General features: G+C 62.6%; 58 protein-coding genes, 1 other RNA gene and 3 pseudogenes (1 of these 62 running past the window's edge). 32 read left to right on the top strand and 30 right to left on the bottom strand.

Going from position 1 to position 54,632, the window contains the following annotated elements; all coding sequences use genetic code 11:
• Both alr and NKH35_RS09005 read left to right on the top strand, forming a co-directional pair.
• Positions 1-617, top strand: the 3' portion of a protein-coding gene (gene alr / locus NKH35_RS09010) for an alanine racemase (RefSeq protein WP_352914216.1). 493 nt of this gene lie to the left of the window's left edge; the window shows 617 of its 1,110 coding nt (coding positions 494-1,110); the start codon falls outside the window, past its left edge; it ends in the stop codon at positions 615-617.
• A 93-nt stretch (positions 618-710) separates the two neighbouring features.
• Positions 711-1,967 (top strand): D-amino acid dehydrogenase, encoded by a 1,257-nt coding sequence (locus NKH35_RS09005; protein ID WP_352914214.1) that lies wholly within the window; start codon positions 711-713, stop codon positions 1,965-1,967.
• 104 nt (positions 1,968-2,071) lie between these two features.
• On the opposite strand, the gene NKH35_RS09000 is transcribed toward NKH35_RS09005, so the two are convergent.
• From NKH35_RS09000 to NKH35_RS08990, 3 genes are all read right to left on the bottom strand, one after another.
• Entirely contained in the window at positions 2,072-4,222 is a 2,151-nt protein-coding gene (locus NKH35_RS09000; protein ID WP_352914212.1) for a phospholipase D-like domain-containing protein, read from the bottom strand.
• A complete protein-coding gene (locus NKH35_RS08995; RefSeq protein ID WP_023693154.1) occupies positions 4,219-4,659 on the bottom strand; it encodes a phospholipase A2 family protein in 441 nt (146 codons plus the stop codon). The genes NKH35_RS09000 and NKH35_RS08995 overlap by 4 nt, the downstream gene beginning before the upstream one ends.
• 123 nt (positions 4,660-4,782) lie before the next feature.
• A complete protein-coding gene (locus NKH35_RS08990) occupies positions 4,783-5,664 on the bottom strand; it encodes a LysR family transcriptional regulator (protein ID WP_023693153.1) in 882 nt (293 codons plus the stop codon).
• Positions 5,665-6,029: 365 nt separating this feature from the next.
• On the opposite strand from NKH35_RS08990, the gene NKH35_RS08985 reads away from it, so the two are divergent.
• A complete protein-coding gene (locus NKH35_RS08985) occupies positions 6,030-7,526 on the top strand; it encodes a CoA-acylating methylmalonate-semialdehyde dehydrogenase (protein WP_023684131.1) in 1,497 nt (498 codons plus the stop codon).
• A 203-nt stretch (positions 7,527-7,729) separates the two neighbouring features.
• Entirely contained in the window at positions 7,730-8,029 is a 300-nt protein-coding gene (locus NKH35_RS08980; RefSeq protein ID WP_023728657.1) for a hypothetical protein, read from the top strand.
• A 36-nt stretch (positions 8,030-8,065) separates the two neighbouring features.
• On the opposite strand, the gene NKH35_RS08975 is transcribed toward NKH35_RS08980, so the two are convergent.
• Positions 8,066-8,755 (bottom strand): GntR family transcriptional regulator, encoded by a 690-nt coding sequence (locus NKH35_RS08975; RefSeq protein ID WP_196813863.1) that lies wholly within the window; start codon positions 8,753-8,755, stop codon positions 8,066-8,068.
• A 69-nt stretch (positions 8,756-8,824) separates the two neighbouring features.
• Here NKH35_RS08975 and NKH35_RS08970 point away from each other — a divergent pair, with 69 nt between their 5' ends.
• The 13 genes and pseudogenes from NKH35_RS08970 (at position 8,825) to NKH35_RS08910 (ending at position 23,659) form a co-directional block, all read left to right on the top strand.
• Complete coding sequence (locus tag NKH35_RS08970) at positions 8,825-9,718, top strand: dihydrodipicolinate synthase family protein (RefSeq protein WP_023698414.1); 894 nt, start codon at positions 8,825-8,827, stop codon at positions 9,716-9,718.
• Between the two features lie 51 nt (positions 9,719-9,769).
• Complete coding sequence (locus tag NKH35_RS08965; RefSeq protein ID WP_352914210.1) at positions 9,770-11,107, top strand: NAD(P)/FAD-dependent oxidoreductase; 1,338 nt, start codon at positions 9,770-9,772, stop codon at positions 11,105-11,107.
• 13 nt (positions 11,108-11,120) lie between these two features.
• Complete coding sequence (locus NKH35_RS08960) at positions 11,121-12,122, top strand: 4-hydroxyproline epimerase (protein WP_352914207.1); 1,002 nt, start codon at positions 11,121-11,123, stop codon at positions 12,120-12,122.
• 459 nt (positions 12,123-12,581) lie between these two features.
• Positions 12,582-13,484 (top strand): branched-chain amino acid ABC transporter permease, encoded by a 903-nt coding sequence (locus tag NKH35_RS08955; RefSeq protein ID WP_023668715.1) that lies wholly within the window; start codon positions 12,582-12,584, stop codon positions 13,482-13,484.
• A gap of 4 nt (positions 13,485-13,488) precedes the next feature.
• Positions 13,489-15,084: a high-affinity branched-chain amino acid ABC transporter permease LivM gene (gene livM / locus NKH35_RS08950; RefSeq protein ID WP_023668716.1), complete on the top strand. Its 1,596-nt coding sequence runs from the start codon at positions 13,489-13,491 to the stop codon at positions 15,082-15,084.
• Positions 15,084-16,190: pseudogene (locus tag NKH35_RS08945) on the top strand (ABC transporter ATP-binding protein); the annotation flags it as partial. The gene livM and the pseudogene NKH35_RS08945, both read left to right, overlap by 1 nt.
• A 20-nt stretch (positions 16,191-16,210) precedes the next feature.
• The gene (locus NKH35_RS08940; protein WP_023668718.1) at positions 16,211-16,939 is read left to right on the top strand and encodes an ABC transporter ATP-binding protein; all 729 of its coding nucleotides are present in this window, start codon (positions 16,211-16,213) and stop codon (positions 16,937-16,939) included.
• A gap of 112 nt (positions 16,940-17,051) precedes the next feature.
• Positions 17,052-17,399, top strand: a complete 348-nt coding sequence (locus NKH35_RS08935; protein WP_023668719.1) for a DUF6867 family protein — start codon at positions 17,052-17,054, stop codon at positions 17,397-17,399.
• A 137-nt stretch (positions 17,400-17,536) separates the two neighbouring features.
• Positions 17,537-18,658, top strand: a complete 1,122-nt coding sequence (locus NKH35_RS08930; protein WP_023668720.1) for a branched-chain amino acid ABC transporter substrate-binding protein — start codon at positions 17,537-17,539, stop codon at positions 18,656-18,658.
• A 279-nt stretch (positions 18,659-18,937) separates the two neighbouring features.
• Positions 18,938-22,396, top strand: a complete 3,459-nt coding sequence (gene pyc, locus NKH35_RS08925) for a pyruvate carboxylase (protein WP_352914204.1) — start codon at positions 18,938-18,940, stop codon at positions 22,394-22,396.
• A gap of 149 nt (positions 22,397-22,545) precedes the next feature.
• Complete coding sequence (locus NKH35_RS08920) at positions 22,546-22,806, top strand: DUF2312 domain-containing protein (RefSeq protein ID WP_023668722.1); 261 nt, start codon at positions 22,546-22,548, stop codon at positions 22,804-22,806.
• Positions 22,807-22,899: 93 nt separating this feature from the next.
• Positions 22,900-23,340 carry a hypothetical protein gene (locus tag NKH35_RS08915; protein ID WP_352462247.1) on the top strand — a complete coding sequence of 147 codons (441 nt, stop codon included), beginning with the start codon at positions 22,900-22,902 and terminating at the stop codon, positions 23,338-23,340.
• Between the two features lie 7 nt (positions 23,341-23,347).
• Positions 23,348-23,659, top strand: coding sequence for a hypothetical protein (locus NKH35_RS08910; protein WP_031196451.1), 312 nt, complete (start codon positions 23,348-23,350; stop codon positions 23,657-23,659).
• 62 nt (positions 23,660-23,721) lie between these two features.
• On the opposite strand, the gene msrB is transcribed toward NKH35_RS08910, so the two are convergent.
• The 6 genes from msrB to NKH35_RS08880 form a co-directional block, all read right to left on the bottom strand.
• The gene (gene msrB / locus NKH35_RS08905; RefSeq protein ID WP_013529102.1) at positions 23,722-24,126 is read right to left on the bottom strand and encodes a peptide-methionine (R)-S-oxide reductase MsrB; all 405 of its coding nucleotides are present in this window, start codon (positions 24,124-24,126) and stop codon (positions 23,722-23,724) included.
• Positions 24,127-24,226: 100 nt separating this feature from the next.
• Complete coding sequence (locus tag NKH35_RS08900; RefSeq protein ID WP_023704917.1) at positions 24,227-25,024, bottom strand: MBL fold metallo-hydrolase; 798 nt, start codon at positions 25,022-25,024, stop codon at positions 24,227-24,229.
• Between the two features lie 16 nt (positions 25,025-25,040).
• On the bottom strand, positions 25,041-26,231 hold the full coding sequence (locus NKH35_RS08895) for a vWA domain-containing protein (protein ID WP_352914200.1): 1,191 nt from the start codon (positions 26,229-26,231) through the stop codon (positions 25,041-25,043).
• A gap of 9 nt (positions 26,232-26,240) precedes the next feature.
• On the bottom strand, positions 26,241-26,501 hold the full coding sequence (locus NKH35_RS08890) for a type II toxin-antitoxin system HicB family antitoxin (RefSeq protein WP_050485875.1): 261 nt from the start codon (positions 26,499-26,501) through the stop codon (positions 26,241-26,243).
• Positions 26,502-26,536: 35 nt separating this feature from the next.
• The gene (locus tag NKH35_RS08885) at positions 26,537-26,983 is read right to left on the bottom strand and encodes a GNAT family N-acetyltransferase (protein ID WP_023684144.1); all 447 of its coding nucleotides are present in this window, start codon (positions 26,981-26,983) and stop codon (positions 26,537-26,539) included.
• Between the two features lie 58 nt (positions 26,984-27,041).
• The gene (locus tag NKH35_RS08880; RefSeq protein ID WP_023737887.1) at positions 27,042-27,905 is read right to left on the bottom strand and encodes a LysR family transcriptional regulator; all 864 of its coding nucleotides are present in this window, start codon (positions 27,903-27,905) and stop codon (positions 27,042-27,044) included.
• A gap of 141 nt (positions 27,906-28,046) precedes the next feature.
• On the opposite strand from NKH35_RS08880, the gene NKH35_RS08875 reads away from it, so the two are divergent.
• On the top strand, positions 28,047-29,585 hold the full coding sequence (locus NKH35_RS08875) for an MFS transporter (RefSeq protein WP_352911284.1): 1,539 nt from the start codon (positions 28,047-28,049) through the stop codon (positions 29,583-29,585).
• 43 nt (positions 29,586-29,628) lie between these two features.
• On the opposite strand, the gene NKH35_RS08870 is transcribed toward NKH35_RS08875, so the two are convergent.
• From NKH35_RS08870 to NKH35_RS08855, 4 genes are all read right to left on the bottom strand, one after another.
• Entirely contained in the window at positions 29,629-30,468 is an 840-nt protein-coding gene (locus NKH35_RS08870; protein ID WP_023716052.1) for an AAA family ATPase, read from the bottom strand.
• Positions 30,469-30,602: 134 nt separating this feature from the next.
• Entirely contained in the window at positions 30,603-30,965 is a 363-nt protein-coding gene (locus tag NKH35_RS08865; protein WP_023700256.1) for an Imm8 family immunity protein, read from the bottom strand.
• 5 nt (positions 30,966-30,970) lie between these two features.
• Positions 30,971-31,858 carry an IS1 family transposase gene (locus NKH35_RS08860; protein ID WP_352911276.1) on the bottom strand — a complete coding sequence of 296 codons (888 nt, stop codon included), beginning with the start codon at positions 31,856-31,858 and terminating at the stop codon, positions 30,971-30,973.
• Positions 31,859-31,909: 51 nt separating this feature from the next.
• Positions 31,910-32,401: a hypothetical protein gene (locus NKH35_RS08855; RefSeq protein ID WP_023700258.1), complete on the bottom strand. Its 492-nt coding sequence runs from the start codon at positions 32,399-32,401 to the stop codon at positions 31,910-31,912.
• 64 nt (positions 32,402-32,465) lie between these two features.
• On the opposite strand from NKH35_RS08855, the pseudogene NKH35_RS08850 reads away from it, so the two are divergent.
• A pseudogene (locus tag NKH35_RS08850) lies at positions 32,466-33,307 on the top strand (BRO family protein).
• Here the strand turns inward: NKH35_RS08850 and NKH35_RS08840 are convergent.
• Entirely contained in the window at positions 33,297-33,530 is a 234-nt protein-coding gene (locus tag NKH35_RS08840; RefSeq protein WP_352914191.1) for an RNA-binding protein, read from the bottom strand. The pseudogene NKH35_RS08850 and the gene NKH35_RS08840 overlap by 11 nt on opposite strands.
• Positions 33,531-33,538: 8 nt before the next feature.
• Complete coding sequence (locus NKH35_RS08835; RefSeq protein WP_156033771.1) at positions 33,539-33,739, bottom strand: hypothetical protein; 201 nt, start codon at positions 33,737-33,739, stop codon at positions 33,539-33,541.
• 149 nt (positions 33,740-33,888) lie between these two features.
• Between NKH35_RS08835 and ssrS the strand changes: the two genes are divergently transcribed.
• From ssrS to NKH35_RS08810, 5 genes are all read left to right on the top strand, one after another.
• Positions 33,889-34,044, top strand: a non-coding RNA gene (gene ssrS, locus NKH35_RS08830) — 6S RNA.
• A 92-nt stretch (positions 34,045-34,136) separates the two neighbouring features.
• Positions 34,137-34,721: a 5-formyltetrahydrofolate cyclo-ligase gene (locus NKH35_RS08825; RefSeq protein ID WP_352759214.1), complete on the top strand. Its 585-nt coding sequence runs from the start codon at positions 34,137-34,139 to the stop codon at positions 34,719-34,721.
• An 83-nt stretch (positions 34,722-34,804) separates the two neighbouring features.
• On the top strand, positions 34,805-35,332 hold the full coding sequence (locus tag NKH35_RS08820) for a DUF3592 domain-containing protein (protein WP_352911271.1): 528 nt from the start codon (positions 34,805-34,807) through the stop codon (positions 35,330-35,332).
• 56 nt (positions 35,333-35,388) lie between these two features.
• Positions 35,389-36,213: a TIGR00282 family metallophosphoesterase gene (locus NKH35_RS08815; protein WP_352911269.1), complete on the top strand. Its 825-nt coding sequence runs from the start codon at positions 35,389-35,391 to the stop codon at positions 36,211-36,213.
• 70 nt (positions 36,214-36,283) lie between these two features.
• Positions 36,284-37,045 carry a TerC family protein gene (locus tag NKH35_RS08810; RefSeq protein ID WP_352911266.1) on the top strand — a complete coding sequence of 254 codons (762 nt, stop codon included), beginning with the start codon at positions 36,284-36,286 and terminating at the stop codon, positions 37,043-37,045.
• 21 nt (positions 37,046-37,066) lie between these two features.
• Here the strand turns inward: NKH35_RS08810 and NKH35_RS08805 are convergent, their stop codons facing one another.
• Genes NKH35_RS08805 through NKH35_RS08795 form a run of 3 tightly spaced genes read right to left on the bottom strand, consistent with a single transcriptional unit; the run spans position 37,067 to position 38,442 of the window.
• Positions 37,067-37,549: an SRPBCC family protein gene (locus tag NKH35_RS08805; protein ID WP_023832603.1), complete on the bottom strand. Its 483-nt coding sequence runs from the start codon at positions 37,547-37,549 to the stop codon at positions 37,067-37,069.
• Between the two features lie 27 nt (positions 37,550-37,576).
• Positions 37,577-37,939 carry a VOC family protein gene (locus tag NKH35_RS08800; protein ID WP_023728642.1) on the bottom strand — a complete coding sequence of 121 codons (363 nt, stop codon included), beginning with the start codon at positions 37,937-37,939 and terminating at the stop codon, positions 37,577-37,579.
• 20 nt (positions 37,940-37,959) lie between these two features.
• Entirely contained in the window at positions 37,960-38,442 is a 483-nt protein-coding gene (locus NKH35_RS08795; RefSeq protein ID WP_352914189.1) for an SRPBCC domain-containing protein, read from the bottom strand.
• A gap of 51 nt (positions 38,443-38,493) precedes the next feature.
• Between NKH35_RS08795 and NKH35_RS08790 the strand changes: the two genes are divergently transcribed.
• The 4 genes from NKH35_RS08790 to NKH35_RS08775 all read left to right on the top strand — a co-directional run bounded on the left by NKH35_RS08790 (position 38,494) and on the right by NKH35_RS08775 (position 40,902).
• On the top strand, positions 38,494-38,817 hold the full coding sequence (locus NKH35_RS08790; protein ID WP_023744976.1) for an ArsR/SmtB family transcription factor: 324 nt from the start codon (positions 38,494-38,496) through the stop codon (positions 38,815-38,817).
• A 179-nt stretch (positions 38,818-38,996) separates the two neighbouring features.
• Positions 38,997-39,746 (top strand): YebC/PmpR family DNA-binding transcriptional regulator, encoded by a 750-nt coding sequence (locus NKH35_RS08785; RefSeq protein WP_352914188.1) that lies wholly within the window; start codon positions 38,997-38,999, stop codon positions 39,744-39,746.
• A gap of 80 nt (positions 39,747-39,826) precedes the next feature.
• Positions 39,827-40,615, top strand: a complete 789-nt coding sequence (locus tag NKH35_RS08780; protein WP_352914187.1) for an RDD family protein — start codon at positions 39,827-39,829, stop codon at positions 40,613-40,615.
• Complete coding sequence (locus NKH35_RS08775; RefSeq protein ID WP_352914185.1) at positions 40,612-40,902, top strand: Rdx family protein; 291 nt, start codon at positions 40,612-40,614, stop codon at positions 40,900-40,902. The genes NKH35_RS08780 and NKH35_RS08775 overlap by 4 nt, the downstream gene beginning before the upstream one ends.
• A gap of 158 nt (positions 40,903-41,060) precedes the next feature.
• Here NKH35_RS08775 and NKH35_RS08770 read toward each other — a convergent pair whose 3' ends face one another.
• Positions 41,061-41,537: an anthrone oxygenase family protein gene (locus NKH35_RS08770; RefSeq protein WP_023733001.1), complete on the bottom strand. Its 477-nt coding sequence runs from the start codon at positions 41,535-41,537 to the stop codon at positions 41,061-41,063.
• Position 41,538: 1 nt separating this feature from the next.
• The gene (locus NKH35_RS08765; protein WP_352914182.1) at positions 41,539-42,363 is read right to left on the bottom strand and encodes an NAD(P)H-binding protein; all 825 of its coding nucleotides are present in this window, start codon (positions 42,361-42,363) and stop codon (positions 41,539-41,541) included.
• 118 nt (positions 42,364-42,481) lie between these two features.
• On the opposite strand from NKH35_RS08765, the gene NKH35_RS08760 reads away from it, so the two are divergent.
• Positions 42,482-43,123, top strand: coding sequence for a TetR/AcrR family transcriptional regulator (locus tag NKH35_RS08760; RefSeq protein WP_023684159.1), 642 nt, complete (start codon positions 42,482-42,484; stop codon positions 43,121-43,123).
• Between the two features lie 186 nt (positions 43,124-43,309).
• On the opposite strand, the gene rpmE is transcribed toward NKH35_RS08760, so the two are convergent.
• On the bottom strand, positions 43,310-43,531 hold the full coding sequence (gene rpmE, locus NKH35_RS08755; protein WP_023668748.1) for a 50S ribosomal protein L31: 222 nt from the start codon (positions 43,529-43,531) through the stop codon (positions 43,310-43,312).
• A gap of 204 nt (positions 43,532-43,735) precedes the next feature.
• Here rpmE and NKH35_RS08750 point away from each other — a divergent pair, with 204 nt between their 5' ends.
• Positions 43,736-45,538 (top strand): ABC transporter transmembrane domain-containing protein, encoded by a 1,803-nt coding sequence (locus NKH35_RS08750; protein ID WP_023733003.1) that lies wholly within the window; start codon positions 43,736-43,738, stop codon positions 45,536-45,538.
• A gap of 10 nt (positions 45,539-45,548) precedes the next feature.
• Here NKH35_RS08750 and NKH35_RS08745 read toward each other — a convergent pair whose 3' ends face one another.
• The gene (locus NKH35_RS08745; RefSeq protein WP_352914179.1) at positions 45,549-47,036 is read right to left on the bottom strand and encodes a carboxypeptidase M32; all 1,488 of its coding nucleotides are present in this window, start codon (positions 47,034-47,036) and stop codon (positions 45,549-45,551) included.
• A 153-nt stretch (positions 47,037-47,189) separates the two neighbouring features.
• Here NKH35_RS08745 and NKH35_RS08740 point away from each other — a divergent pair.
• Positions 47,190-47,318: pseudogene (locus NKH35_RS08740) on the top strand (DUF1304 family protein); the annotation flags it as partial.
• Between the two features lie 139 nt (positions 47,319-47,457).
• Here NKH35_RS08740 and NKH35_RS08735 read toward each other — a convergent pair.
• From NKH35_RS08735 to NKH35_RS08710, 6 genes are all read right to left on the bottom strand, one after another.
• Positions 47,458-48,489 carry a peptidoglycan -binding protein gene (locus NKH35_RS08735; RefSeq protein WP_023698439.1) on the bottom strand — a complete coding sequence of 344 codons (1,032 nt, stop codon included), beginning with the start codon at positions 48,487-48,489 and terminating at the stop codon, positions 47,458-47,460.
• A gap of 1 nt (position 48,490) precedes the next feature.
• The gene (locus NKH35_RS08730; protein ID WP_023668754.1) at positions 48,491-49,516 is read right to left on the bottom strand and encodes a MotA/TolQ/ExbB proton channel family protein; all 1,026 of its coding nucleotides are present in this window, start codon (positions 49,514-49,516) and stop codon (positions 48,491-48,493) included.
• 179 nt (positions 49,517-49,695) lie between these two features.
• Positions 49,696-50,316 (bottom strand): PAQR family membrane homeostasis protein TrhA, encoded by a 621-nt coding sequence (gene trhA / locus NKH35_RS08725; protein WP_023694587.1) that lies wholly within the window; start codon positions 50,314-50,316, stop codon positions 49,696-49,698.
• A 206-nt stretch (positions 50,317-50,522) separates the two neighbouring features.
• Positions 50,523-51,323 carry an inositol monophosphatase family protein gene (locus tag NKH35_RS08720; RefSeq protein WP_023684166.1) on the bottom strand — a complete coding sequence of 267 codons (801 nt, stop codon included), beginning with the start codon at positions 51,321-51,323 and terminating at the stop codon, positions 50,523-50,525.
• A gap of 22 nt (positions 51,324-51,345) precedes the next feature.
• A complete protein-coding gene (gene efp / locus NKH35_RS08715; protein WP_023668757.1) occupies positions 51,346-51,912 on the bottom strand; it encodes an elongation factor P in 567 nt (188 codons plus the stop codon).
• A gap of 141 nt (positions 51,913-52,053) precedes the next feature.
• Positions 52,054-52,917, bottom strand: a complete 864-nt coding sequence (locus tag NKH35_RS08710) for a LysR family transcriptional regulator (protein ID WP_198029287.1) — start codon at positions 52,915-52,917, stop codon at positions 52,054-52,056.
• 101 nt (positions 52,918-53,018) lie between these two features.
• Here NKH35_RS08710 and NKH35_RS08705 point away from each other — a divergent pair, with 101 nt between their 5' ends.
• Positions 53,019-54,035, top strand: a complete 1,017-nt coding sequence (locus tag NKH35_RS08705; protein WP_352911251.1) for a zinc-dependent alcohol dehydrogenase family protein — start codon at positions 53,019-53,021, stop codon at positions 54,033-54,035.
• 9 nt (positions 54,036-54,044) lie between these two features.
• Here the strand turns inward: NKH35_RS08705 and NKH35_RS08700 are convergent.
• Positions 54,045-54,632, bottom strand: a 588-nt coding sequence (locus tag NKH35_RS08700; RefSeq protein ID WP_352914174.1) for a tetratricopeptide repeat protein, incomplete at its 5' end; no start/stop codon positions are given.

Genomic DNA, 54,632 nt, shown 5'->3' with positions numbered 1-54,632 from the left:
TCGTCCTCGTCATGAGCCATCTGGCCCGTGCGGACGAACCGACCAATGCGGCCAATGACGCGCAACTCAGGGAGTTCGAACGGCTGCGCAAAATGCTGCCCAAGGCGCCGGCGTCGCTCGACAATTCCTCCGGCATCTTTCTTGGGCCGCGCTATCAGTACGACCTCGCGCGTCCGGGCGCTGCGCTCTACGGCATCAATCCGACGCCTGATGAGGCGAACCCGATGCTGCCGGTGGTGCGGCTCGAGGCAAAGATCATCCAGACACGCGGCATCGATAAGGGCGCGGGCGTCGGCTACGGACATGCGTTTCTGGCCAGCGGTCCCTTGCGCGCGGCCACGATCTCGCTCGGCTATGCCGATGGCTGGCACCGGCGCGCGGCTTCGGCTGCCTGGCTCGACGGCGTGCGACTGCCCTTTGTCGGGCGGGTGTCGATGGATTCGATCATACTCGACATCTCGGCCCTGCCGGCCGGCCGGCTGCGCGAGGGCGACCTTGTCGAACTCCTGGGCCCCTCGCAGAGCGTCGATGACGCCGCCGGTCATGCCGGCACGATCGGTTATGAAATCCTGACCAGTCTCGGCCCCCGCTTCCACCGCCGCTATATCAACGAATAGAGCAGCGACACGCCGCCCCTTGGCGGACGCCGCAGAATCCGGCAGACAGGAGGCGGCGGCCCTCTGACGGAAGTCGTCGTGGAGAGTGATGCGATGAAGATCTTCGTGTTGGGCGGCGGCGTTATCGGGGTCACCACTGCCTATTATCTCGCCGAGGCCGGCCACGAGGTGACGGTGTTCGACCGCCAGAAAGGGCCGGCGCTGGAAACCAGCTTCGCCAATGCCGGCGAGATCTCGCCGGGCTATGCCTCGCCCTGGGCCGGCCCCGGCATTCCGCTGAAGGCAATCAAGTGGCTGTTGATGAAGCACGGCCCGCTGGTGGTGCGGCCGGCCTTCGATCCGCATATGTGGACATGGCTCATCAAGATGCTGCGCAATTGCACCGCGGATCGCTATGCCATCAACAAGGCGCGCATGGTGCCGCTCGCCGAATACAGCCGCGACACGCTGAAGGCGCTGCGCGAGGCGACCGGCATCGCTTATGATGAGCGGACCAAGGGCACGCTGCAGCTGTTTCGCACGCAAAAGCAGCTCGACGGCACCGGCGGCGATGTAGAGGTGCTGAAGAAATATGGCGTTCCCTACGAGTTGCTCGATCCCGAAGGCTGCATTGGCGCCGAACCTGCGCTGGCCGGCGTGCGGGAAAAGTTTGTCGGCGGGCTGAGATTGCCCGGCGACGAAACTGGCGACTGCAAGATGTTCACCGATCGGCTGGCCGAGCTCTGCGTGGCGCGCGGCGTCACGTTCGAGTACGGTACGCAGATCCGGCGCTTCTCCAAGAACCGCAATCGCATCGTCAGCGTCGGCACCGACCAGCGCTCGCGCGCGGCCGACGCTTATGTGCTGGCGCTGGGCAGCTATTCGGCGCGCTTCATGCGCCTGCTCAGGCGCCCGATCCCGGTCTATCCGGTCAAGGGCTATTCGATCACCGTTCCGATCAAGGACGCGGTCGCCGCCCCGGTGTCGACGGTAATGGACGAAACCTACAAGGTGGCGATCACCAGGCTCGGCGACCGCATCCGTGTCGGCGGCACGGCGGAGATTTCCGGCTTCGATCTCAGGCTGCATGAATCGCGCCGGCGCACCCTCGAACATTCGGTCGGCGATCTGTTCCCGGATGGCGGCGACCTCAAGGCGGCGTCCTTCTGGTGCGGGCTGCGGCCGATGACGCCGGACGGGCCGCCGCTGGTCGGCCGCACCGAGTTCTCCAACCTCTATCTCAACACCGGGCACGGCACGCTTGGCTGGACCATGGCCTGCGGCTCGGCCAAGGTGCTGTCCGACATCATCTCCAGCAAGGTGCCTGATATCGATGTGCGGGAGCTGGGGCCGGAGCGGTATTTGAGGTAGGGGTGCTTTTTAAAGCTGGCGGGCCAGCACCCCCTCTGTCCTACCGGACAGAGGGGGTGTAAAGGATCGCTACAGAACGGCATTCCTTCAGCCTCGCCAGCCCCTCAAAACGCCTCCTTCACCCAACCCTTCGAGAACAGCCATCGGTAGGCCCACGGTATCGTCACCTTGGTCGATACCGGGTTCGAATGGGCGACATAGTCGTCGTAGACCGGCTGCATCCTGGCGTAGAAGGCAGGGTCGAGCACCGTCATGCCGTTCTCCAGATCGTGGAAGAAACTGCGGTTGTTGAGATTGACCGACGAGATCGTCACCAGCCTTTCGTCGATCATCATGATCTTGGAGTGCAGCACGACATCGGGCGCCTTGAATTCGCGGATGTTGATGCGGTCGCCATATTTCTCGACGAACAGCTTGTTGAGCGCGGTCAGCAGCTTGCCGCCAATATCGCCCTTGAGGTCGATGCGGCCGACAATGTCGATCCTGACGCCGCGCGCCAGCGCCCGCTCGATGGCCAGGCTGAGCTTCGGCGTCAGATTAAGGTAGGGATTGACGATCTCGATATGGTGCCGGGCAGTGTCGATCAGCTCGACGAAATAGGTCTCGAGCGCATGGTTGTCCTCGTAGGGCACGGAAATGAAATGGCGCACCGTGCCCGGCAGGCGCCGGCTGTCGGAGCGCACCGGAATGGAGAAGGGTCTTGCGATGTTGGTGTCGGCGTCGCGCAGCCACAATGTCGAGAGATGCGCGGCCAGCGTCTCGACCGTGGCCGGGTCGGCAAACTCGATGTCGAAATCGCTCCAGTTCGAATAGTAGTTGAGCGAGAGGCCGTCGGTCTTGCCGTATTGCTCGAGGTTCGGATAGCGCGACAGGTCGATCGGCTTGTGGAACAGGAAGCCGTCATGAATGTTGCGGCCGCCGATGATGACGCGCGAGCGGGCTGGATCCTCGGCAAGTGTCGCCAGCATCTTGACGTGATGGGTCTTGTGCAGCTGTGACAGTTGCTCGTCGACCGGCGCGCCGTGGTCGGCCCGCCAACGATATTCCTGCAACTCGACATTGGGATAATCGGCCGCCAGCCGGTGCAGCAGGGCATCGTCCTTGTCGCGCTCCAGCACGTCTGTGACCATGATGCGCACTTTGGTGCCGAGGGCTGCGTGATGGCGGATCAGCCGCTCGATGACGCGGCCGGAAAAATCGGCCTTGAACTCCAGCGACGACAGATAGACCAGCTTGAGTTTCGGCGCGCGCGAGAAATCGAGCGGCAGTTCGGGGTCGGCCTTGTCGAAGGCGCTGTCGGGTAAAGGCGCGCCGAGCAGCGCTTCGACCTTGGCGTTAAAGCCGTCGCGCGACTTGCGTAACAGGCGCGGTGACCCGAGCGGCAGCGAACAGCTCTGCGACAGCCAGCGGCCGGCGTAAAAGACGCTGGCAAGCTTATCCAGGCGGGATGGATCGGGCACTGGACAACGCTCGTAGCGGCTGTCGAGCGCGGCTATCGCCGGATAGGCAACCTCTTCGCGCAGGATGGTGAGCGGGGCGCCTGCCGGCGCCAGACTGGAGCTGAGCTTGAGGCTGCAACGGTTCAAACCATCGCTGGGGAACAGGCTGGCGGTTTGCCCGGCCGACAGGCGGAGGCGGAAGGCGGCACCGCTCGCCACGCTGCGCGAGCCACCGCCGGCGCGAATCGCCAGCGCCCCGTCGCAGGCGCCAGATATCTCAACCGGCTGCTTTCCCGCCTGGCGCATCACGATCTCGATCGAGCGCGCCTGCAGGCCGGAAAAGCTGAACGTCTTTGGCGCGGAGGGCCGCGCGGCGGCGTTGACATAGAGCGTCTGCCGCGACACGCGCCAACGGCCGTTGAAATGGCCTTCGCCGGTGCCCCTACCTGCCGGCATCTGTTCGGCGCTAACCGGCTTCGCCAGCTGTTCCAGCGTCCGGTAGGTGGCCTGGAAATCGCGGTTGGCGATGGCGTGGCGGTCATGGCCGAACGGACCGGTGCCGTTCGCCCTGTCGATGGCGCCGATCTGGTTGTGGGCGAGCAGCGCCAGGAACTGCCTTTCATAGTCGCTGGCACCGGCATCGCCGAAAAACGCTGCTGCTGCAGTCTGCGGTCCGGGCGTGCCGGCCGATACCGACGGCCGGCCGCAATCCTTCGCATCGGGGAAGAAATCGCAGCTGTGCCGGATCGGGGCGGCGCAACCGACAAGGGCCGCCAGCCCCAGCCCGGCCAGAGCCAGGCAGATGGCGCGGTTCATCCCGTGGCCCCGTTCATCGTCTTCAGCTCAGCCGGGTCGCGCGGCGGCATAAAGCCTTGCGGAAAGACCTTGCAGACGGGAAGTGCGAAAGTGGCGATCAAAAGCTCGGCCTCGCCGCGCACCTTTTTCGGCGCTGTCTTGTCATCACGGATCGCCTTTGCCGAGGCGACGAGCGCGCCGTCGCAGTCGCAATGATTATGGCGCGCGATGTAGCAGGCGTCATGGATTTGGCAGGCGCTGTCGAGGCGATTGACAGGGCGAGCCGAGAGGTCGCCGGTGCGGGTGCCGGGACCGCAGTAATTGCCGAAGACGAAAGGCGACGGGCGGGCCATTGCGATGCGGACCGGCTTGGGCAGTTCGGCTTCCGGAACTGCGGTCCATGGATTGGCGCAGGCGGAAAGCGCGACAAGCGGCAAGATGGCGAGCACCGCTCGCATTTTGATCCGCACCAGCTTTGCAAAAAAGTGTCCCACCCGGCGCAGCCAATCCCTAATGATAGGCGACATCGCGCTTGTTGCCACACTGGCCGATTTTGTGGCGAAGGCAAGGCGGCGCGGCCATCAGACAAACAGCCCGCGCTCTCTCTCGACCGCCTTGGTGATGAAGTTGGCGACGATCTGCACGCGGCGCAGCGGCCGGACCGATTCATGATAGACCAGCCAGTAGGCGCGGCGGATCGGCGTCACGATGTCGACGGGGATCAGCTCCGGCATCGAGCGGGCGACAAAGGTGTGCAAGATGCCGATGCCAGCGCCCGACCGCACCGCTTCGGCCTGGCCCAGCGCTGAGGAGATGGCGAAGCTGGTGCGCCAGTCCGGGCTGAACTCTGCCGCATAGTCGAGCGACGGGCTGACGATCAGGTCTGGGACATAGCCGATCAGCGTATGCTGGCCGAGTTCGGCAGCGGTTTCGGGTAAGCCGTGCGCCTGCGCATAGGCGCGCGAGGCAAACAGGCCGAGTGTGTAGTCGACCAGCTTTCCCGCCACCAGCCTGCCTTCGCTCGGCCGCTCGACGGTGATGGCGATGTCGGCCTCGCGCCGCGACAGCGAGAAGGAGCGCGGCACCGGCACCAGTTGGATGGTGAGTTCGCGGTGCAGCGCGGTCAGCGCGCCAAGACGCGTGGCGAGGAATGCGACGCCAAACCCGTCGGGCGCGCCGATGCGCACGGTGCCTGAGATATCGTCGCCTTCGCCCGACACGGCGGAGCGCGCGGCGATCATGTCGGCTTCCATGCGCTCGGCAATGTCGAGAAAGCGCTGGCCGGCCGGCGTCAGCTCGCTGCCGGTGGTAAGCCGGCGAAACAGTTTTGTCCGTAACGCATCCTCAAGCGCTGCGATGCGGCGCGAGACGGTGGCGTGATTGAGTTCCAGCCGCTTGGCGGCGCCAAGGATCTGCCCGGCGCGGGCCACGGCGAGGAAGATGCGGACGTCATCCCAGTTCATGGGGGTGGTCCGGGCTAGCGGCGAACGCGGCGTTCCCGCCCACCCCCCTCTGGCCTGCCGGCCATCTCCCCCGCAAGGAGGGAGATTGGCAGCTCCGCCACCTGCGTCTCTTTTGCTGCGTTGAAGATTTGCGAAGGCGGCGGCCACATCTGATCTCCCCCCTTGCGGGGGAGATGTCCGGCAGGACAGAGGGGGGTGTGACGGAGCGCAACCTTCGGGCCTTTCAGCAATCTGTAATTTGCGGCAATTAATGCACACTCGTCCTTCGTTGTCTATTTCTTGCACAACGGTTGCGTTTCCCCTCGCGTTGCCTTCGCGCCTGCAAAGGCGTTGAATGCTTCATCACAAACTCAGGGAGAGAAACCATGATCGAATACGGTCATTTCATCGGCGGCAAGCATGTCGCCGGGACCAGCGGGCGCAAGCAGGACGTCATGCAGCCCATGGACGGCTCGGTGCGCGGCACGGTGGCGCTGGCGTCGCCGGCGGAACTGCGTGCGGCTGTGCTGAACGCCAAGGAAGCACAGATCAAATGGGCTGCGACCAACCCGCAGCGGCGTGTGCGCGTGCTGATGAAGTTTCTTGAACTGGTTGCTCGCGACTATGACGAACTGGCCGATCTCCTGGCGCGCGAGCACGGCAAGACCATCGCCGACGCCAAGGGCGACATCCAGCGCGGCCTCGAAGTGGTCGAAGTCTGCATCGGTGCGCCTCACATGATGAAGGGCGAGTTCACCGACGGCGCCGGCCCCGGCATCGATGTCTATTCGATGCGCCAGCCGCTTGGCGTCGTTGCCGGCATCACCCCGTTCAATTTCCCGGCGATGATCCCGTTGTGGAAGATTGCCCCGGCGCTGGCCTGCGGCAACGCCTTTATCCTGAAGCCTTCCGAGCGTGACCCTGGCGTGCCGATGCGCATCGCCGAACTGTTCCTCGAGGCTGGCCTGCCGGCTGGCGTTCTCAACGTCGTCAATGGCGACAAGGATGTCGTCGACGCCATCCTCGACGATCCTGATATCAAGGCTATCGGCTTTGTCGGCTCGACGCCGATCGCGCATTACATCTACTCGCGCGGCACGGCCGCGGGAAAACGCGTGCAGTGCTTCGGCGGCGCCAAGAACCACATGATCATCATGCCCGATGCCGACATGGACCAGACCGTCGACGCGCTGATCGGCGCGGGCTACGGCTCGGCCGGCGAGCGCTGCATGGCGATCTCGGTTGCCGTTCCCGTCGGCAACGACACCGCCAACCGGCTGATGGAAAAGCTGATCCCGCGTGTCGAAAGCCTCAAGGTCGGCCCGTCGACGGATTCGTCCGCCGATTTCGGCCCGCTGGTGACGGCGCAGGCATTGGAACGCGTCAAGGGTTATGTCGACACCGGCGTCAAGGAAGGCGCCAAGCTGGTCGTCGATGGCCGCGGCTTCTCCATGCAGGGCTACGAGGATGGCTACTATATGGGCGGCTGCCTGTTCGACAATGTGACCGCTGACATGCGCATCTACAAGGAAGAGATCTTTGGTCCGGTGCTGTCGGTGGTGCGTGCGCCGACCTATGAGAGCGCCATCAAGCTCGCCAACGATCATGAGATGGGCAATGGCGTGGCCATCTTCACCCGTGACGGGGATGCTGCTCGTGATTTTGCTTCGCGCGTCCAGGTCGGCATGGTCGGCATCAACGTGCCGATCCCGGTTCCGATCGCTTACTACACGTTCGGCGGCTGGAAGGCGTCGTCCTTCGGCGACCTCAACCAGCACGGCCCGGACGCGTTCCGCTTCTACACCAAGACCAAGACGGTGACCTCGCGCTGGCCCTCCGGCGTCAAGGACGGTGCCGAGTTCGTCATCCCGACGATGAACTGACCGGACGATTTCGAAGATCGGCAAGAAGGCCTGGGTTCAACGTCCTGGGCCTTTCTTTGTACGAAACCGACATTGGCCATCACGTTAAAGCGATGGAACCAAGAGCCTGTCATCTGCCTTAAATTGCATTCCTGCCGTGGTGCAGGCCATCAAAATAGCGCCGGTTGCAGCCGGGGTTCTCGTCTGGCGCAAGGAGGTGTCAGATGACACGACGTCTTGTGGCGGCGATGTTCTTTGCGGTGTTCGCGATGTCCGGCATCGCCCAGGCCAAAGCCGATCAATGCGCGGCGCGGACCGACCTGGTCAAGGCGCTCGGCGAGAAGTTCCACGAAAGCCAAGCCGCACGTGGCCTGGTGAACCCGAATGTGGTGCTTGAGATCTTCGTCTCCGACCAGGGCACCTGGACCATCCTGGCCACCGACACACGCGGCCAAAGCTGCATCATCACGGCTGGCGAAGGCTGGGACGGGGCGGCTATGGCAGCAGTCTTGCCGGGCACCTGATAAAGACCGGTCGGAAGTCTGGAGCAGAGACGGAGTTCAGCGTGTGGCGGCCACTTCGGCATGGCCGCGCAGCAGTGCCATAAGGCGTTTGGCGTCCTTGGCGGCAGCCTCTTCGTCACCGGCCAGGATCGAGCGGATTAGCGCGACGTGGTGTTCGGCCGATTCGGCCAGTCCTGTGTCGGCCTTGTAGCGGAACCAGAAGCGGCGGCTGTGGGTCTGCAGGGGCGCGGCCAGACGGGCCGCAAACGGGTTGTCGGCGGCCATCGCCAAGGCCTCGTCGAGCGCCTTGTCGGCCTGGATGAAGGCCAGCACATTGCCCGAGATGACGGCCTTCTGCATGGCAAGGGCTGCCTCATGAAACAGGTCGGCGGCCTCACGGGTGACGAAGCGGGCGGCCGAGCGCGCCAGCACCACCTCGACACCGCGCCTGGCATCCAGCACGCGCAGCCAGTCGCCGGGATGCAGCGGGGCAATGGCGATGCCGGCGCGTGGCCTGACATCCAGCAGTCCTTCCCAGGCGAGGCGCTGGATCGCTTCGCGCACCGGCGTGCGTCCTAGCGCCAGCTTTTCGATCAGCGCGCCTTCCGTCACGAAGCTCGCCGGCGCCAGTTCCAGCGTCACGATCATATGCTCGAGTACATGGTAGGCCTTGGCGGCGGCCGGCTCGGGGTATGCTGTCTCACTGAATATCAAAGGTGGGCTCCTGATATATCTTCCATATATCACAACGGATTCCGCATTGACAGCCGGTTTTCCAACAGATATACGCCTGATATATCAGATGGAGAGACGATCATGTGGACCGGAGTTTTCCCCGCCGTCACGACCAAATTCACCGAAGACGACCGCCTCGACCATGCCGAAATGGAGCGCTGCTTTGCGTTGCAGATGGAGGCAGGCTGCGACGGTATCATCGTCTGCGGTTCGCTCGGCGAAGGGCCGATGCTGTCGCATGACGAGAAGATCGAGGTGCTGAAGACTGCCCAGAAAGTTGCCGGCAGCAAGCCGGTTCTGCTGACGGTCAACGAGGCAGGCACCCGGGAGGCGGCGAGCATCGCAAAGCGCGCGAGCCGGGAAGGCGCCAACGGGCTGATGGTGGTGCCGAGCCCGATCTATCACACCAACCCGGAAGAGACGGTCGCCGCCTTGCGCGCCGTCGCTCAGGCCGGCGACCTGCCGGTGATGATCTACTCCAACCGCCTCGCCTACCGCGTCGACGTTACCGTCGGCCAGATGGAAGAACTGGCCGCCGACAAGCGCTTCGTCGCCATCAAGGAGTCCTCCGACGACATCCGCCGCTCGACAGAGATCATCAACCGCTTCGGCGACCGCTACGATCTGTTCACCGGCGTCGACAATCTCGCCTTCGAGGCGCTGTCGGTGGGCGCCATCGGCTGGGTGGCGGGTCTGGTCGTCGCCTTCCCGCGCGAGACAGTCGCCATCTACCAGTTGATGAAGCAGGGCCGCCGCGAGGAGGCGCTTTCGATCTATCGCTGGTTCCGGCCGCTGCTCGATCTCGATGTCTCGACCTATCTGGTCCAAAACATCAAGCTTGCCGAAGTGCTCGCGATCGACACAAATGACCGCGTGCGCATGCCGCGCCAGCCGCTGTCGGGCGAGCGCCGCAAAGCGATCGAGAAGATCGTCAAGGACGCGCTGGCGGTACGGCCGAAGCTGCCGCAGTTCTGAAGGCTTTCTTCTCCCCGTGCACGTGCACGGGGAGAAGATGGCGGCAGCCAGATGAGGGGCAGCGCCGACGTGCAAGGAAATTCCAGGGACACAGAGGAGGGCCGCCGCCCCTCATCCGCCCTTAGGGCCCCTTCTCCCCGTGAACGGGGAGAGAGGGTAGATATCGCCATTGTCGGTGGCGGCATTGTCGGCATCTGCGCGGCGGCCATGCTGGCCGAGGCCGGGCGCAGCGTCACGGTCTTCGACCGCACCGGCATCTGCAAGGAGACGAGCTCCGGCAATGCCGCCGCCTTCGCCTTCTCCGACGTGCTGCCGCTGGCGCATAAGGGCATGATGCGGCACTTGCCGAAATGGCTTGCCGATCCGCTCGGGCCACTCAGCATCCCGCCGGCCTACTTGCCGAAGCTGTTGCCTTGGCTGTTGCGCTTCTGGCGCGCTGGCGCACCAGAAAAATATGAGGCGAGCCTTGCTGCTCAGGCAGGCATGATGAAGCTCGCCGAGGCTGAATGGATGGGCCTGCTCGACCGTTCCGGCACGCGGCTGATGCTGCGCGAGGACGGCTCGCTGGAGCTTTATGAAAGCGAGGCCGAATTTCAGGCCGGGCTGCCGGGCTGGGCGGCGCGCGAGCGCTTCGGCATCGGCTTTCGCCATGTCGAAGGCGACGAACTGGCGCGGCTGCAGCCGGGACTGTCGCCGCGCTTCATCAAGGGCACCTTCGTGCCGGGCTGGAAGACCGTCGCCGATCCGAAACTGCTCGGCAAGGGGGTGTGGGCCTATGCCGAAAGGCTGGGCGCGCGTTTCGAAAAGGCGCGCATAGAGCGCGTCGCCGCCAATCCTGATGGCGCGACGCTGACGCTGACGGACGGCACGACCAGGCAGGCAAGACATCTTGTCGTGGCCGCCGGGGCATGGTCGCATCTGCTGACGAAGGCGCTTGGCGACACCATCCCGCTCGAAACCGAGCGCGGCTACAACACGACACTGCCGAAGACCGCTTTCGACGTGCAGCGGATGCTGATCTTTTCCGGCCATGGCTTCGTCATCACGCCACTCGAGACGGGCTTGCGCGTCGGCGGCGCCGTCGAGTTGGGCGGTCTCGACCGGCCGCCGAATTTTGCGCGCTCGAAGGCCATGCTGGAAAAAGCCAGACAGTTCCTTCCGGGGCTGGACGCGTCAGGCGGCCGCGAGTGGATGGGCTATCGCCCGTCGCTGCCGGATTCGCTGCCGGTGATCGGCACGGCGCGAACCGCGCCCAACATTGTCTACGCCTTCGGCCATGGCCATCTCGGCCTGACCCAGGCGGCGGCCACCGGCCGCTTGATCCGCAATCTTGTTCTCGGGCAAACTTCGCCGATCGATCTTGCTCCCTTCAGCCCGCAACGGTTTTGAGTTCGAGGAAATCATGGCCAAAAAATCCTTCTTTTGCATCGACGGCCATACCTGCGGCAATCCGGTGCGGCTGGTCGCCGGCGGCGGCCCTTTGCTTCAGGGGTCGACGATGATGGAGCGGCGGGCGCATTTCCTGGCGGAGTATGACTGGATCCGCACCGGGCTGATGTTCGAGCCGCGCGGCCACGATGTCATGTCGGGCTCGATCCTCTATCCGCCGACGCGCGAGGATTGCGACATAGCCATCCTGTTCATCGAGACGTCGGGCTGCCTGCCGATGTGCGGCCACGGCACGATCGGCACGGTGACGATGGCCATCGAACATGGGCTGATCAAGCCGAAGACACCCGGCGTGCTCCGGCTCGACACACCGGCCGGGCTGGTTATCGCCGAATACAAACAAGTCGGCGACTATGTCGAGGAGGTGCGCATCACGAATGTGCCGTCCTTCCTTTATGCCGAGGGACTGACGGTCGACTGCCCGCAGCTTGGCGAGATCACTGTCGATGTCGCCTATGGCGGCAATTTCTACGCAATCGTCGAGCCGCAGGCGAATTTTCGCGACATCGCTGATTATTCCGCCGGCGATTTCATCGCCTGGAGCCCCGTGGTGCGGCAGCGGCTCAACGAGAAGTACTCGTTCGTGCATCCGGAAAACCCCGGCATCAACCGGCTGTCCCACATGCTGTGGACGGGCAAGCCGACGGTAGCGGGCGCGGATGCGCGCAACGCCGTCTTCTATGGCGACAAGGCCATCGACCGTTCACCTTGCGGCACCGGCACCTCGGCGCGCATGGCGCAGCTCCATGCCAAGGGCAAGCTCAAGGCCGGCGACAGTTTTGTCCACGAATCGATCATCGGCTCGCTGTTCAAGGGCAAGGTCGAGAAGGACGTCACTGTTGCCGGCAAGCCGGCCATCATTCCCTCGATCGGCGGCTGGGCGCGGATGACCGGCCTGAACACCATATTCATCGACGACCGCGATCCGTTCGCGCACGGTTTTGTGGTTAAGTGATACGGTAGGCTGCCGATCATCCACCGAGACGAAGACTTGGACCCAGAGCGGGACCTCTTGGCGAAACCAGTCAGCGAAAGGTTAGCGCGTTGGGCGAGGCATCCACCGCCATAGTCGGAAGTAACCCATGTTGCAGCTGGTCAGTACGGAATGTGGCTAAAAAACGAAACCCGCCAACAACGCAAAGATTCGTCTCATCACCTAATTTTGACCGGGATTTCTTCGAAATGAGGTCGCTGGTCCGGCTGAATCGTCAAAGACATTGCGTTATGCCAATGATAGGGTCCGCGATAGTCCAGGGGTCGGGAGCAAAAAAACGGGCAATCGGAAGGCGTGCCGGCAAAACACGCTCGACGTTTGAAAAATCACGTTGCAATCCGGGCTCGAAACTTTACGACTAGGGGAAATACGAAAAGGAATGCGTCTGCATGGGCGACATTCCAGGGGAGCCATGTACACATGCAGTACTTTGTCCAGCAGCTTATCAATGGGCTGACGCTGGGATCGATCTATGGGCTGATCGCAATCGGCTACACGATGGTCTACGGCATCATCGGCATGATCAACTTCGCCCACGGCGACATTTTCATGGTCGGGGCATTCGCCGCCCTCGTTGTCTTCCTCATCCTCGGCTCCTTGTTCTATTCGGTCCCGGTCGTCCTGGCGCTGCTGATCATGATGATCGTGGCGATGCTGCTCACCAGCCTCTACAACTGGACGATCGAGAAGGTGGCCTACCGGCCGCTGCGCGGTTCGTTCCGGCTGGCGCCGCTGATCACCGCCATCGGCATGTCGATCGCGCTGTCGAACTTCATCCAGGTGACGCAAGGTCCGCGCAACAAGCCGATCCCGCCGATGGTCAGCCAAGTCTACAACATCAACGGCATCAGCGTGTCGCTGAAGCAGATCATCATCGTCGTCGTCACCGCCCTGCTGCTGGCGCTGTTCTGGTACCTGGTCAACAGGACTTCCCTCGGCCGGGCGCAAAGGGCGTGCGAGCAGGACCGCAAGATGGCGGCGCTGCTCGGTGTCGATGTCGACCGTACGATCTCGATCACCTTTATCATGGGTGCAGCGCTTGCGGCCGTCGCGGGCACGTTGTTCCTGATGTATTACGGCGTCATCGCCTTTTCCGACGGCTTTGTGCCGGGGGTCAAGGCCTTCACCGCGGCCGTTCTCGGCGGCATCGGGTCTCTGCCGGGCGCGGTGCTTGGCGGGCTTTTGATCGGCTTCATCGAGAGCATGTGGTCGGCGTATTTCTCGATCGACTACAAGGACGTCGCGGCGTTCTCGATCCTGGCGATCGTGCTGATCTTCCTGCCTTCCGGCATTTTGGGCCGGCCAGAAGTCGAAAAGGTCTGAGACAATGGCGGTTTCCGTATCCTCGGAGCGCGACACCGTCGCCTCCCCCGTGCAGCGTGCATTGCGCGAAGCGTTCTATGCCGGCGCCATCTCGCTGGGGTTGTTCATTCTCTTCATCGGCCTGAAGACCGACCAGAACATAAGCAACCAGCTGATCCTGGTGCAGCGCTGGTTGCTGCTCATCACCGTGGTCGTGCTGACCATGCTTGGCCGCTTCTTCTACATTGCATATGGCCAGCCGTTCATGGCCAATCAGAAGATCACCAATGTCGCCACCGGCCTGTTGCCGGCGAGCGTCGCGTCGCGCTTCTTCCTGCTTCCGGCCTTCATCGTCGCCGTTGTGCTGGCGGTTGTCCTCGTTGCGTTCGGCAGCGCCCTGCCGGTGTTGGTGGGACCCGATCTGGCCGGCTACCTTCAGTTCCTGCGCGCATTGGCCGTCATTTACGCGCTCGCTTGCGTGATCTTCTATTTCCGCTCCTTCATCCACGCCAATTTCACCAAGCTCGGGATTGCGGCGCTGGTGCTATACCCGATCCTCGTCGTCGTGGTGCTGTCGATCTACGCGTGGTCGATAACCGGCGGCCTGCAGGGCTCGTTGAAGTGGGTCGACAATTTCGGCATCCAGATCCTGATCTATGTGATGCTGGCCTGGGGGCTGAACATCGTCGTCGGCCTCGCCGGCCTGCTCGATCTCGGCTACGTCGCCTTTTACGCGGTCGGTGCCTATGCCTATGCGTTGCTCGGTTCGCAATACGGCCTGTCGTTCTGGATCCTGCTGCCCGCCGCCGGCGCCATGGCCGCCTTCTGGGGCGTTATGCTCGGCTTTCCGGTGCTCAGGCTTCGTGGCGATTACCTGGCGATCGTGACGCTGGCCTTCGGCGAGATCATCCGCCTGGTGCTGATCAACTGGCGTGAAGTCACCAACGGCTCGGCCGGCATCTCCGGCATCCCGAAGGTCACCTTCTTCGGCCTGATGACGTTTAATTCGACCGACCCGAACTATATCGGCAAGGTGCTGCACATCGCCCAGTCAAGCGCCTACTACAAGATCTTCCTCTACTATCTCATTCTCGGGCTGGCGCTGCTGACCGCCTTCGTCACCATCAGGCTCAGGCGCATGCCTGTCGGCCGCGCCTGGGAGGCGCTGCGCGAGGACGAGATTGCCTGCCGCTCGCTTGGCATCAACACCACCACCACCAAGCTCACCGCCTTTGCCACCGGCGCCATGTTCGGCGGTTTTGCCGGCGCCTTCTTCGCCGCACGGCAAGGCTTCGTCAGCCCTGAATCCTTCGTCTTCCTGGAATCGGCGATCATCCTGGCCATCGTGGTGCTCGGCGGCATGGGCTCGCTGGTCGGCATCGCGGTCGCCGCGCTGGTGATGATCGGCGGCACCGAGGCACTGCGCGAACTCGATTTCCTGAAAAGTGTCTTCGGAAAAGATTTCACGCCGGAGCTTTACCGCATGCTTTTGTTCGGCATGGCGATGGTCATCGTAATGCTGTGGAAGCCGCGCGGCTTTGTCGGCAGCCGTGAACCGACGGCCTTCCTCAGTGAACGAAAAGCGGTCTCCTCCTCCTTCACCAAGGAAGGGCACGGCTGATGAGCGCGACCTCCATTCAGAAGACCAATCCGGGTATGAAAGACGCCATCCTCCAGGTCGAGCATCTTTCGATGAAGTTCGGCGGCCTGATCGCCATCGGCGATCTGTCGTTCCAGGCCAAGCGCGGCGAGATCACCGCTCTGATCGGACCCAATGGCGCCGGCAAGACCACCGTCTTCAATTGCATCACCGGCTTCTACAAGCCGTCGGAAGGCATGATTACGCTCAACCGGGCCGACGGCTCGAGCTTCCTGCTCGAACGGCTGCCCAATCATGAGATCCCGGCGCGCGCCAAGGGGGCGCGCACCTTCCAGAACATCCGCCTGTTCTCGGGCATGACGCTGCTGGAGAATCTGCTGGTTGCCCAGCACAACAAGCTGATGAAGGCATCCGGCTATACGATCCTGGGCCTGTTCGGGATCGGCGGCTACCGCAGAGCCTCGGCTGAATCGGTGGAGCTTGCCAAGCACTGGCTGGAGAAGGCCGATCTTGTCGATCGCGCCGACGATCCGGCCGGCGACCTGCCCTATGGCGCGCAGCGGCGCCTCGAGATTGCGCGCGCCATGTGCACAGGGCCCGAACTTCTGTGCCTCGACGAGCCTGCGGCCGGTCTCAATCCGAAGGAGTCGGCTGCGCTGAATTCGCTGCTGATGGACATCAAGAGCAGTACCTCGATCCTGCTGATCGAACATGACATGTCGGTGGTCATGCAGATTTCCGACCATGTCGTGGTGCTTGAATATGGCCGCAAGATTTCCGACGGCAGCCCGCAATCGGTGCGTACCGACCCGCGCGTCATCGCCGCCTATCTCGGCGTCGACGACGAGGAGGTCGAGACGGTGCTGACCGAGGTTGGCGATGAAGACGTCATCGAGCAGCTGGACATCGGGCCGGATTCGGCTCACGGACCAGGCACATCGTCTTCCTATCTCGCCGGCCCGGTAAGCGACACGATCGGCCACAGCCAGGGCGAGCGGGTCACAGTGTCGAAGGGAGCTTCAAAAGCCACCCAATACGATACAAGAGCCAACTCCGCGCCAAGAGCACCGTCCGAGCGTCTAACGGCCAAGTCCAAGCCGGCGGCCACCAAATCCCCGACAGGCAAGCCGCGCGGAGGGCGTAAGTGATGGCCGAGACAACGCTCCTCGACATCAAGGGCGTCGAGACCTACTACGGCAACATCAAGGCGCTGAACGGCGTCGATGTCCACGTCAACCAGGGCGAGATCGTCGCGCTGATCGGTGCCAACGGTGCCGGCAAGTCGACGCTGATGATGACCATCTTCGGTGCGCCGCGCGCTCGTGCCGGCTCAATCACTTTCGCCGGCACCGACATCACCCAGATGCCGACGCACGAGATCGCCCGCATGCGTATCGCGCAGTCGCCGGAAGGCAGGCGCATTTTCCCGCGCATGACGGTGATGGAAAACCTGCAGATGGGCGCCGGTCTCGACAATCTCAAGCACTATGACGAGGATGCCGAGAAGGTGTTCGCGCTGTTCCCGCGCCTCAAGGAGCGCATTGCCCAGCGCGGCGGCACGCTGTCGGGCGGTGAGCAGCAGATGCTGTCGATCGGACGTGCGCTGATGGCGCGGCCTAAGCTGCTGTTGCTCGACGAGCCGTCGCTGGGTCTGGCGCCGCTGATCGTCAAGCAGATCTTCGATGCCATCCGCGAGCTGAACCGCACGCAAGGGCTGACTGTGTTCCTGGTCGAGCAGAACGCCTTCGGCGCGCTCAAGCTCGCCACGCGCGGCTATGTCATGGTCAACGGCAACGTGACCATGAGCGGCACAGGCAAGGAATTGCTCGCCAATCCGGAAGTGCGGGCGGCCTATCTCGAAGGCGGCCATCACTGATTTTGGAGCGGAATGTATGCATACGGTATTCCGCTCCAACTTGTTTGTTTGTCGCATGACCTTTGTCCGAAAAGTCTGCAACTTTTCGGGATCATGCTAGGGAGTCTTCATCATGCAAGGCATTCTTCACGAGGAACCTTCCATCTGGCAGTTCTTCTTCGTCACCTGTCTGCTCGGCGGCTGGGCGGCATGGATGACCGGCAAGGCCAGCGCCCAGACATGGCGCAGCCTGCCGGCGCTGTTCGCCTATCTGCTGGGCCTCGGCATCGGCATCAGGTTCATCCATCATGCCTTGTTCGGCGGCACGATGTTTTCGCTGCAATACTATGTCGTGGACACAATCGTGCTCATGATATTGGGGTTTGTCGGCTATCAATACACGCGTACGAACCAGATGGTGACGCAGTATAATTGGCTTTACGAACGGGCTTCGATCTTAAGCTGGAAACCGAAAGGTTGACGTTCATCATTAACGCCGTTCCGGGGATGAATCGGCGTGACAAGGGCCTGAAAATCGGCAAAGTACGCTTTCTGCGATAAGGGTGGGCATCGCATGAAAGTTTCATCCACGCCCACCTCGTAAATGGGAGCGTTTAAATGAAGAAATCACTTTTGTCCGCCGTTGCCCTGACCGCGCTTGTCGCGTTCGGTGGCAATGCATGGGCTGACGTTATCGTCGGCGTCGCAGGTCCGATCACCGGTCCGAATGCGGCCTTCGGTGCGCAGCTGCAGAAGGGTGCGGAAGCGGCCGTTGCCGACATCAACGCCGCAGGCGGCATGAACGGCGAGCAGATCAAGCTCGAAGTCGGCGACGACGTCTCCGATCCGAAGCAGGGAATTTCGGTCGGCAACAAGTTCGTCGGCGACGGCGTGAAGTTCGTGATCGGCCACTTCAACTCGGGCGTCTCGATCCCGGTTTCGCAGGAAGTCTACGTCGACAACAACATCGTCGAAGTAACCCCGGCGGCGACCAACCCGAAATTCACCGAGCGCGGCCTGTGGAACGTGTTCCGCACCTGCGGACGCGATGACCAGCAGGGCGGCATCGCCGGCGGCTATATCGCGACCAACTTCAAGGACGCCAAGGTTGCCGTCATCCACGACAAGACCCCCTATGGTCAGGGCCTTGCCGACGAGACCAAGAAGGCGATGAACGCAGCCGGTCTGACCGAAGTCATGTATGAAGGCGTCAATGTCGGCGACAAGGACTTCTCGGCGCTGATCGCCAAGATGAAGGACGCCGGCGTCACCCTGATCTATTGGGGCGGCCTGCACACTGAAGCCGGCCTGATCATCCGCCAGTCGGCGGACCAGGGCCTCAAGGCTACCCTGATGTCAGGCGACGGCATCGTTACCGACGAGTTGGCTGCGATCGCCGGCGATGCGGTTATCGGTACGCTCAACACCTTCGGTCCAGATCCGCGTCTGATCCCCGAGAACAAGGCACTGGTCGAGAAGTTCCGCGCCCAGGGCTTCGAGCCGGAAGCCTACACTCTCTACTCCTACGCCGCCATGCAGGTGATCGCCGAGGCCGCTGCCGTGGCCAAGTCGAACGACCCCGTGGAAGTGGCCAAGGCGCTGCACGAGAAGGGTCCGTTCAAGACCGTTCTGGGCGATCTCGCCTATGACGCGAAGGGCGATCCGAAGCTCCCGGGCTACATCATGTACGAATGGAAGAAGGGTCCGGACGGCAAGATCTCCTGGTTCCCGAAGTCGTAATTCGGGACACAGCTCTATGGAATGCCCGGCGCTCGCGCCGGGCATTTTTCTTTGGTGACAGGGCGCAGCGAGGGTGGCTGGATAAGCCGCTAGCCGGGTCGAATTTGTGCGGGCACGACAATTAGCGTCACCTCGCGACGCCAATCGCACGCATCTTTTCGATCGGTGGTGCTAGAATCGCATTTAAATCGGTTTAACCTCTCCCCGATTTTGGTTGCACTGCAGCATTTTCGCGTTAATCATGCCTCTGCCCCACCCTCCTGTCCGGAGCCTGCTTCCTTGGCCATCACGAAGATCCTCGTCGCCAACCGGTCCGAAATTGCCATCCGCGTCTTTCGCGCGGCCAACGAGCTCGGCCTCAAAACCGTGGCGATCTGGGCCGAGGAGGACAAATATTCGCTGCATCGGTTCAAGGCCGATGAAAGCTACCAGGTCGGGCGCGGGCCGCATCTGGCCAGGGACATGGGGCCGATCGAAAGCTATCTGTCGATCGAGGAAGTGATCCGCGTCGCCAGGCTGTCCGGCGCCGACGCCATCCATCCAGGCTATGGCCTTCTGTCGGAAAGCCCTGAATTCGCAGATGCCTGCGCCGAGGCCGGCATCACCTTCATCGGACCGAAGCCCGACACGATGCGCCGGCTCGGCAACAAGGTCGCCGCGCGCAATCTGGCCATCGAGGTCGGCGTGCCGGTGGTGCCGGCAACCGAACCGCTGCCGGACGACATGGAAGCAGTCAAGCAGCTCGCCAAGACAGTCGGCTATCCGGTGATGCTCAAGGCATCATGGGGCGGCGGCGGGCGCGGCATGCGCGCCATCCGCGCGGAAGCCGACCTCGCCCGCGAGGTGATGGAAGGCAAGCGCGAGGCCAAGGCCGCCTTCGGCAAGGACGAGGTCTATCTCGAAAAGCTGATCGAGCGCGCTCGCCATGTCGAGGTCCAGGTGCTCGGCGACACGCATGGCAACGCTGTACATCTATTCGAGCGCGACTGCTCGATCCAGCGCCGCAACCAGAAGGTCGTCGAACGGGCGCCGGCGCCCTATCTCAGCGAGGCATTGCGCCATGAGCTTTGCGGCTATGCGCTCAAGATCGCGCGCGAGACCAGCTATATCGGCGCCGGTACGGTGGAATTCCTGCAGGACGCCGACACCGGCAAATTCTACTTCATCGAGGTCAATCCGCGCATCCAGGTCGAGCACACCGTCACCGAGCAGGTGACCGGCATCGACATCGTCAAGGCGCAGATCCACATACTGGACGGCTTTGCCATCGGCACGAAAGAGTCGGGCGTGCCGGCGCAGGCCGACATCAGGCTGAACGGTCATGCGCTGCAGTGCCGCATCACGACCGAGGATCCGGAGCATAGTTTCATTCCGGACTACGGCCGCATCACCGCTTATCGCGAAGCCGCCGGTTTCGGCATCCGCCTCGACGGCGGCACCGCCTATTCGGGCGCGGTCATCACCCGCTTCTACGATCCGCTGCTGGAGAAGGTGACTGCCTGGGCGCCGACACCGGCCGAGGCGATCGCCCGCATGAATCGGGCCCTGCGCGAGTTCCGCATCCGCGGCGTGGCCACCAACCTCACCTTCCTCGAGGCAATCATCAACCACCCGCGCTTCGCCGACAATTCCTACACGACCAGGTTCATCGACACGACGCCGGAGCTGTTCGCGCAGGTGAAGCGGCAGGACCGCGCCACCAAGCTGCTCAACTATCTGGCCGACGTCAGCGTCAACGGCCATCCCGAAACCCGCGGCCGACCGATGCCCAAGACCGATGCGGCAGCGCCTGTCGTGCCCTATCTCAACGGCAATGTGCCTGATGGCAGCAAGCAGAAGCTAGACGCGTTGGGGCCGGAGAAATTCGCTGCCTGGATGCGTGAGCAAAAAGAGGTGCTTGTCACCGACACGACGATGCGCGACGGTCACCAGTCGCTGCTCGCCACCCGCATGCGCACGCATGACATTGCCGGCATTGCCGGTACCTATGCGCGCGCGCTGCCGCGGCTGCTGTCGCTGGAATGCTGGGGCGGCGCCACTTTCGACGTCGCCATGCGCTTCCTCACCGAGGATCCGTGGGAGCGGTTGAGCAAAGTGCGCGAAGCGGCCCCCAACCTTTTGCTGCAGATGCTTCTGCGCGGCGCCAATGGCGTCGGCTACACCAACTATCCCGACAATGTCGTGCAACATTTCGTCAGCCAGGCAGCGGCCGGTGGGGTCGACCTGTTCCGCGTCTTCGACTGCCTGAACTGGGTCGAGAATATGCGCGTCGCCATGGACGCGGTGGGCGCGGAGGGCAAGCTGGTCGAAGCGGCGATCTGCTACACCGGCGACATCCTCGATCCGGCGCGCGCCAAATACGACCTTAAATACTATGTCGGGTTGGCGAAGGAATTGCAGGCAGCCGGCGCCCATATCATCGCCGTCAAGGACATGGCCGGGCTTTTGAAGCCGGCTGCCGCCCGCGTGCTGTTCAAGGCGCTGCGCGAGGCGACCGACCTGCCGATCCATTTCCACACCCACGACACGTCAGGCCTGTCGGCGGCGACGGTGCTGGCCGGCGTGGAAAGCGGCGTCGACGCCATCGACGCGGCGATGGATTCCTTCTCCGGCAACACCTCGCAGCCTTGCCTGGGCTCGATCGTCGAGGCGCTGAAGGGAACCGAGCGCGATCCCGGCCTCGATCCGCAATGGATCCGCAAAATCTCCTTCTACTGGGAAGCGGTGCGCAACCAGTATGCCGCCTTCGAAAGCGACCTCAAGGGGCCAGCCTCGGAAGTCTATCTGCACGAAATGCCGGGCGGCCAGTTCACCAACCTCAAGGAACAGGCGCGTTCGCTGGGGCTGGAAACGCGTTGGCACGAGGTGGCACAAGCCTATCACGACGTCAATTTGATGTTCGGTGACATCGTCAAGGTGACGCCGTCGTCCAAGGTGGTCGGCGACATGGCGCTGATGATGGTGAGCCAGGATCTGACCGTTGCCGACGTCGAAAACCCAGCCAAGGACATCGCCTTCCCGGACTCGGTCGTCTCGATGCTGCGCGGCGATCTCGGCCAGTCGCCCGGCGGCTGGCCTGCGAAGCTGCAGAAGAAGGCACTGAAGGAAAGCAAGCCGATCACCGAGCGCCCGGGCTCGCTGCTCAAGCCAGCCGACCTCAAGGCCAGCCGCAAGGAGATCGAGCAGAAGCTGGAGCGCAAGCTCTCGGAGTACGAATTCGCCTCCTGGCTGATGTATCCGAAGGTGTTCACCGACTTCGCCGCCGCGCAGGAAACCTACGGGCCGGTCAGTGTGCTGCCGACGCCGACCTATTTCTACGGCATGAAGTCCGAAGACGAGATCTTCCTGGACATCGAAAAAGGCAAGACGCTTGTAGTGCGCTGCCTTGCGATCGGCGACGTCGATGAGAAGGGCATGGTCACCGTGTTCTTCGAGCTCAACGGCCAGCCGCGCCGTGTCCGGGTGCCGGACAGGGCGCATGGCGCCTCGGCGGCCAAGGCTCGGCGCAAGGCCGAGCCCGGCAACGAGGCGCATGTCGGCGCGCCGATGCCGGGCGTGGTCTCCGCCCTTTCGGTTGCCGCCGGCCAAGCGGTCAAGGCCGGCGACGTGCTGTTGTCGATCGAAGCCATGAAGATGGAGACGGCCCTGCATGCCGAGCGCGACGGCACAGTGGCCGAAGTGCTGGTCAAGGCCGGCGATCAGATCGATGCGAAGGATCTGTTGATCGCGTTTGGCTGACGCGCGGATCCATCACACTGGGGACGGCTGGCAGCAGCCGTTCACGAAGCGCCGATAATGGCTTGACCCGCCGCGCCTGCTCGGGCATCGAACCCGCTCCCAATTTACCGCCCAGAATCGCGGTGCTTAAAAAGTAGCGGAGAAAAAACATGGCCGACGACATCACAGATACCAGCCAGACTGTTGCCGCCGGCCAGTTGCGCGCCTTCATCGAGCGCATCGAGCGGCTCGAGGAAGAAAAGAAGACCATCGCCGACGACATCAAGGAAGTGTTCGCCGAGGCCAAGGGCACCGGCTTCGACACCAAGGCGATGCGGTCGATCATCCGGCTGCGCAAGAAGGACCAGGCCGAGCGCCAGGAAGAGGAAACCATCCTCGATCTCTACAAGGCCGCGCTCGGCATGGTGTAAGGCTGTCTGGAAATTCTACTCCGGCTGATATCGCCGGAGCGAATTTCGAAACAGTCTCGGGCCAAGGAATGATGCTGGAACGGGCATCGAACCATGAGCGAATTCGACTTCGGCGCCCGCCGCGCCTCTGAATTCCGCCAACGCAGCTTCTGGGCGCTGTTCGCCGAACGGCATCCGGAGGAACGCGCTTCCATGGCGCGGCGCGGACCCTGGTTCTGGCAGCGCGGGCTGCCCGACTTCGCTCTGGTCCTGTCCATGTATGTCGCGCCGGCGCAAAGCCAAGTTGGCGTCTTTTTCGGCCGTAACGAGAAGTTCGGCGCGACCGGGGTCTGGTCGCGGCTGAAGCCGTTCCAACCGGCAATCGAAGACAGGCTGAAGCTCAGGCCGGAGCAGAGCTGCGAGGCCCTCGGCACCAATTCGATGTGGCGGGTGAACTGCTATGCCGAGGACAACTGGCCGGCCATGGCCGACTGGCTGGTGACGGAATGCTCGCGCTTCGAGCGCGCCGTCACCGACGTGCTGGGAGAGGGATAGCTATCAGGTGTTGGTGCAAAGCATCGGATCCTTCTTCGGCTCGCGCTGGCAAGGCGCGGTTCCGGTCGAGCGGTTGTTCTGGCGCGATCTAGTCCTTGTCGGCACGGCGATCAACATCACCTCGTCGGTGGCCGCGCTCATTCTGCTCGGCTTGAAGCTGCCGCTCGCCGTCGTCCTGGCGGTGCATTTCGCGCCCGTGCCCTACAACATCTTTCTGACCTTTGCCGTCTGGCGAACCACGGAAAAATCCAGTGGCGCCAAGGCTTCGTTGATGACCCTCGGGGCTACGCTTTGGCTGATCCTGGTGGTGGTTGTCTGAGAAGATTGACACGAAAAAGGGCGGCCGAAGCCGCCCTTTGAAGATGGTGGTCAAGCCGCGGCTTAAGCCGCCGGCTCGAATTTCAGCGCCACGCCGTTGATGCAATAGCGCAGGCCGGTCGGCGGCGGGCCGTCCTCGAAGACATGGCCGAGATGGCTGCCGCAGCGGGCGCAGTGGCATTCGGTGCGGACCATGCCGTAGCTGCGGTCGACGGTGTTTTCGACCGAACCGGGCACCGGATCATTGAAGCTCGGCCAGCCGGTGCCGCTCTCGAACTTGAGCTTGGATTCGAACAGCGGCTGGTCGCAGCCGACGCAGGAAAAGGTGCCGGCGCGCTTTTCGTAGAGCAGCGCGCAGCTTCCGGGCCGTTCGGTGCCATGGCCGCGCATGACCGCATATTGCTCGGGCGTCAGGCGGGCGCGCCATTCGGCGTCGGTGCGGGTGACAGGGTAGGTGTGGGTGTCCATTTGATCTCCTCAGCCTTGGCGGCTTGTTGTTGGTTGCAAGCTATATTCGCTTAGAGATAGGCGTTTGTTACGTGTTTTGCTCGCATTTTCAGCCGAGCTCCTACCCAATCGCCTGAAGATAGCGGGCGATCGACGCATGAAATGCCGTTCTTGCGTCGCCGATGATGTTCTGCTGCCACCACGCGCCGTAGATGTCGTCGAATTCGAAAGGCTCAAGTGCCGCCGCGATGCGTCGCACGGCCGGCGCATTGAGCGGAATGTAGTTCGGATAGCTGTACATGAAGCTGACATGGCGACGCGTCGGCGTCACCTGCAATATGTCGCCGGACAGCAGGGCGTTACCGTCATCGCGTTTCCAATGCAGCACCTGGCCGCCGGCAAAATGGCCACCGCAACGCACGAGTGTCAGCGACGGGTTTATGGCCAGCGTCTCGCCCGCCCAGCTGACGATGGCGTTGTGCGGCCGCATAATCCACTGGCGGTCGTCGGCATGGAGATAGATCGGCACGCCGCCAAACGCCTCGCTCCACTCGACCATCACCGAATAATAGTGGCAGTGCGAAATGGCGATCGCGGCCAGGCCGCCGCGACGGTTGATTTCGGCTACCGCCTCGTCGCTCACCATCGAGATGCAATCCCACAGCACATTGCCGTGCGGCGTCTGCGCCAGCAGCGCCCGCTGGCCGATAGCAAAGCGCGGCTCGATGCCGAAAGCGAGAACGCCGGCATCGTCCTTCATCACAAGCCTATGCCCGGCAGAGAGTTCTTCCCCAGTGATCCAGGCCTGGCCTTCCCAGCGCACATATTGCCGCTCGTCCTCGCAGATCGGGCAATTTTCTGGAGGGGTCTGCGTTGCCGCGAACTGGACGCCGCATTGCGGGCAAAGAAAGCAGGTCATCGGTTTTCCTCTCATATCAATGCTTGCGTGAGAGCTGCTTCGTCGCGGCTTCCAACCCGGCCAGCGTCAGTGGGAACATGCGGCCGCCGAAGAGATCGCGGATCATCGCGATCGAATGGGTGAAGCCCCAGTTTTTCTGGTTTTCGGGGTTCAGCCAGACCGCATTCGGCCATTGCTGGATGAGGCGGCCAAGCCAGACACTGCCGGCTTCCGGATTCCAATGCTCGACCGAACCGCCGGGATGCGCGATCTCGTAAGGGCTCATCGAGGCATCGCCGACGACGATCACCTTGTAGTCGGGGCCGTATTTGTGAAGCAGATCGAAGGTCGGGATGGTCTCGGCATGCCTGCGCCGGTTGTCCTTCCAGACGCCCTCGTAAACGCAGTTGTGGAAGTAAAAATATTCGAGCTGGCGGAATTCGGCGCGGGCGGCCGAAAACAGCTCCTCGACGCTTTTGATGTGGTCGTCCATCGAGCCGCCGACATCGAAGAACATCAAGAGCTTCACGGCGTTGCGCCGTTCGGGGCGCGTCTGCACATCGAGATAGCCGTGCTCGGCGGTGGCATGGATGGTGCCGGGCAGGTCGAACTCTTCCTCCGCACCCTCGCGCACCCAGCGGCGCAGGCGCTTCAGCGCCACCTTGATGTTGCGGGTGCCGAGCTCGACGGCGTCGTCGAAATTTTTGAACTCGCGCTCGTCCCAGACTTTCACCGCACGGCGATTGCGGCTTTCATGCTGGCCGATGCGCACGCCTTCGGGATTGTAGCCATAGGCGCCGAAAGGCGAAGTGCCGCCGGTGCCGATCCATTTCGAGCCGCCCTGGTGGCGGCCTTTCTGTTCCTCCAGCCGCTGCTTCAGTGTCTCCATCAGCTTGTCGAAACCGCCGAGCGCCTCGATCAGTTTCTTCTCTTCCTCGGTCAGGTGCTTTTCGGCGAGCCGGCGCAGCCATTCCTCAGGGATGTTGGCGACACCGACGGCATCGGGGCCGGTGAGCGCCTCGATCCCCTTGAAGACATGCGCAAACACCTGGTCGAAGCGGTCGATATGGCGTTCGTCCTTCACAAGCGCGGCGCGGGCGAGGTAGTAAAAACCCTGGACGTCATAGTCGACCAGCCCGGCCTCCAGCCCTTCCAGCAGCGACAGATATTCCCTGAGCGAAACGGGAACGCGCGCGGCCTTTAGTTCGAGAAAGAAGGGGAGGAACATGGTTGGCCGTTATCTATGCCGAACGGTCACGGCTGAGTCGCCACGGGCACTGTCGATTTCGCCGGATTGCAGAAGATTTGCCACAGTACGTGGGTTGGGCATGGGCAAGTGCTTTGCGATGCGGGCTTCCGCCCATTCGCGCATAGCCGAGGCGGCATCGGCTATCGCTTCCGCCGGGTTTGCGCCGGCCCCGTGGCAGCCGGCGAGATCGGGCATCCGCACTCCCCAAACGCCGTCACTGCCATCCAGGATTCCGACATAGCGGATCATTCGGCTCCTTCCGCGTTATTTCGATCGCGCTCGCATCATAGCAGATCATACTCGATAAAACCTGTCCGCCGCGCGACATGGTCGTAGAGCTTGCGCGCTGTGGCGTTGGTTTCGTGGGTCATCCAATAGACGTTCTTGACGCCGATCTTGTCGGCTTCCTGCTTGACCGCTTCAATGAGGGCCGCACCGATGCCCTTGCCGCGCACATCAGGGTCGGCGAACAGGTCCTGCAGGTAGCAGTTGTTTTTCTCCGACCAGCCGGAGCGGTGATAGAGATAATGGGTCAGGCCGACCGCCTTGCCGTCGAGCGTGGCGATAAACCCCTTCGGTTCGAATTCACCTTCCGTGAACAGTCGTTTCCAGGTGATGTCGTAGACCTCGTCCGGCAGCTTGGTCTCGTAGAAGGTGAGGTAGGCAGTCCACAGCCGCCGCCAGTCGGCATGGTCGGCCAGCGCCAGCGGGCGGACGGTGATCTCGGTCATTTCGGTTCCTCCAAAGCCTTATCGGATTCCGGCGGAATCAGATCGGAAACACCATCGCCTAATCCACCGGCGAATTGTACTCGCGAAATGCGGTTGCCAGCATCTGCAGCGCGTCACGCGCGCGCGGCGCCAGATTGTGCGAATGCAGCACCACTTCGGAAGGGTCAAGCGATGGAAGACCAAGTTTGCGGCCAACCTCGATCAGGCCGGGCGGAGCGACGCAGTGAGCCAGCGCCGAAACGGCAAAGCCCGCCGATATCGCAATGTTGACGGCCGCGCCGCCGCCGCCGACGAAGGCCTCCTCCCAGGCGATGCCTGCTTTGTCCAGCGCCTCGACCGCCCGCACACGATCCGGACAGTTGCACACGGTGCTTAAGAGCGCGAGGCGCAACGGCGTTCCGCGCTGCCACTCGAAGGAAGGTGCTGCGAACCAGCCATAGTGGTTGCGCGACAAGGTCCGGCCAGGACGGCTGTCGCCTTCGCGGTGCACGATGACTGCATCGAGCTCGCCGTGATCGAAAGCTTCCTTGAGCACCGTGCTGGTATCGATCCTCAAACTGAGCGTCAGCGATGGATCGTGCGCATGGAGCTGGGCAATCAGAATGGACAGCGCCGGACCGGCGGCATGATCGACAAAGCCGAGCGCAAGCCGGCACGGTGCTGACGCAAACTCCGCCATGGCGCGCTCGTGCGCGGCAAGGAAGTCGCGCGCGGCGGGGAGGAAGACGGCGCCTCGTGCCGACAGGCTGACGCGGCGCGGCGTTCTTTCGATCAATCGCGCGCCGAGCTTTTCCTCAAGACGGCGCAGCTTGACGCTGATTGTCGCCTGGGTGCTGCCCAGCGCCGTGGCCGCCTGGGTGAAGCTCTGCAGATCGGCCACCATCACAAAGGTTCGTACGGCGTCCACATCAAGACTGGTCATCGCAGCACTCCATTGGCTAATCATTCCGTTTTGTCATTTCTGATATAGCCGAGCATAGCCTTTTTTCATGGTCGAGTCTCCTCTATCTCAAACTGGTCGTGGTTTGAAGAGCGCCTCATGCTCGGATGGAAAGAGATCGATATGCCAATTCAACGAAACACCATAGCGCTCACCGGCGTGTGCCTGGCGTCGCTGCTGTTCGGGCTCGAAATCTCCAGCGTGCCGGTGATCCTGCCGAAACTGGAAAGCGTGCTCGCCGCCAATTTCAGGGATTTGCAGTGGATCATGAATGCCTACACCATCGCCTGCACGACAGTGCTTATGGCGACGGGGACATTGGCCGACCGTTTCGGCCGCAAGAGCGTGATGGTGATCACCACCGTCGCCTTCGGCCTCGCCTCGCTGCTGTGCGGCCTAGCGCCGAGTGCGGCGCTGCTGATCGCCGCCCGCTTCCTGCAAGGTCTCGCCGGCGGCGCGATGCTGACCTGCAGCGTCGCCGTGCTGTCGCATCAGTTCCAGGACGGCCGCGAACGCGGCAAGGCTTTCGTCGCCTGGAGCGTCGTCTCAGGCATCGGGCTTGGTTTCGGGCCCGCCATCGGTGGCTTGATCGTGGCGCTGTCGAACTGGCAATGGGTGTTCCTCATCCACGTGCCGCTGGCGATCCTGGCGCTCGCCTTTATCGGCGCCGGTGTCACGCAATCGCGCGATCACAACGCCCAGAAGCTTGACTGGGCCGGCATGCTGACGCTGTCGGCTTCTGTGTTCGGCTTCTCCTATCTGATCACGCAGGGTGCGGATCTCGGGACCAGCGCCCGCATCGGCGTGATATCAGCCTCCGTGGCTGCGTTCATCGCTTTCCTTGTCGCCGAGAGGGTCAATCCCTATCCGATGTTCGATTTCTCCGTGTTCCGCATCCGCCAGTTTTCCGGCGCGATCATGGGCGCCATCGGCATGAATTTCAGCTACTGGCCGTTCATCATCTATCTGCCGATCTATTATTCCGGCGTTCTCGGCTACGACAGCACGACGACCGGCCTGCTGTTGCTCGTCTACACGCTGCCCTTCATGGTGATGCCGCCGATCGCCGAGCGCATTCGCGCGCGCTATCAGGCACGAATTGCCATCCCGCTCGGTCTGCTGACGCTAGGGATCGGTTTCATCGCCATGTGGATCGGCTCCAGGCTCGAGGGCGCCACTTGGCTGACCATGCTGCCCGGCACGCTGATTGCCGGCATCGGCATCGGTCTCACCAATTCGCCGACCACCAATACCACGACCGGCGCGGTATCGCCGGATCGTGCCGGCATGGCGTCCGGCATCGACATCAGCGCACGCCTGATCACGCTCGCTGTCAACATCGCGGTGCTCGGCCTGCTGCTGACGCAAGGTATCGTTTCCCACCTGCGGGCCACACTCGGCGCGGCTTTGGAGCCGGATGAGTTGCGGGCACTGGCGGAAAGGGTCGCCACCGGCAATCTGGAGGGCCTTGCGCAGGGGACGCCGAAGCTCGCAGCCCTCGACCCATCCGGCGCCATCGTGCATGCCGCGCTGGTCAATGGTTTCGGCTGGGTCATGCTCTATTGCGGGATCGGCGTTCTCGCCCTGTCGGTCATCGGCTTCGTCATCTTCGGGCCGAAGCGCGTCGCGCCGCAGGAGACAGGGCTTGCGGCGGCCGAGTGATCGGCCGAAGCTCGCTCATAGCGCTCAGCCCGCCCGCCGATCCTTATCCCTTCCGCCTGGCCATGAAAGCAAGGCGCTCAAACAGATGCACGTCCTGCTCGTTCTTCAGCAGCGCGCCGTGCAGTTTCGGCAGCGCGTTCCTGGGGTCGGCGCGCAGATCCTCGGGTGCGATGTCGTCGGCGACCAGCAGGCGGATCCAGTCGAGCGCCTCGGAGGTCGACGGCTTCTTCTTCAACCCCTGCACGTCGCGGATTTCGTAGAACTGGGTCAGGGCAGCACGCACCAAATTCTGCTTTATGCCGGGATAGTGCACGTCGACGATTTTGTGCAGCGTGTCGACATCGGGAAAGCGGATGTAGTGGAAGAAGCACCGGCGCAGGAAGGCGTCGGGCAGTTCCTTCTCGTTGTTGGAAGTGATGATGACGATGGGGCGCACAGCGGCGCGGATCGTTTCGCCGGTTTCGTAGACGAAGAACTCCATTCGATCGAGTTCCTGCAGCAGGTCGTTGGGGAATTCGATATCGGCCTTGTCGATCTCGTCGATCAACAGCACGACCTTCTTGCCGGCCGCGAAGGCGTCCCAGAGCTTGCCGCGCTTGATGTAGTTTTTGATGTCGTTGAATCTGGCATCCCCAAGCTGGCTGTCGCGCAGCCGCGAGACAGCATCATATTCATACAGTCCCTGCTGCGCACGGGTGGTCGACTTGACGTGCCATTCGATCAGGTCGAGGCCGAGCGCCGATGCCACCTGGCGGGCAAGCTCGGTCTTGCCGGTGCCCGGCTCGCCCTTGACCAGCAACGGCCGCTCCAGCGCGATCGCGGCGTTCACCGCCACCATCAGATCCTTGTCGGCGACATAGGCCGCCGTGCCTTCGAAACGCATACTTGCTCCTCGGTTGGTCAGCGCGAGCGTAAGGACGCTGCTTGACCTGTGCAAGGGCGAGCCGGCTGCGACCAAAGCGTGTGAGATCGAAATGGAAACATCGGCTCATGTCAGGTAGTGTCTCAGTTTGAAATTCAGAGCTTGTATTCGAATTCCCATAGCCCGACCCGCGAAAGCTCAAAGGCTATCTCATGCCAGCTATTGCCCTCAGCCGAAGCACATCGAGCGATGAGAAATTTTTCCAGTTGAAGGTGATCGAACGTCCGCATGAAAATCACGCTTTCACCAGAAAATACCGCTTCTTTGTGGGACCGAAGAAACCATGTCGGCGAACACACCGTGGCAGTGAAAGCATCCGAGCCTTCTTTGCCCTCTTCTCCCGCATAGAAATCAATGGTGACCGAAAAATCAGTTGGATCGGACGGACGCCATGTAGAGAGATCGAACGCGAGTTTATCGGCTTCCACAATCCTATGACCCTTATACTCCGCTTTCATGAAACTCACTGTTCCTGCTTCTTATAAGGACCACGTTTCCCCGGCTTCGGAGCAACAGCGTCCATCTTCTCGCAAAGATCTTCCATGGACCAGAGAGTTTGTGACACGCCAGCCGCCATTGCCGGCGTCATTTTCAGCGTCTTGTGCATTTTTATGAAGTTGTACCAGACCGTGTAAATCGCGACCATGTGGACATGGTTTTCGAACTTCTTTGAGAACGCATTGGTCAGGCGTGTGAAGCGGCGGTTTGCCATGCGCATGGTGAGATTAGCGCGCTCGATATGCGACGTGCTGACATGCATCGGGTCCGGGTTGCCTTCAATCCGCGTCTTGGTTGCGCCGGTGCAGACGGCGGGGCTATAGCGGCGCTCTGGCGAGGTCTTCTTGCCTTCCGGTTCGCCGTACTGCTTGATCAGCATCGCATAGTCGATGTCCGCTCCAAATGCTTCCTCGACCGCATTGAGATAGGCGCGGTGACCGTCGGTCGTAAGCTGGACGCGGTTTGCAAGACGGTCCTTCACGTCATCCATGAATGCCAGTGCATATTCGCCATCGCGACCGCCCACGAGCCAGGAAATGATAAGCTTGCTGTCGCTGTCGAGAGCGGTCCACGTCCACACGTCGCCAGCGCCTTCAACCGGGGCTTTCATGGCCGAAACGTTCTTGGCCTTCGCGCCGACGAACGACCAGATTTCATCGCACTGGACGCGCTTGGAAGCCACGTTTCGGACTTCACTGTCATGCAGATAGGCGCAGAACTTGCCGGCATCGACCAGCAGCTTTGAAACCGTGTTGATCGACACGTCGGCAACGGGGGAGGTAGAGCGCATCGAAGAACCCTCGCAAAGCATGGTGAGGATTTGGACGCGGGTTTTGAGGGGCAGCTTGTTCATGCCCCTCATATGTGAACTTTTATGCTTAGTGTCAAGCATCAAAAGTTCACTTTAAAACGGAATGTCTTCGTCCGGTTCCGGTTCCGGTGGTCGTGATGGCCGAGGCGGCGTTGGCCTTCCAAAGTTCGGCGGTGGCTCGGCCGCTTCCTCCTCGATTGTTTCGTGGCCTAGTTCGGCCAATCCAAACGTGTTCGGGGCTGGACGTGTAAAAATCTCTCCGCGCCGAACATATGCGGCGAGCGAGCTTGTCAGCGATGCCTTCGCCTCCCGCGTGGCTTCCCGGCCAAGCGCTTCCAGTATCTCGTTGATATGGACAGGGGCTCGCTTCTTTAGGATCACATGCCGCGCATCTGCGACAGCGCTTCCGGTGCGCAGCACGGTTTCCGCATCGGTATTGTTGTCGTCGCCGTCGGTGGCCAACATTTTGAGGATGTCCCGCAACGCCTGAACATAGACGCGAGCTACCTTGGTCTTCTCTTCGAGGGACGCGACCTCCTGCTCTTTTTTGCGAAGGCGCTCTTCAATCTTCTTCCGTTCCGTCATGCCATCGACTCCTGTATGTGACGATGGTATGTGATGGGACGCATCACGCGCAAGAGGATTCGACATGGAAACAGCGATTGAGGAACTTCCTGCCTACCGATCCACCATCGACCGACTGGAAAAGCTCAGACAGGAAGGCTCGAACGGGCAGGAATACTGGATGGCCCGGGATATCCATCCAGTGTTGGGTTACCCTGTATGGGATAAGTTCGAGCCAGTGATTGAGCGTGCCGCCTCCTCATTCACGGCTAACACGATTGATCCGTCACATCATATTGCTCGTGCAAGCAAAATGATGGAACTCGGAGGGGGCGGAAAACGAGAAGGCTTGGATTACTTCCTCAGTCGCGCCGCGTGCCGTCTCATCGCCATGAACGGCGACCCGAGCAAAGCCGAGATCGCCGCCGCTCAGGCTTACTTCGTTGTCCAGACCCATCGCATGGAAGCAGAAGACGCACTGACCCAGGATGAGAAGCGGCTGAATCTGCGGGACAAAGTGACGACCGCGTTCCGCACTGTCAGCGGAGTGGCGAAGGAAGCTGGCGTCCCCAATTCGAAGCAAGCTCTGTTTCACGATGCCCGGTATCAGGGCCTCTATGATATGCCGAGACGCGATGTGATGGCGCGAAAAGGTTTGAAGCGGGAAGACAACCCCTTCGACTACGCCGGGCCGCTGGAATTGTCGGCAAACGATTTCAGATGAACATGGCCGCTGACGTCATCAAAAAAGAAGGCATCAAAGGCGAATACCGGGTCATAGACCGCAATAAGAAGATTGCGCAGGACGTGCGGAAGGTGATGCGCGAAAACGGCTCAACGATGCCGGAAAACCTTCCGGTTGCCGAGCCGATCAGGGTAGTCGAAAAGAGAGTGAAGGCGGCCCGCAAACTCGAAATTAAGTCTTAGCCCACCGCTTTTCCGCTGCCTTCTTGGCAAATTCAGCGCGCCGCTCTGGCGTCATGTTCTCGGCGCGCTTCTTCCCGCCCTTGGCGCCCAGCGCCTTTGCAGCGGGGTCTTTGCCGTCGTCGATCACGGTGTCGTCTTCATCGCCAGTGGCAATGCGCATGACGCGGACGGCGTTGCCGATCACGTCGGCGGGGCGCTTCTGGCCTTTAGGTCCGGTTGGCATTGCTACTCCTATGTGCTTTCCAGAGTGACAAACACCAGCGGCACCTTCTCCACGTCCGCCGGCTGCGGCACATGTGTTATCTCGGTTACCGCGTAGATGGCCAGACTATCGCCGGATGGCATGTGCACCCAGTCGCCTATCACAGGCGTTGACGCGAAGGTCCACATCGACGCTTCGTTTTCAATTTTAACAAGGCAACGGATCGCCACACAACCACTCCATGCTTTCCGCTAAGCATATAGGCGTTTCCGCCTATGCGGGCAAACCCGGATAGGCGCTTTCGCATATTTCAAATTTCAAACTGAGACACTACCTCATGTCACTAGCGCTTGACCGACCAGCCGCCTATATTGGGCTTGGCGGTCTGCGCTTCCCGGCAGGAGAACATTTTCCCCGGGGCCTTAACGATCCTTAGGGAGCTGTCCCTGGGAAGACCCGTGGGTTTTCTCATACGGCGCCCACCTACTTTGTAGGTTCCCGGGATCGCTCTCTCCACCGGTTGTGTGGATCGTCACTTACCTGTATCCGCCCAGTTTGGCGGATGATGTGGTAGAAAACGTCGCTCATGAAACGTCACCCAGATCCGACCTTTTCTATCGTCCGCGCATGACATCTCCCAAAGACCTGAAAAAGCAGTTGCGCCTCGAGGCACTCGGCCGTCGCGATGCGCTCGATCCGCTGCGGCGGGTGGAGATCGCGCTTGAGATGGCCGAGACGGCGCGCGACCACCTCGCCATCGAGCCGGGTCAGATCGTTTCAGCTTTCTGGCCGATGCGATCGGAAGTCGACGTCAGGCCGCTGATGTTCGCCTTGCGCGAGAAGGGGGCCAGGCTTTGCCTGCCGGCCATCCTCGACAAGACCACCATAGTCTTTCGCGAACTGGTGCGCGGCGCGCCGATGGTCGAGATGGGTTTTGGCACGGTCGGTCCGCATGCGGAGGCCGAGGTTCTCGATCCCGCGGTGATGCTGGTGCCGCTCGCGGCCTTCGACAGCCGCGGTCATCGCATCGGGTATGGCGCCGGCTATTACGACCGCGCCATCGCCAGGCTGATCGACAAGGGCCAGCCGCCACGACTGATCGGCATCGCCTTCGATTGCCAGGAGGTGGGTCTGGTGCCGGATGAGGCGCACGACGTCATCATCCCGGAAATACTGACCGAGAGCGGTTTGCGCCGCTTCGATATCGCTTAAAAGACCGCGATCCCGCTTAACGCGTTTCCAAGACGTGCCGGATAGTATTCCGGCAACACAGTCCGATCCGATGGCGGCCATCCATGTTTGTCTTCGCACGCTTCCTGCTGATGCCGTTCGTCCTCATCGCGGTAACGCTGTTCGCGATGGCATTGCACATTTCCGGAACGGCCCTGCACCACCAGTTCGCCTGGCATCAGACGGTTGCCACAGTGACGGATGTCAGTTCCTACAGCGAAGCCCAGGGTAATGGCCTCACCGCGAAAGGCATCAACGTCGCTGTCACCTATGTCGCGAACGATGCACCGATGACGTGGTCCGGCAAGGGAAAGGACATCGGCCTCTACACGGCGTCCAAAGGCGACGCGGTGAAGTTGTATTACAACCCTGCCAATCCATCGATCCTCGATACCGCGGCGATGAAGGGCTGGCGCGGCGGGCTGTTGCTCCTGGCCGCTACTGGTGGGTTCACTGTTTTCTACGTCTGGTTCTTCTGGCTGCGCGGACGCGCCGCACCGCCGGCGTCACCGATGATGCCTTCGGCAGTTCGCGTCGCGGGCGCGAGCGCAAAGCCGTCTCAACAGCAGCGTGGTACTTTCGGCCGGCGTTAGCGCCAATCGCCCGGGTAGCGCTTGCCTAGCGTCCGTGCCTCTGGATAGAAGTGGGCATGAGACTTCTCTTCCTCGGCGACATGGTGGGCAAATCGGGACGTACGGCGGTGTGGGAACAACTGCCCGGCCTGATCTCGGATTTCAAACTCGACTTCGTCATCGTCAATGGCGAGAACGCCGCCGGCGGCTTCGGCATCACCGAAGACATTTTTCGCGACACCATCGCCGCCGGTGCGGATGTCGTCACCACCGGCAACCATGTCTGGGACCAGCGCGACGCACTGGTCTTCGCGCCGCGCGAGGAGCGCTTCTTGCGCCCGTCCAACTTCCCCAAGGGCACGCCGGGGCGCGGTTCCGGCGTCTATATCGCCAAAAACGGCGCGCGCGTGCTGGTCGCCAACATCATGGGCCGGGTGTTCATGCATCCCGAGCTCGACGATCCGTTCCAGGCCGGCGAGCGCGAGCTGGCCGCCTGTCCGCTGGGCGAGCAGGCCGATGCCGTGGTCATCGACTTCCATGCCGAAGCGACCTCGGAGAAAATGTGCTTCGCGCATTTCGTCGACGGCCGCGCCAGCCTCGTCATCGGCACCCATACGCACCAGCCGACGGCCGACCACCAGATCCTCAACGGCGGCACCGGCTACATGTCCGATGCCGGCATGTGCGGCGACTATGATTCCTCGCTCGGCATGGACAAGGAAGAGCCGCTCAACCGCTTCCTGTCGAAAGTGCCGAAAGGCCGCTTCGAGGCGGCGACCGGACCGGCGACATTGTCCGGCGTCGGCGTCGACATTTCCGACCGGACGGGCCTGGCCGAAAAGATCGCGCCGTTTCGCCGCGGGCCTCGGCTTGAAGAAACCGCGCCATCCTTCTGGTCGTGACATTGATATGGTGGAATATAGTACCTAACTGGCGACGAAACTGCTCTAGATCGTAGAGGGGACGACCTCCATGCAGCTCGTTGAGTTCCTGGCGCCGCATTTTCAATTTGTTGCCGATCCAACCGCGTGGGTCGCGTTGCTGACGCTGATCGTGCTCGAGGTCGTGCTCGGCATCGATAATCTGATCTTCATCTCGATCCTGACCAACAAATTGCCGGAAGCGCAGCGCGCCCGCGCCCGGCGTCTCGGCATCTCGGCGGCGCTGATCATGCGGCTGGTGCTGCTCGCAACCATCTCCATCATCGTGCAGCTGACGACGCCGGTGTTCACAGCGTTCGGCCATGGCTTTTCCTGGCGCGACCTGATCCTGATTGCCGGCGGCCTGTTCTTGGTCTGGAAGGCGACCAAGGAAATCCACCACACCGTCGATCCCGACGACCACAAGGATACGATGATGGGCGAGACGCTGCAGATCTCGCTTGCCGGCGCCATCTTCCAGATCCTGCTGCTCGATCTCGTCTTTTCGATCGATTCGATCATCACCGCCGTCGGCATGACCGACGAGATTGCCATCATGTACATCGCCGTGATCGTGGCGGTGAGCGTGATGATGCTGGCGGCCGGGCCGCTGGCCAACTTCATCGCCAAGAACCCGAGCATCGTCATGCTGGCGCTGGGCTTCCTGCTGATGATCGGCATGACGCTGATCGCCGACGGCATGGGCTATCATGTGCCGAAGGGCTACATCTACGCCGCGATGGGCTTTTCCGCCCTGGTCGAGGGCCTCAACATGCTGGCGCGGCGAAGGAAGAAACCCAGCGGTGGGCATTGAGGCTGGGCGATCGGGGCGATCCTAGCGCCCCGGCACGCCCTTCGGATAACGGTCGCCGATCAGGCCAAGCGACAGGCCCTGTTCCAGCCATGCTTTGGCACCAGCCAACACCAGTGCGAAGCCGTCGGTCGAGCCGACCGCCTGCTTGACCTGCTCGTCGGCGGTGCCGGCGAAGCCGAAATTGCTGACCTCAAGAAAGGTCGCACCGTCAGGCGTTTCGGCGCCGGGCATCTCCGTGAATGTCCAGACCACAGTGGTCGGCGGATCGCTCCATTGCATGACGATCTTCTTGTTCTCGACGATCTCGCTGACATTGACCATCGCCGAGGCGCCGTACATGCGCCACTCCCAGCGAACCTCTTTGCCGCTATCCAGCCGGCCGCTGCTGTGGGTAAACCAGAATTTCGTGGTGATGGCCGGGTTGACGATCGCCTCGAAGACCTCGTCGACCGGCCGCCTGATCAGCATGCCGGCTTCGGCAGTCGGCGTTTTGTGAATTTCCATCGATGCTCCTTCTTGTCCGGTTTGCGCTCACCAGGCGTCAGGCTCGCGCACCATGTGAACGATGCTGGCCGGGTTGGCGATCCAGAAGCCGCGAAAGCCTTCGCCCAGGGGCTCGACCGCGTCGCAACGGACGACGCCGGCCTTGGCGAGATGATCCGCAATGGCTGCAGAATCGTCGGTGAAAAGCTCAAGCCAGACTTCGGCCTGGCTCAGCATCGGCGCCTCGTCGATCCACAGACGGTTGGGGCCGAGCTCGAAGCCGATGGCCGGCGCCTTGGCGGTGAATGGATTCAAGCCGACGACGTCGCGATAGAAGGCGATCGTCGCCTCGTACTGATGCGACGGGACTTTCATGGCGATGTTGATTCCACCTGTCATTTTCGCGGTCATTGCGGGCTCCGTTGCGCGGTTCATCTGTTTGTCTCGTTGGCCGGCTCGCCCCTCATCTCGCCGCGGTAGTAGCCGTCGCGCAGGTTGATGCCGTATTCGACATAGGCCTTCATGCAGGCCAGCATCTGCGACCAGCCCTCGCAATTGAGGTAGGATTTCTGCAGGCCGACCACGCCTTCCGGCCAGCCGGATTCAGCAATGGTCACAAGGGTGCCGCCATCGTCCAGCGGCTCGAAGTTCATCTCGATGCGTGTCTTGTAGGCCGGCCTGTCGTCGGCATCTGTGGCATCCCAGCGCAACACGATGCGGCTGTCCTTGACCACTTCATCGACCTCGACCGGCACTTTTCCCCACCAGACGGCACCGATGCCGGCTTCCAGCGGGGCGCTGGCGCCGCCAATGGTGGTGAAATAGCCGCTGAGCTTCTCCGGATTGACGACTGCGTCGAAGACTTCTGCGACCGGTTTGCCGATGCGCCCGGAAACTCTGAATCCAAGAGACATATCCACAGCTCCTTCCTTGATTGGCTCGACGATATGTTATATAAACATAACATGTCAAGCCAAACCGCAGACGATCACGTCTTCAAGGCGTTGGCGCATCCGCGCCGTCGCGAATTGCTGGATCGGCTGAAGGATGCGCCGCAGACGACCGGCATGTTGTGCGAGGCGTTTCCCGATATCGATCGCTGCACCGTCATGCTGCATCTCAAGGTGCTGGAAGAAGCCGAACTGGTGGTGGCAAAGCGCGAAGGGCGCGAGCGCTGGAACCATCTCAACGCGCTGCCGATCAAGCACATCCACGACCGCTGGATCAGCCAGTATGCCGGCCATGCGCTCAGCATTATCGACCGGCTGAAATCCGATCTGGAGGGCTGAACCGGCGCGGCTGGACGAATTGAGCCGATTTATCTATAAGCCGGCCATTCCGACAGAGAACGCCGTGCATCCATCGCGTTGCACCTTAGACGGCTCTGAAATTTGAATTCGAGTACCCGGGAAGACGAGGTGAGACCACCTCGCTTCGGGATGCTCTAGCCGAAGACGACAGGGGTGCCATGGCTGGCCATTCACAGTTCAAGAACATCATGCACCGCAAGGGCCGGCAGGACGCGGTGCGGTCAAAAATGTTTTCCAAGCTGGCGCGCGAAATCACCGTCGCCGCCAAGAGCGGAACACCGGATCCGTCGATGAACCCGCGTTTGCGCCTGGCCATTCAGAACGCCAAGGCGGTGTCGATGCCGAAGGACAACATCCAGCGCGCCATCAACAAGGCATCGATGGGCGATGCCGAGAATTACGAAGCGGTGCGCTATGAAGGCTATGGGCCAGGCGGCGTGGCGCTGATCGTCGAGGCGCTGACCGACAACCGCAACCGCTCGGCCTCGAATGTGCGCGCCGCCTTCACCAAAGCCGGGGGTGCGCTTGGTGAAACCGGCTCGGTGTCGTTCATGTGGAACCGCGCCGGCGAGATTTACTATCCGGCCTCCGCCGGCAGCGCCGACAAGGTGATGGACGCGGCGATCGAGGCCGGCGCCGATGACGTCGAGTCCGACGAGGAAGGCCACACCATCTACTGTGCGTTTGAGAGTATGGGCGAAGTGTCTAAGGCGCTGGAAGCCTCGCTTGGCGAGGCCGAATCGGTGAAGCCGATCTGGCAGCCGCAGAACAATGTCCCGGTCGACGAAGAGCGGGCGCAATCGCTGATGAAACTGGTGGCAACGCTCGACGACGATGACGACGTGCAGAGCGTCTACGCCAATTTCGAGGTCGACGACGAGACCATGGCCAAGCTCAGCGCGGCGTAGGTCCGTGCAATACAGTCGGATGCGAATATTGCTGTATGACGGCGGCCTGCCTATAGATTAGTCAGTTATCAGGGGGGCCGATGACCGACTATAAAGAGGCAAGTTTTGCCGATGCGGTGGCCTGGCCTCGCCGGCCCGGCATATGGCGACGGTTTCTCGCTGCACTCATCGACTACCTTGTAATCCTGATCGCCCTCTATTTGCTCGTAGGGGCTCTATTTCTGCTGACCAACGGTGGCGTAAAAGGCAGCTTTTGGCTGAACTGGAAACTATGCCAGGAGGGTACGGTTCACGGTGCCCCGACACTTGCCCGTTATGACTGGCAGGTGTGTAGAACATCAGTACTTGGTTTGCCGGTCGCCATATGGAGCGTGGGTACGGCGCCGGGCTCAAAGCCTGGAGAAACCTCCTCCATCTCGATCGATCTGGATTCGCAAGGGAATTTCAGGCCTGCAGCATTGGACCTGGGTTTCCTCGAGCTGATCGCTCTGGCGTCTTATCTCCTCATTATGGAGTTGAAGTCCGGCCAATCAATCGGCAAGCGGCTCACGGAGCTCACTGTACATGATGAGGACGACAGACATAGGGTCGGCCTGCCGGCGAGAAAGGCTGTTCGGCGGCAACTTATCAAGTTTCTCGGCGCATTACCGATCGTCCTGACGGGAAGCTGGTATGCTTTTCAGGCTTGGGGCACCGCTCCCGGTGGCGTGCAGGATTACTCCAGCCTGGAAATAGTGGTTGCATCCGCTGCCCTCGTTTTGGTGCTGATCTGGCCGGTCTGGATTGCGATATCCATAGCTCTGGGCGACGACCCGATACACGATCGATTCGCAAATACCACGGTGCGCATACAGGAGGCCCAGAAATGAGTGTGCCGGAGAGGCCCCGCGTGGTCATCACCTATTGCACTCAGTGCCAGTGGCTGCTGCGGGCCGGCTGGATGGCGCAGGAACTGCTCTCCACCTTCGGCACGGATCTTGGCGAAGTGACGCTGGTGCCGGGCACAGGCGGCATCTTCACCGTTTCCTGCAACGATGTGCTGGTCTGGGACCGCAAGCGCGACGGCGGCTTTCCCGATGCAGCCAAGCTCAAGCAGCTGGTGCGCGACGTCATTGATCCGGACCGGGATCTCGGCCATTCCGACCGCAAGGCCTAATCTGCGTCGAGATTCAGGTGAGGCCGGCCTGCAAATGACGGCTTCCTGCGCTTCCGGTGCACACGTACTTGAGTACGCTCCGCTCCGGTTCTCGGAAGCCACCATTTTCGACTCGACCTGACCTGAATCTCAACACAGCTTACCTTGCTTGACGACTTTCACAGCAATGCGAAGATGAAGCAGGCCATCGACACGATGGCGGTGATGGTGCGGACGTGGTTCCACATCACCCACTGGTTCAGATGGTTCGCCCAGACGGCTGCGCCATTGGCGCTGGCCGGGTCGACGGCGGCGAGCGCATCGTTGAGCGGCACATTGAAGACCATGGTCACGATCGGGTTGCCGATCAAATAGATCACGGCACCGGCAAGCAACCAGTGCGAGCCGGACTGGCTCCAGCCCATGATGGCGGCGGCGATAAGCACCAGACAGAGCAGGCCGGTGCCGAACAGCGCCGTCATGAAGGTGGGCGTGATTACCGTGATGTTGATCGAATTCATCGCCGAGATGCCTTGGGGGACCGGCAGCCGGGCAAGTGCTGCCATGACGAAATTGGAAAAGGCGAAAAACACGCCGCCGACGACGCCCGAGCCGATTGCGGCGATGATGGTGAGGGTGGGAAGAAGCTTGATCATCTCAGTTGCTCCAGATGCCGATTGCGGCGGGTTCATTTGCGTAGGCGGAAAAGTCTTTCGGCGCGCGGCCGAGCACACGCTGGACACCGTCGGTCAGCGTCTCGTTGCGGCCGTCAAGCACTTCGGTGAACAGCTCGTTGAGCAGCCAGGCGATTTCGGGCGGCAGTTCGTGTGCCGCCGTCGCGGCGGTGAATTCGTCATGCGAGATCTTGATATAGCGGATGTCGCGGCCGGTCGCCTTGGCGATCTCGGCGACCGCGTCGGCGAAGCTCAGCAGCCGCGGCCCGGTCAACTCATAGAGCTGGCCGACATGACCCGGTTCGGTCAGCGCAACGAAGGCAGCATCGGCGATGTCGTCGACATCGACGAAGGGCTCGCCAACAGGGCCGACAGGCAAAGCCACTTCGCCTTGCCGCAAGGACTCGACGAGAAAACCTTCGCTGAAATTCTGCGAAAACCAAGCGCAACGCAGGATCGTCCAGTCAGCGCCCGAGGCTTTGACCATCTCTTCGGCGCGCTGGGCTTCGGTCTCGCCGCCGGAGAGCAGCACCATGCGGGTGACGCCATTTGCCACCGCAAGCCTGGCGAAGGCGCCGACGGTCTCGGCGGCGCCCGGCACGGCGATGTCGGGATAGTAACTGATGTAGACGGCGCCCACGCCCTGCATGGCAGGCTCCCCGGTCGCCGGAACCTCCCAGTCGAAGCGGGGGCTGCCGGAACGCGAGCCGATGCGCACGGGAATGCCCTGTGAGGTCAGCCGCTCGGCGAGGCGACGGCCGGCCTTGCCAGTGCCACCGAGGATCAGGACTGGTTTGGTGTCGGTCATTGTGGTTTTCCTCTGTTTACAAATATGAGTAATCCTCACATTTGCAAAACGTGATAAACCCTCGTATTTTGGGAGTCAAGCCGTCTGTTGGCAGATTTTGTCGAGACCGGAGGCCGTCATGGAAGACACAGCAACGCCCGCATCTGCCCAGGAGCAGGTCGCATCGCCGCGACGGGCGCCCACCCAGCAGCGCAGCCGCGAGCGGGTCGAGCGCATGCTGGCCGCAGCCTCGGCGCTGATTGCCGAGCAAGGCAGCGACGCCATGCGCATGGGCGAGGTGGCGGAACGGGCCGCGGTGTCGATCGGCTCGCTCTACCAGTTCTTTCCCGACAAGCGGGCGATCGTCTGGGCGCTGGCCGAGCGCTACACCGCCGAAAGCCAGGCCTGCATCTCCTCGGCGCTCAAGGATGTCGTCGACGCCGAGGGCCTGCGGCAGGCGTTTTCGGAGCTGGTGGATATCTACTATCAGCTGTTCCTGGCCGAGCCGGTGATGCGCGACATCTGGTCGGGCACGCAGGCCGACAAGGCGCTGCGCCAGCTCGAACTCGCCGACAGCCGGGCAAATGCCGAATTCCTGACCATGGTGCTGAAGCGGCTGCATCCCGGCGCCGATCCGGTGGCGCTGGAGACCACAGCGTTTCTGGTCTGGCAGATGGGCGAGGCTGCCGTGCGGCTGGCGATCTCGGTCGATCGGCAGGAGGGCGACAGGCTGGTCGCCGCCTACAAGCGCATGGCGCTGCGGGAATTGGTGGACGGGTAGGCTCGCACCACTCTGGGAAGGGTCGCTTCGAAGCAGCAGGGTGGACGCGTCGGACCGCATCCGACCCTTGGGCCGACCTCCCCACAAGCGGGAGGTATCGGCGCGTTAGCTTGAAGCGACTGACTTTGACGGCAACAAAAAACCCGCCACAAAGGCGGGTTCTTTATTCAGCGATACAGGTAAACTTTAGAGGCCGAAGCCTTCGAAGCGCTTCTTGAACTTCGACAGGCGGCCGCCGCGGTCGAGCAGGGTCTGCTGGCCGCCGGTCCAGGCCGGGTGCGTGGTCGGGTCGATATCGAGGTTCATCGTATCGCCTTCCTTGCCCCAGGTCGAACGGGTCGAGTATTCGGTGCCATCGGTCATGACGACCTTGATGGTGTGGTAGTCGGGATGGATATCGGCCTTCATTGTCGTGCTTCCTGGCTTGTGGCGCTGCCGACGGCCCGTGGCCTGCGTCGATGCGCCCCTTTTTAAAACTCGAAGCCGCAGCTATTGAAAAGCCACGGCTTCTAAAACGGTCGGCGAGCCTATACATCAGCCGGAATTGAATCACAAGGCCGCGGCAGGCGCATATTGAAAGCGCCAACCTGGAAGCGGCCAGAGGAAACGGTCATGGCGGACATCAGCGGCGAGCAAGACGGGCGCAGGCGCTCGCTCGGGCCGCTCAGGCGCCTATATCCCTACATATTCCGCTACCGCAAACTGGTCATAGGCGCCCTCATTTCGCTCGCCATCGCCGCAGCGACGACGCTGGCGCTGCCGCTGGCCGTGCGGCGCATGATCGACCACGGTTTCAGTGCTTCCGGCACCGTCGTCATCGCCGAGTATTTCGCCGCCCTGGTGGCGATGGCAGCCATTCTGGCGGCGGCGTCGGCCGGACGCTACTACTTCGTCATCACGCTCGGCGAGCGGGTCGTTGCCGACATCCGCAGCGACGTGTTTTCGCATGTCACGACGCTTTCGCCGTCCTTCTTCGACACCGCCCAGTCGGGCGAGATCGTCTCGCGGCTTGCCGCCGACACCACGCAGGTGAAATCCGCCGTCGGCGCCACCGCCTCCGTGGCGTTGCGCAACGTCATCCTCGGCCTTGGCGCGGTGGCGATGATGGTCGTCACCAGCCCGAAACTGTCGGGCCTAGTGATCGCGGCCATTCCGCTCATTGTGCTGCCGCTGGTCGCGTTCGGCCGTTCGGTGAGGCGCCGGTCACGGCAGGCGCAGGATACGCTGGCGCAAGCGACCGCCTATGCCAGCGAGCAGATCGGCGCGGTGCGCACGCTGCAGGCGTTCACCAACGAGACGCTGGTCACCGGGCGGTTCTCGGCCGCGGTGGAAGCCGCCTTCCAAGCGGCGCGCTCGTCGATCTTCTCCCGCTCGCTGCTCACCTTCCTTGCCATCTTCATGATCTTTTCCTCGGTCGTGGCGGTGTTGTGGTTCGGCTCGCGTGACGTGCTTGCCGGCACGATGTCGCCCGGTACGCTCGGCCAGTTCCTGCTTTACTCCGTGTTTGCCGCAGGCGCGCTGGGCGCACTGTCGGAAGTCTGGGGCGAGCTTGCCCAGGCGGCGGGTGCGGCCGAAAGGCTGACCGAGATACTCGACGAGACGCCGGCGATTCAACCGCCGGCCAATCCGCTGCCGCTGCCCGCCAAGGCGACAGGCGCGATCAGTTTCGACGACGTCTCCTTCTCCTACCCGGCAAGGCCGGACCGTGCCGCCGTCCACGGCTTGAGTTTTCAGGTCAAGCCCGGCGAGACGGTGGCGATCGTCGGCCCGTCGGGCGCCGGAAAGAGCACCGTCTTTTCGCTGATTCTGCGCTTCTACGATCCCGAAACCGGCCGCATCGCCATTGACGGCGTCGACGTGCGCGAAGCCGATCCGGCTGAAGTGCGGGAGCGCATTGCGATCGTGCCGCAGGATGTCACCATCTTTGCGGCAAGCGCGCGCGACAATATCGGCTTTGGCAGGCCGGGCGCGACGAATGCCGAGATCGAGGCCGCCGCCGGGGACGCGCTGGCCGACGAGTTCATCCTCAGGCTCGACAAGGGCTACGATAGCCAGGTCGGCGAGCGCGGCGTCACCTTGTCCGGCGGCCAACGTCAGCGCGTGGCGATCGCCCGCGCCATCCTGCGCGACGCGCCGATCCTGCTGCTCGACGAAGCCACGTCGGCGCTCGACGCCGAAAGCGAAACGCTGGTGCAGACGGCGCTGGAACGGCTGATGCAGGGCCGCACCACCATCGTCATCGCCCACCGGCTGGCGACCGTGCTGAAGGCCGACCGCATCCTGGTCATGGATGGCGGCCGCATCGTCGAGGAAGGCACGCACCAGAGCCTGGTCGCCAAGGGCGGCATCTATGCAAGGCTGGCCAAGCTGCAGTTCGAAACCGGAGCAAGCGCCTTCAGGGGTGCCGCGGAGTAGCAACCCGCAATCAGGCGGGACCATACCGCTTGCGGAGATGCTCGGTGAAATGCGCGGCATTCAGTTTCTCGCCCGTGGCGCGCTCAAGCAGTTCGGGCGTCGACCAGCGCGATCCCTGCGACCAGATATTGTCGCGGCGCCAGTCATTGATGGCGGCGAAATTGCCCCTGGCGAGATCGCTGTCGGCTGAAGGATGGTCGCGCGTCAGCGCAGCCCATTGCTGCGCCGCCATCATGGCGCCCAGCGTATAGGACGGGAAATAGCCGAAGGCGGCGCCCGGCCAATGCACGTCCTGCATCGGTCCGTCGGCTGGGTTGTCGATGGTCGAAAGGCCAAGATACTCCCGCATCTTGGCGTCCCACGCTTCGGGCAGGTCGGCCGCCTGCAGCCGCCCCGAGACCAGCTCCTGCTCCAACTCGTAGCGCAGGATGACATGCAGCGGGTAGGTTACCTCGTCCGCGTCGACGCGGATCAGGCCGCGCTCGACCCGGTGCACATGCGGCAGGATGTCGTCGAGCGACCAGGCTTCGCCGAGATGCTTTTCGACCACGGGCAGCGCCCAGCGCCAGAATTCGGGGTTGCGGCCGACCTGTTTCTCGACGAACAGGCTCTGGCTTTCATGCACCGCCATGCCGCGCGCCTTGCCGAGCGGCCAGTGCGCCCAGGCCTTCGGCAGGTTCTGCTCGTAGAGCGCATGGCCGGTCTCGTGCAGCACGCCCATCAAGGCCGACAGGAAGTCGGACGTCTTGTAGCGGGTGGTGATGCGCACGTCGCTCGGCACACCGCCGCAGAAAGGATGGTGCGACACCGACAGCGAGCCATGGGTGAGGTCGAAGCCGACCGAAGCCATCATGGCAAGGCCAAGCTCGCGCTGCCGGTCGATCGCATAGCTGCCGGAGAGCGGCTTCAGCGGGCGCTTGGCCAGTCGCGCTTCCTGTACGGCCAGCGCTTCCGGCACGAAGCCCTTCAGGAATGTCTTCAGCTCGGTGAAGACCGGCGTGATGTCGGCGGCCCGGTTGCCAGGATCGTATTGCTCCATCAGTGCGTCGTAGGGACCGAGGCCGAGCGCGTCGGCGCGCAAAGCGGCTTCCTCGCGCACCAGCGCGATGACACTTTCGAGCGCCGGCAGGAAGCCTGCCCAGTCATTCTTGGCGCGCAGATCGCGCCAGAGCTGCTCCGAGCGCATACGCGCCACCGTCTGGCGCTCAACGAATTCGACCGGCAGGCAGGTCAGGTTGGTGTATTGGCGACGCAGTTCGCGGACCGCCGCCTGCTGCTCCTCGTTGAGCGCTTCAGCTTCTGCAGCGGCGAGCCAGTCGGCGATCTCCGGCGCGGTAGCCCTGATATGCAGCATGCCGGCAAGGGAAGACATCGCTTCGGCGCGCTTCTCGCCGCCGCCGACGGCCATGTGGGTCGCCTCGTCGGCGCCGAGGATAGCGAGCGCATGTTCCAGCGCTTCGAGCTTGTGGCCGAGATCATCGAGCTTGTGAAAGGACATGGCAGGTTCCGCGTTTTGGACGGCGGGAAAAGATACCAACGCGCCAGGATTGGCAACCCTCAAAGGTGGCTATCGCCGATGCAGCTTGCGCCGGTGAGCTGGTGCGTGGAATGCTGGCTGACGGTGGAACACCGCCATGGAGGGGAGACTAAGATGATCGGCAATATCCTGGTCGGGCTGGTGGCACTGATCCACCTCTTTATCGTCTATCTGGAGATGGTGGCGTGGGACACACCGCGCGGGCACAGGGCGTTCAACCTCAAGCCGGACTTCGCCAGCGCCGGCGGTTCTCGGCCCTGCGCGTCAAAGTAGGAGCCCGGAAACGCGAAGTGTAGTTAAAGAAAGATAATGTTTTCAGGCCTTGCCGGCTTGGCGTTGCGCCCTAGAGTTGAGCCGGCAAACAATTTCGCGTGACTGAAAATCACCGTTCGGTGAGCTTCAGTTCAATGCGTCGGTTCTTGTTGCGGGCGTCTTCGGTGTCGGCGGGGTCGAGCGGCTGGAATTCGCCGAAGCCGGCCGCAACCAGCCGGTTGGCGGGCACGCCGTTCTCGATCAGGTATTTGACCACCGAGGTCGAACGCGCCGTCGACAATTCCCAATTGTCGCGATAGCGGCCGGCGCCGGACAGCGGCTTGTTGTCGGTGTGGCCGTCGACGCGCAGCACCCAGTTGATCTCGGGCGGGATTTCCTTTTGCAACTCGATGATGGCATCGGCGAGCTTCTTCATCTCGACCTTGCCGGCATCGTTGATCACTTCCGACCCGGTCGGGAACAGAACTTCCGACTGGAAGACGAAGCGGTCGCCGACGATGCGGATGTTCTCGCGGTCGGCGAGGATTTCGCGCAGGCGGCCGAAGAAGTCGGAGCGGTAGCGGTTCAGTTCCTGCACGCGCTGCGCCAGCGCGACATTGAGCCGACGGCCGAGATCGGCGATCTTGGTGTTGGAATCGCGGTCGCGCGTTTCGGACACATTGAGGGCGTCCTCGAGCGCGCCGATCTGCTTGCGCAGTGCCGCGATCTGCTGGTTCAGGATCTCGACCTGGCTCAGCGCCTGCTGGCTGATCTGGCGCTGGCTGTCGAGTTCGCCGCCGAGCTCCGCGGCGCGCTGGTTGGCGGCGTCGCCGGCGCCGGCGCCTTGCGCCAGCAACTGCTCGAGCCGGCTCTTCTCAGCTTCCGCCGCCGACAGCGACGCCTGCAGATTGGCCAGCGAATCGTCCTTGTCCTGCGCGCTCGAGCGCTCCAGCGCCAGCAACTGCGTCAGTTCGTTGATCTGCGAGTTGAGGCGCGTGAGCGCCGTATCCTTGCCGGAGAGTTCGCGTCCGAGCAGGAACTGCGCCAGCACGAAAACGGTGAGCAGGAACATGATGGCCAGCAGCAGCGTCGACAGCGCGTCGACGAAGCCCGGCCAATAGTCGATCCGGCGATCGGTGCGCCGGCCCCTGGCGAGAGCCATGCTAGTGGACCCCGGGTTTCTTCAGCGCGTCGGCGATCTTTTCCAGCGTGTTGCGCATCGCCTTCTGCTCGTCCGACTGGGCCTCGACCCAGTCGCGCATGATCTGCTGCTCGGAGCGCATGTTCTTGACCAGTCCGGAAATGCCGTCGGCGAGATTGGCCATGGCGGTGGCGACGCGCGGATTGGAGCCGCCGCCGCTTTCCTGCATGCTGCGCAGCCGTTCCGACAGGACCCGGATCTCGTCGGAGGATTCAGTCTTGGCCGGGTCGGCGACGGCGATGTCGGAGGAGAGATCGGTGACCGAGGACAGCCAGTTTTCAAGCTCGGTATAGAAGCGGGTCTGCGCGCGGCCGGCCTGCAGGTCGAGGAAGCCTAGCACCAGCGACCCGGAAAGGCCGAACAGCGAGGACGAAAAGGCCGTACCCATACCGGCCAGCGGCGCCGACAGCCCCTGCTTCAGCGAATCGAGCACGGCGGCGGCGTCGCCGGTGCCGGGATCGAGCGATTCGATGGTTTCGCGGATCGAGCCGATGGTGTTGAGCAGGCCCCAGAAGGTGCCGAGCAGACCGAGGAACACCAGCAACCCGACGAGATAGCGCGAGGTGTCGCGGCTTTCGTCGAGGCGGGTGGCGATCGAATCCAGCATGGTGCGCATCGAAGACGTCGAGAAGGCGACCGTCGAGGAACGGCCGATCATCGCCTTCATCGGCGCCAGCAGCACCGGCTCGGTGGTTTCGGAACCGGCGCGGAAGGAATTGACCCAGCGCACTTCGCGAAACAGTCGTCCGACCTGGGCGAAGGCGAGCAGGATGCCGACCACAAGGACGCCGACGATGAGGCCGTTGAGGCCGGGATTGCTCCCGAAAGCGGTCGAGATCTGGCGGGTGAGGATGGCGGCGATGAAGGCGACGATGACCAGGAAGATGACCATGGTCAGGAGGAAGACCTGCGGGCTCGACAGTTTGTGCGGATCGTACATCAGGACATCAGAACGCCTGCCCACGCCGAAGGATCTGAGAAAAGCCATCCGTGCCCCGTTTCCGATGCTCTATTTGCCTTGACGCAATTCCGAACGGGAAGCCGCTCATACTTCCCTGGAACCGCTCCAGTGCCGCCGATCACGTAATTCGCGACTCTAAACGGAATTGTGACCAAATTGAATGGCGCTTGGCAATATTGCCCGACTGTCGGGCCGCACCACGCCGTTCAGAGGCGGTTGACGACCAGGCAGTCGACCATGGCGGCAAGATGCAGCCCGGCGCCGGTGACGACAAAGCCGTGCCAGAGGGCATTGTGGAAGCGCAGGCGTTTCCAGGCGAAGAAGATGACGCCGCAGGAGTACACGATGCCGCCGGCGACAATCAGCGCGATCGAGGTCGTCGGCAACGTCGCCACCAGCGGCTTGACCAGGACGACGCCGCTCCAGCCGATGGCGAGATAGAAGACAATGGCCAGACGATCGAAGCGGCCGGGCAGGAACACTTTCATGGCAATGCCGGTCAAAGCAGCGGTCCAGACAAGGACAATCATCGGCAGCGCCAGCGGCGAGCCGTCGAGCTGGGCCAGAAAGGGCGTGTAGGTCGCGGCGATCAGGAGATAGATCGCCGCATGATCGAAGCGCCGCAAGATCCACTTCGCCGGCGACGTCACCGGCCACAGATTGTAGGTCAGCGAAATCGACAGCACAGTCAGCAGCGACACCACGAAGAAGGCGGCGGCGATGTATTCGCCGGGACCGGCATGGAAGGCGGCCAGCGCCAGCAACGCCGAGCCGGCGGCTATCGCCAGCACGATGCCGACCGCATGGACGATGCCATCGGCGATCATCTCCGCACGCGAGTAGTGCCAACGCCCGACATAAGGGATTTCAACTGGCTGGTCTGGCTGCGCTTCTCGCGAGGATAGTGAAGGTATGCTCGTCATAAAAAATCCTGCGTCACCCTTATCTGGGCGGCCGCCGGGCAGTATTTCAAGCTTTGATTGCGGTTTTGCGACTGCGGCGCTTCAGCACGCCGCGCCGGCATGCCAAGTGATCAGCGCGCCGAAAGCGGCTTCTTCACCGCCTTGAGCAGCGCGCGCTGTATGACCTCGTTGCCGGCGACGAGCGAACCCGCCTCGAGCATATCCTGGCCGCCATCCATGTCGGAGACGAAGCCACCGGCCTCGCGGATCAGCAGCAGGCCGGCGGCAATGTCCCAGGCCGACAGGCCGGTTTCCCAAAAGCCGTCCATGCGGCCGGCGGCGACATAAGCGAGATCGAGCGCGGCGGAACCCAGGCGGCGCACGCCCGAGACCTCGGCCATCACATTGCGCAACTCGACGAGGAAATTGCCGTGCTGGCCGCGGCCGAGATGCGGCACGCCGCAGCCGATGACGCAGTCGGTGAGCTTGCTGCGGCCGGCAACGCGCAGCCGGCGATCGTTCATGAAGGCGCCGCCGCCGCGCTCGGCGGTGTAGAGCTCATCCATTGCCGGATTGTAGATGACAGCGGCGACCAACTGGCCCTGTCGCTCCAGCGCGATCGAGATGGAAAAGATCGGAATGCCGTGCAGGAAATTGGTGGTGCCGTCGAGCGGGTCGACGATCCAACGGTGCTGGTCGTCGTCCCCTGCGATCATGCCGCGCTCTTCCATCAGGAAGGCATAGCCCGGCCGTGCCTTCGACAGTTCGGCAAACAGAATGTCCTCGGCCTTGCGGTCGGCTTGGCTGACATAGTCGCCCGGTCCCTTCATCGACACCTGCAGGTTCTGCACCTCGCCGAAGTCGCGCGACAGCGAGCGGCCGGCCTTCATGGCGGCCTGGACCATGACATTGAGAAGTGCGGAGCGTGCCATCGTATCTGTTCCTGCCTACGCGTCAGTCTGCGCGGCGCATGTAGGTGAGTTCGTTGGTGTCGACGACGATGCGTTCGCCGGCGCCGATGAATGGCGGCACCAGCACGCGGATGCCGTTTTCCAGCACCGCCGGCTTGTACGAGGACGCGGCCGTCTGGCCCTTCACCACCGGGTCGGCCTCGGTGATGGTCAGCGTCACCTGGTCGGGCAGCGAAATGCCGATCGGCCTGTCCTCATAGAGCTGGACCGTCACCATCATGCCGTCCTGCAGGAAGGCGGCGCGGTCGCCGACGAAATCCTTCGCCAGCTCGAGTTGCTCGTAGCTCTGCGTGTCCATGAACACCAGCGCGTCGTCCTGGGCGTAGAGGAAGGAAAAATCCTTCAGATCGAGCCGGATCTGCTCGACGGTCTCCGCCGAGCGGAAGCGCTCGTTGAGCTTGGTGCCGTTGATCAGGTTCTTCAGTTCGACCTGGTTGTACGCGCCGCCCTTGCCGGGCTTGACGGTGTTGGTCCTGACCGCCACCCAAAGGCCGCCATCGTGTTCGATGACATAGCCGGGACGGATTTCGTTGCCATTGATCTTGGCCATGATGAGATTGATCCGGGATGCTACCAACGGCTTGGCCGTTGGTATGGGGATGGTCGCTGGACAAGCGATTTCGGGCCCCCAAGACCACAAATCGGCAGGAGAGGCAAGGGATGCCAGATCGCCCGACAGCGGCTGGTAGCCTCAAACTTGGGCTGCAATGACTTTGCCGACGGCCTCGACGATGGCATCCGCAGCCTCAGTCAGCCGGTTGAGATGAGGCGAGCGAAGTGCGGCGACCTGTAAGGAAAGGTCGACATCTTCCGTGTTGACGAGCATGAGGCCGTCGGGAAGTCGGCGCCTTGCAAGACGCAACGGCATTAGCCCAAGGCCGTGCCCCCGACGGACCCATTCCATCTGCAAGGCCGGATCCTGTATCTCCGCCGCGATCTCGAAACAACGCCTTCCGCCGACCAGAACCGACATGAGTTTCTGGCGCGCGTCGCAAGGGGCCGGACTAAGCACCCACGGCATGGGTGTCCGGCCACCGTCTTCCGGATCGGGGACGGTGGACGCAGCTATGACGCCAAGACGTTCAGTGCCAAGCGCTTCCGGGCCTGGCTTATCCGACGATCGCAGAACAATCGTCACATCGAGCTCGCCGCGTTCGAACTGATCGATCAGTTCGGCGCTCCAGCCGGTCTTGAGCCGTAGCGACACTTTCGGGAACGCCGCCGCGGCGTTGGCGATGGCCCCGGCGATGTCGCGGTCCGAGAGGCCATGGGCGAGACCCAGGCGGAACAGTCCTTCCGGCTCGGTCTTTCCGGCGAAGGATTTCAGCGCTTCTACGGAAGCGATGATATCGCGGCCGCGCGCCAGCACTTCCAGCCCCGTCGGCGTCAGTCGCGGCGGCTTTTGCCGGCGGTCGAGCAGCGTCGTGCCAAGCATGTCCTCCAGCCGCTGGATCTGCCGGGTCACAGCGGGCTGGGTCAGCGGCAGGCGCCGGGCGACCTTCTGGATCGAGCCCTCCTCGGCAAACAGGGCGAGCGTGCGCAATTCCTCAAGCATAGCCAGAACCATGTCTCGTAGGCATAATCATTGTAAACATTATGAATTTGAAATCCATCGCCTGGCAAGCAATTTTCCTTTCAAACGAAAGGACGACGACAATGAAGGCAATCGAACTGCAGAAGCCGGGCGGCATCGACAATCTCGAGATGGTCGAACGGCCAATGCCGGAACCCGGCCGTCAGGAGATGATCGTCAGCGTCAGGGCGACGGCGCTCAACTACCGCGATGTCGAGATCGCGCGCGGCAGCTATCACACGACATTCCCCTTGCCGCTGGTGCCGCTTTCCGACGGCGTCGGCGAGGTCGTCGCGCTTGGCCCCGAGGTCAGCCGCTTCAAGGTTGGCGACCGGGTCTGCGGCACGTTCTGGCAGCGATGGGTCGGCGGCAGCTTCGCCATGGCCGAACCTTCCTACCAGCGCGGCGGCCCGATCGACGGTTTGCTGAGCGAATTCGCCCGGCTGGACGAACAGGCGGCTGTCATCGCGCCGGCGCATCTCAGCGACGTAGAGGCGGCGACATTGCCTTGCGCCGCCGTCACTGCCTGGCATGCGTTGTTCACCGAGGGCAAGCTCAAGCCAGGCGAAACCGTGCTCAGCCTCGGCACCGGCGGCGTGTCGCTGTTTGCCGTGCAGTTGGCAAGGGCGGCCGGCGCGCGCGTCATTGTTACGTCGAGCAGCGATGAGAAGCTTGCCCGGGCGAAGAGGCTTGGCGCGCATGATGGCGTCAACTACCGCGACGATCCGGATTGGTCGTCGGCCGTGCTGGCGCTGACCGATGGCCGCGGCGCGGATCACATCATCGAAGTCGGTGGTCCCCAAAGTTTCGCGCAGTCGCTCAAGGCGTCGGCGCGCGGCGCCCAGATCAACGTCATCGGTTATCTCGGCGGCAGCGAAGGGGTGATCAATCCGCTCGACATCTTCCGACGCCAGGTGAAAGCACGCGGCATACCGGTCGGCTCGCGCGAGTCCTTCGAAGCGATGAACCGGGCGCTCGCCGTCAATCGGCTGCGGCCGGTGATCGACCGGGTCTTCCCATGGGCAGAGGCAGCGCAGGCCTTTCGCCATCTCGAACACGGCTCTCCCTTCGGCAAGGTCGTGCTGGATCATACACAGTGACGTTGCGTGTCAGGGCAGGCGGTTGGCCTTCTGCAAGGCTTGCTTTGTCTGATCGTCGGTCAGCCCTTGCAGGAAATCGTCCATCTCCGGATCGATAAGGCCGGCGCGGCGGGCGACCACATACCAGGCCCCGGCCAGGATCAGGTCGGGGTCGGTTCCGATGCCGCCCATATAGAGCTTTGCCAACCGGTTCTGGGCAGCGACATTGCCGCCTTCAGCTGCCTGCTTCATCCAGTTGAAGCCGGATTTCAGGTCGCGAACACCGCCCCGGCCCTCGATCATCCAGGCGGCAAGATCGATCTGCGCGGTGTCGTAGTTCTGCCTGGCAGCCTGTGCCAGCAAGCTGCGGGCCTTTCCATCGTCGCGGGTCTTGCCGCCGACGCCATTGGCATAGACCTGCGCCATCGCATACTGGGCGTCGGCAAGCCCTGTCGCCGCGGCACGCTCATAATAAGGCACAGCCCTGGGGGGGGCGGGCGGGCCCGGGGGCAGCGGGACGCGCCAATTGGGGGGGGTGATCTGCGCCCGCGGGGTGGCGGGGGCGGGGGGGGGGGGCCTCAGCGCCGACGGGGCCCGCTGGGCGGTCTTGGAGTCTCG

The sequence above is a fragment of the Mesorhizobium sp. M1143 genome (assembly GCF_040318435.1).
GTDB lineage: Bacteria > Pseudomonadota > Alphaproteobacteria > Rhizobiales > Rhizobiaceae > Mesorhizobium.
Note: the sequence above shows the minus strand (reverse complement) of the source record. Positions and strands in the feature narration are given on the sequence as shown.

Coding starts and splice junctions, on each gene's coding strand:
- NKH35_RS09005 (WP_352914214.1), top strand. CDS start 711: ATGAAGATCTTCGTGTTGGGCGGCGGCGTTATCGGGGTCACCACTGCC.
- NKH35_RS09000 (WP_352914212.1), bottom strand. CDS start 4,222: ATGAACCGCGCCATCTGCCTGGCTCTGGCCGGGCTGGGGCTGGCGGCC.
- NKH35_RS08995 (WP_023693154.1), bottom strand. CDS start 4,659: ATGCGAGCGGTGCTCGCCATCTTGCCGCTTGTCGCGCTTTCCGCCTGC.
- NKH35_RS08990 (WP_023693153.1), bottom strand. CDS start 5,664: ATGAACTGGGATGACGTCCGCATCTTCCTCGCCGTGGCCCGCGCCGGG.
- NKH35_RS08985 (WP_023684131.1), top strand. CDS start 6,030: ATGATCGAATACGGTCATTTCATCGGCGGCAAGCATGTCGCCGGGACC.
- NKH35_RS08980 (WP_023728657.1), top strand. CDS start 7,730: ATGACACGACGTCTTGTGGCGGCGATGTTCTTTGCGGTGTTCGCGATG.
- NKH35_RS08970 (WP_023698414.1), top strand. CDS start 8,825: ATGTGGACCGGAGTTTTCCCCGCCGTCACGACCAAATTCACCGAAGAC.
- NKH35_RS08965 (WP_352914210.1), top strand. CDS start 9,770: ATGAGGGGCAGCGCCGACGTGCAAGGAAATTCCAGGGACACAGAGGAG.
- NKH35_RS08960 (WP_352914207.1), top strand. CDS start 11,121: ATGGCCAAAAAATCCTTCTTTTGCATCGACGGCCATACCTGCGGCAAT.
- NKH35_RS08955 (WP_023668715.1), top strand. CDS start 12,582: ATGCAGTACTTTGTCCAGCAGCTTATCAATGGGCTGACGCTGGGATCG.
- livM (WP_023668716.1), top strand. CDS start 13,489: ATGGCGGTTTCCGTATCCTCGGAGCGCGACACCGTCGCCTCCCCCGTG.
- NKH35_RS08940 (WP_023668718.1), top strand. CDS start 16,211: ATGGCCGAGACAACGCTCCTCGACATCAAGGGCGTCGAGACCTACTAC.
- NKH35_RS08935 (WP_023668719.1), top strand. CDS start 17,052: ATGCAAGGCATTCTTCACGAGGAACCTTCCATCTGGCAGTTCTTCTTC.
- NKH35_RS08930 (WP_023668720.1), top strand. CDS start 17,537: ATGAAGAAATCACTTTTGTCCGCCGTTGCCCTGACCGCGCTTGTCGCG.
- NKH35_RS08920 (WP_023668722.1), top strand. CDS start 22,546: ATGGCCGACGACATCACAGATACCAGCCAGACTGTTGCCGCCGGCCAG.
- NKH35_RS08915 (WP_352462247.1), top strand. CDS start 22,900: ATGAGCGAATTCGACTTCGGCGCCCGCCGCGCCTCTGAATTCCGCCAA.
- msrB (WP_013529102.1), bottom strand. CDS start 24,126: ATGGACACCCACACCTACCCTGTCACCCGCACCGACGCCGAATGGCGC.
- NKH35_RS08900 (WP_023704917.1), bottom strand. CDS start 25,024: ATGACCTGCTTTCTTTGCCCGCAATGCGGCGTCCAGTTCGCGGCAACG.
- NKH35_RS08895 (WP_352914200.1), bottom strand. CDS start 26,231: ATGTTCCTCCCCTTCTTTCTCGAACTAAAGGCCGCGCGCGTTCCCGTT.
- NKH35_RS08890 (WP_050485875.1), bottom strand. CDS start 26,501: ATGATCCGCTATGTCGGAATCCTGGATGGCAGTGACGGCGTTTGGGGA.
- NKH35_RS08885 (WP_023684144.1), bottom strand. CDS start 26,983: ATGACCGAGATCACCGTCCGCCCGCTGGCGCTGGCCGACCATGCCGAC.
- NKH35_RS08880 (WP_023737887.1), bottom strand. CDS start 27,905: ATGACCAGTCTTGATGTGGACGCCGTACGAACCTTTGTGATGGTGGCC.
- NKH35_RS08875 (WP_352911284.1), top strand. CDS start 28,047: ATGCCAATTCAACGAAACACCATAGCGCTCACCGGCGTGTGCCTGGCG.
- NKH35_RS08870 (WP_023716052.1), bottom strand. CDS start 30,468: ATGCGTTTCGAAGGCACGGCGGCCTATGTCGCCGACAAGGATCTGATG.
- NKH35_RS08865 (WP_023700256.1), bottom strand. CDS start 30,965: ATGAAAGCGGAGTATAAGGGTCATAGGATTGTGGAAGCCGATAAACTC.
- NKH35_RS08860 (WP_352911276.1), bottom strand. CDS start 31,858: ATGAACAAGCTGCCCCTCAAAACCCGCGTCCAAATCCTCACCATGCTT.
- NKH35_RS08855 (WP_023700258.1), bottom strand. CDS start 32,401: ATGACGGAACGGAAGAAGATTGAAGAGCGCCTTCGCAAAAAAGAGCAG.
- NKH35_RS08840 (WP_352914191.1), bottom strand. CDS start 33,530: ATGCCAACCGGACCTAAAGGCCAGAAGCGCCCCGCCGACGTGATCGGC.
- NKH35_RS08825 (WP_352759214.1), top strand. CDS start 34,137: ATGACATCTCCCAAAGACCTGAAAAAGCAGTTGCGCCTCGAGGCACTC.
- NKH35_RS08820 (WP_352911271.1), top strand. CDS start 34,805: ATGTTTGTCTTCGCACGCTTCCTGCTGATGCCGTTCGTCCTCATCGCG.
- NKH35_RS08815 (WP_352911269.1), top strand. CDS start 35,389: ATGAGACTTCTCTTCCTCGGCGACATGGTGGGCAAATCGGGACGTACG.
- NKH35_RS08810 (WP_352911266.1), top strand. CDS start 36,284: ATGCAGCTCGTTGAGTTCCTGGCGCCGCATTTTCAATTTGTTGCCGAT.
- NKH35_RS08805 (WP_023832603.1), bottom strand. CDS start 37,549: ATGGAAATTCACAAAACGCCGACTGCCGAAGCCGGCATGCTGATCAGG.
- NKH35_RS08800 (WP_023728642.1), bottom strand. CDS start 37,939: ATGACCGCGAAAATGACAGGTGGAATCAACATCGCCATGAAAGTCCCG.
- NKH35_RS08795 (WP_352914189.1), bottom strand. CDS start 38,442: ATGTCTCTTGGATTCAGAGTTTCCGGGCGCATCGGCAAACCGGTCGCA.
- NKH35_RS08790 (WP_023744976.1), top strand. CDS start 38,494: ATGTCAAGCCAAACCGCAGACGATCACGTCTTCAAGGCGTTGGCGCAT.
- NKH35_RS08785 (WP_352914188.1), top strand. CDS start 38,997: ATGGCTGGCCATTCACAGTTCAAGAACATCATGCACCGCAAGGGCCGG.
- NKH35_RS08780 (WP_352914187.1), top strand. CDS start 39,827: ATGACCGACTATAAAGAGGCAAGTTTTGCCGATGCGGTGGCCTGGCCT.
- NKH35_RS08775 (WP_352914185.1), top strand. CDS start 40,612: ATGAGTGTGCCGGAGAGGCCCCGCGTGGTCATCACCTATTGCACTCAG.
- NKH35_RS08770 (WP_023733001.1), bottom strand. CDS start 41,537: ATGATCAAGCTTCTTCCCACCCTCACCATCATCGCCGCAATCGGCTCG.
- NKH35_RS08765 (WP_352914182.1), bottom strand. CDS start 42,363: ATGACCGACACCAAACCAGTCCTGATCCTCGGTGGCACTGGCAAGGCC.
- NKH35_RS08760 (WP_023684159.1), top strand. CDS start 42,482: ATGGAAGACACAGCAACGCCCGCATCTGCCCAGGAGCAGGTCGCATCG.
- rpmE (WP_023668748.1), bottom strand. CDS start 43,531: ATGAAGGCCGATATCCATCCCGACTACCACACCATCAAGGTCGTCATG.
- NKH35_RS08750 (WP_023733003.1), top strand. CDS start 43,736: ATGGCGGACATCAGCGGCGAGCAAGACGGGCGCAGGCGCTCGCTCGGG.
- NKH35_RS08745 (WP_352914179.1), bottom strand. CDS start 47,036: ATGTCCTTTCACAAGCTCGATGATCTCGGCCACAAGCTCGAAGCGCTG.
- NKH35_RS08735 (WP_023698439.1), bottom strand. CDS start 48,489: ATGGCTCTCGCCAGGGGCCGGCGCACCGATCGCCGGATCGACTATTGG.
- NKH35_RS08730 (WP_023668754.1), bottom strand. CDS start 49,516: ATGGCTTTTCTCAGATCCTTCGGCGTGGGCAGGCGTTCTGATGTCCTG.
- trhA (WP_023694587.1), bottom strand. CDS start 50,316: ATGATCGCCGATGGCATCGTCCATGCGGTCGGCATCGTGCTGGCGATA.
- NKH35_RS08720 (WP_023684166.1), bottom strand. CDS start 51,323: ATGGCACGCTCCGCACTTCTCAATGTCATGGTCCAGGCCGCCATGAAG.
- efp (WP_023668757.1), bottom strand. CDS start 51,912: ATGGCCAAGATCAATGGCAACGAAATCCGTCCCGGCTATGTCATCGAA.
- NKH35_RS08710 (WP_198029287.1), bottom strand. CDS start 52,917: ATGCTTGAGGAATTGCGCACGCTCGCCCTGTTTGCCGAGGAGGGCTCG.
- NKH35_RS08705 (WP_352911251.1), top strand. CDS start 53,019: ATGAAGGCAATCGAACTGCAGAAGCCGGGCGGCATCGACAATCTCGAG.